51 protein-coding genes (2 of these 51 cut by a window edge) are annotated in these 56,853 nt (G+C 65.4%); 34 read left to right on the top strand and 17 right to left on the bottom strand.

The features are described from left to right. The 13 genes from CY652_RS03440 to tssJ form a co-directional block, all read left to right on the top strand. On the top strand, positions 1–1,983 hold the 3' portion of the coding sequence (locus CY652_RS03440; RefSeq protein WP_102129280.1) for a type VI secretion system Vgr family protein. Its footprint begins 351 nt before the window's first position; only the last 1,983 of its 2,334 coding nucleotides appear in the window; its start codon lies beyond the left edge, outside the window; the stop codon is at positions 1,981–1,983. A gap of 8 nt (positions 1,984–1,991) precedes the next feature. Beyond that, entirely contained in the window at positions 1,992–4,490 is a 2,499-nt protein-coding gene (locus CY652_RS03435) for a glycoside hydrolase family 19 protein (RefSeq protein ID WP_102129279.1), read from the top strand. 4 nt (positions 4,491–4,494) lie between these two features. Further along, positions 4,495–4,980: a hypothetical protein gene (locus CY652_RS23790; RefSeq protein WP_146010020.1), complete on the top strand. Its 486-nt coding sequence runs from the start codon at positions 4,495–4,497 to the stop codon at positions 4,978–4,980. A 407-nt stretch (positions 4,981–5,387) separates the two neighbouring features. Next, positions 5,388–6,059 carry a hypothetical protein gene (locus tag CY652_RS23785; protein ID WP_146010019.1) on the top strand — a complete coding sequence of 224 codons (672 nt, stop codon included), beginning with the start codon at positions 5,388–5,390 and terminating at the stop codon, positions 6,057–6,059. Beyond that, positions 6,056–6,376 carry a hypothetical protein gene (locus CY652_RS23780; protein ID WP_146010018.1) on the top strand — a complete coding sequence of 107 codons (321 nt, stop codon included), beginning with the start codon at positions 6,056–6,058 and terminating at the stop codon, positions 6,374–6,376. The genes CY652_RS23785 and CY652_RS23780 overlap by 4 nt, the downstream gene beginning before the upstream one ends. Before the next feature lie 107 nt (positions 6,377–6,483). After that, positions 6,484–7,029, top strand: a complete 546-nt coding sequence (locus tag CY652_RS23775) for a hypothetical protein (RefSeq protein ID WP_146010017.1) — start codon at positions 6,484–6,486, stop codon at positions 7,027–7,029. 8 nt (positions 7,030–7,037) lie between these two features. Beyond that, positions 7,038–7,295: a PAAR domain-containing protein gene (locus tag CY652_RS03430; protein ID WP_102129278.1), complete on the top strand. Its 258-nt coding sequence runs from the start codon at positions 7,038–7,040 to the stop codon at positions 7,293–7,295. Further along, positions 7,296–8,540: a hypothetical protein gene (locus CY652_RS03425; protein ID WP_102129277.1), complete on the top strand. Its 1,245-nt coding sequence runs from the start codon at positions 7,296–7,298 to the stop codon at positions 8,538–8,540. Next, the gene (locus CY652_RS03420) at positions 8,537–12,223 is read left to right on the top strand and encodes an ImcF-related family protein (protein WP_102129276.1); all 3,687 of its coding nucleotides are present in this window, start codon (positions 8,537–8,539) and stop codon (positions 12,221–12,223) included. Before CY652_RS03425 ends, CY652_RS03420 begins: the two co-directional genes overlap by 4 nt. Positions 12,224–12,225: 2 nt before the next feature. Further along, the gene (gene tssA, locus CY652_RS03415) at positions 12,226–13,818 is read left to right on the top strand and encodes a type VI secretion system protein TssA (protein WP_102129352.1); all 1,593 of its coding nucleotides are present in this window, start codon (positions 12,226–12,228) and stop codon (positions 13,816–13,818) included. Between the two features lie 26 nt (positions 13,819–13,844). Then, positions 13,845–15,668, top strand: coding sequence for a type VI secretion system baseplate subunit TssF (gene tssF / locus CY652_RS03410; protein WP_102129275.1), 1,824 nt, complete (start codon positions 13,845–13,847; stop codon positions 15,666–15,668). Further along, positions 15,668–16,837 (top strand): type VI secretion system baseplate subunit TssG, encoded by a 1,170-nt coding sequence (gene tssG / locus CY652_RS03405; protein ID WP_258002181.1) that lies wholly within the window; start codon positions 15,668–15,670, stop codon positions 16,835–16,837. The genes tssF and tssG overlap by 1 nt, the downstream gene beginning before the upstream one ends. 13 nt (positions 16,838–16,850) lie before the next feature. Further along, complete coding sequence (gene tssJ, locus CY652_RS03400; RefSeq protein WP_102129273.1) at positions 16,851–17,405, top strand: type VI secretion system lipoprotein TssJ; 555 nt, start codon at positions 16,851–16,853, stop codon at positions 17,403–17,405. Positions 17,406–17,667: 262 nt separating this feature from the next. Here tssJ and CY652_RS03395 read toward each other — a convergent pair whose 3' ends face one another. Beyond that, entirely contained in the window at positions 17,668–18,147 is a 480-nt protein-coding gene (locus CY652_RS03395) for a nuclear transport factor 2 family protein (protein WP_102129272.1), read from the bottom strand. Between the two features lie 354 nt (positions 18,148–18,501). Between CY652_RS03395 and CY652_RS03390 the strand changes: the two genes are divergently transcribed. Next, on the top strand, positions 18,502–19,203 hold the full coding sequence (locus CY652_RS03390) for an AIM24 family protein (protein ID WP_102129271.1): 702 nt from the start codon (positions 18,502–18,504) through the stop codon (positions 19,201–19,203). Positions 19,204–19,271: 68 nt separating this feature from the next. Here the strand turns inward: CY652_RS03390 and CY652_RS03385 are convergent, their stop codons facing one another. The 5 genes from CY652_RS03385 to CY652_RS03365 all read right to left on the bottom strand — a co-directional run bounded on the left by CY652_RS03385 (position 19,272) and on the right by CY652_RS03365 (position 27,168). Beyond that, positions 19,272–20,972: a cyclic peptide export ABC transporter gene (locus CY652_RS03385; protein WP_102129270.1), complete on the bottom strand. Its 1,701-nt coding sequence runs from the start codon at positions 20,970–20,972 to the stop codon at positions 19,272–19,274. A gap of 26 nt (positions 20,973–20,998) precedes the next feature. Next, positions 20,999–23,101 (bottom strand): Fe(3+)-hydroxamate ABC transporter permease FhuB, encoded by a 2,103-nt coding sequence (fhuB, locus tag CY652_RS03380; RefSeq protein WP_102129269.1) that lies wholly within the window; start codon positions 23,099–23,101, stop codon positions 20,999–21,001. Next, positions 23,098–23,955, bottom strand: a complete 858-nt coding sequence (locus tag CY652_RS03375; protein ID WP_258002175.1) for an ABC transporter substrate-binding protein — start codon at positions 23,953–23,955, stop codon at positions 23,098–23,100. Before CY652_RS03375 ends, fhuB begins: the two co-directional genes overlap by 4 nt. 145 nt (positions 23,956–24,100) lie before the next feature. Then, positions 24,101–24,934: an ATP-binding cassette domain-containing protein gene (locus CY652_RS03370; RefSeq protein WP_102129267.1), complete on the bottom strand. Its 834-nt coding sequence runs from the start codon at positions 24,932–24,934 to the stop codon at positions 24,101–24,103. A 17-nt stretch (positions 24,935–24,951) separates the two neighbouring features. Continuing rightward, complete coding sequence (locus CY652_RS03365) at positions 24,952–27,168, bottom strand: TonB-dependent siderophore receptor (RefSeq protein WP_102129266.1); 2,217 nt, start codon at positions 27,166–27,168, stop codon at positions 24,952–24,954. A gap of 260 nt (positions 27,169–27,428) precedes the next feature. Between CY652_RS03365 and CY652_RS03360 the strand changes: the two genes are divergently transcribed. Together CY652_RS03360 and CY652_RS03355 are read left to right on the top strand one after the other, a co-directional pair. Continuing rightward, a complete protein-coding gene (locus CY652_RS03360) occupies positions 27,429–28,319 on the top strand; it encodes an AraC family transcriptional regulator (protein WP_102129265.1) in 891 nt (296 codons plus the stop codon). Positions 28,320–28,568: 249 nt separating this feature from the next. Then, positions 28,569–29,843 (top strand): Zn-dependent hydrolase, encoded by a 1,275-nt coding sequence (locus CY652_RS03355; protein ID WP_102129264.1) that lies wholly within the window; start codon positions 28,569–28,571, stop codon positions 29,841–29,843. Positions 29,844–29,918: 75 nt separating this feature from the next. Here CY652_RS03355 and CY652_RS03350 read toward each other — a convergent pair whose 3' ends face one another. Continuing rightward, entirely contained in the window at positions 29,919–31,616 is a 1,698-nt protein-coding gene (locus CY652_RS03350) for a thiamine pyrophosphate-binding protein (RefSeq protein ID WP_102129263.1), read from the bottom strand. Between the two features lie 292 nt (positions 31,617–31,908). Between CY652_RS03350 and CY652_RS03345 the strand changes: the two genes are divergently transcribed. Further along, positions 31,909–32,382: an Lrp/AsnC family transcriptional regulator gene (locus tag CY652_RS03345; RefSeq protein ID WP_102129262.1), complete on the top strand. Its 474-nt coding sequence runs from the start codon at positions 31,909–31,911 to the stop codon at positions 32,380–32,382. Between the two features lie 207 nt (positions 32,383–32,589). Here CY652_RS03345 and CY652_RS03340 read toward each other — a convergent pair whose 3' ends face one another. Continuing rightward, a complete protein-coding gene (locus tag CY652_RS03340) occupies positions 32,590–33,303 on the bottom strand; it encodes a hypothetical protein (RefSeq protein ID WP_146010016.1) in 714 nt (237 codons plus the stop codon). Positions 33,304–33,649: 346 nt separating this feature from the next. After that, a complete protein-coding gene (locus CY652_RS03335; protein WP_102129260.1) occupies positions 33,650–35,326 on the bottom strand; it encodes an alpha-keto acid decarboxylase family protein in 1,677 nt (558 codons plus the stop codon). 148 nt (positions 35,327–35,474) lie between these two features. On the opposite strand from CY652_RS03335, the gene CY652_RS03330 reads away from it, so the two are divergent. Beyond that, positions 35,475–36,383 carry a LysR family transcriptional regulator gene (locus tag CY652_RS03330; protein WP_102129259.1) on the top strand — a complete coding sequence of 303 codons (909 nt, stop codon included), beginning with the start codon at positions 35,475–35,477 and terminating at the stop codon, positions 36,381–36,383. Here the strand turns inward: CY652_RS03330 and CY652_RS03325 are convergent, their stop codons facing one another. Continuing rightward, positions 36,384–37,361 carry an alpha/beta hydrolase gene (locus CY652_RS03325; protein WP_102129258.1) on the bottom strand — a complete coding sequence of 326 codons (978 nt, stop codon included), beginning with the start codon at positions 37,359–37,361 and terminating at the stop codon, positions 36,384–36,386. A gap of 151 nt (positions 37,362–37,512) precedes the next feature. Between CY652_RS03325 and CY652_RS03320 the strand changes: the two genes are divergently transcribed. Together CY652_RS03320 and CY652_RS03315 are read left to right on the top strand one after the other, a co-directional pair. Continuing rightward, entirely contained in the window at positions 37,513–38,121 is a 609-nt protein-coding gene (locus CY652_RS03320; protein ID WP_180970388.1) for a TetR/AcrR family transcriptional regulator, read from the top strand. 233 nt (positions 38,122–38,354) lie between these two features. After that, positions 38,355–39,827, top strand: a complete 1,473-nt coding sequence (locus tag CY652_RS03315) for an MFS transporter (protein WP_102129256.1) — start codon at positions 38,355–38,357, stop codon at positions 39,825–39,827. Positions 39,828–40,108: 281 nt separating this feature from the next. Here the strand turns inward: CY652_RS03315 and CY652_RS03310 are convergent, their stop codons facing one another. The 4 genes from CY652_RS03310 to CY652_RS03295 form a co-directional block, all read right to left on the bottom strand. Next, complete coding sequence (locus CY652_RS03310; RefSeq protein ID WP_102129255.1) at positions 40,109–40,363, bottom strand: DUF2934 domain-containing protein; 255 nt, start codon at positions 40,361–40,363, stop codon at positions 40,109–40,111. A gap of 163 nt (positions 40,364–40,526) precedes the next feature. After that, the gene (locus CY652_RS03305; protein WP_102129254.1) at positions 40,527–40,688 is read right to left on the bottom strand and encodes a DUF1328 domain-containing protein; all 162 of its coding nucleotides are present in this window, start codon (positions 40,686–40,688) and stop codon (positions 40,527–40,529) included. A 599-nt stretch (positions 40,689–41,287) separates the two neighbouring features. After that, positions 41,288–42,073: a PIG-L deacetylase family protein gene (locus CY652_RS03300; RefSeq protein ID WP_102129253.1), complete on the bottom strand. Its 786-nt coding sequence runs from the start codon at positions 42,071–42,073 to the stop codon at positions 41,288–41,290. Beyond that, complete coding sequence (locus CY652_RS03295) at positions 42,001–42,525, bottom strand: hypothetical protein (protein WP_146010015.1); 525 nt, start codon at positions 42,523–42,525, stop codon at positions 42,001–42,003. The genes CY652_RS03300 and CY652_RS03295 overlap by 73 nt, the downstream gene beginning before the upstream one ends. Positions 42,526–42,582: 57 nt before the next feature. Between CY652_RS03295 and CY652_RS03290 the strand changes: the two genes are divergently transcribed. From CY652_RS03290 to CY652_RS03255, 8 genes are all read left to right on the top strand, one after another. Further along, entirely contained in the window at positions 42,583–42,957 is a 375-nt protein-coding gene (locus CY652_RS03290) for a hypothetical protein (protein ID WP_102129251.1), read from the top strand. Between the two features lie 80 nt (positions 42,958–43,037). Beyond that, positions 43,038–44,159: an acyl-CoA dehydrogenase family protein gene (locus tag CY652_RS03285; RefSeq protein WP_258002173.1), complete on the top strand. Its 1,122-nt coding sequence runs from the start codon at positions 43,038–43,040 to the stop codon at positions 44,157–44,159. A gap of 3 nt (positions 44,160–44,162) precedes the next feature. Further along, positions 44,163–44,822 (top strand): SAM-dependent methyltransferase, encoded by a 660-nt coding sequence (locus CY652_RS03280; protein ID WP_102129250.1) that lies wholly within the window; start codon positions 44,163–44,165, stop codon positions 44,820–44,822. Continuing rightward, a complete protein-coding gene (locus CY652_RS03275) occupies positions 44,819–45,466 on the top strand; it encodes a glycosyltransferase (RefSeq protein ID WP_102129249.1) in 648 nt (215 codons plus the stop codon). The genes CY652_RS03280 and CY652_RS03275 overlap by 4 nt, the downstream gene beginning before the upstream one ends. A gap of 291 nt (positions 45,467–45,757) precedes the next feature. Continuing rightward, on the top strand, positions 45,758–46,318 hold the full coding sequence (locus CY652_RS03270; RefSeq protein ID WP_258002172.1) for a type 1 glutamine amidotransferase domain-containing protein: 561 nt from the start codon (positions 45,758–45,760) through the stop codon (positions 46,316–46,318). Positions 46,319–46,440: 122 nt separating this feature from the next. Next, positions 46,441–46,893 (top strand): CBS domain-containing protein, encoded by a 453-nt coding sequence (locus tag CY652_RS03265; RefSeq protein WP_102129248.1) that lies wholly within the window; start codon positions 46,441–46,443, stop codon positions 46,891–46,893. Positions 46,894–47,069: 176 nt separating this feature from the next. After that, positions 47,070–47,606, top strand: coding sequence for a DUF4142 domain-containing protein (locus tag CY652_RS03260; RefSeq protein WP_102129247.1), 537 nt, complete (start codon positions 47,070–47,072; stop codon positions 47,604–47,606). 37 nt (positions 47,607–47,643) lie between these two features. Continuing rightward, positions 47,644–48,015 carry a DUF3175 domain-containing protein gene (locus CY652_RS03255; protein WP_102129246.1) on the top strand — a complete coding sequence of 124 codons (372 nt, stop codon included), beginning with the start codon at positions 47,644–47,646 and terminating at the stop codon, positions 48,013–48,015. 96 nt (positions 48,016–48,111) lie between these two features. Here CY652_RS03255 and CY652_RS03250 read toward each other — a convergent pair whose 3' ends face one another. Beyond that, positions 48,112–49,905 (bottom strand): thiamine pyrophosphate-requiring protein, encoded by a 1,794-nt coding sequence (locus CY652_RS03250; RefSeq protein ID WP_102129245.1) that lies wholly within the window; start codon positions 49,903–49,905, stop codon positions 48,112–48,114. Between the two features lie 69 nt (positions 49,906–49,974). Then, positions 49,975–51,927 (bottom strand): potassium transporter Kup, encoded by a 1,953-nt coding sequence (locus tag CY652_RS03245; protein WP_102129244.1) that lies wholly within the window; start codon positions 51,925–51,927, stop codon positions 49,975–49,977. Positions 51,928–52,085: 158 nt separating this feature from the next. Between CY652_RS03245 and CY652_RS24355 the strand changes: the two genes are divergently transcribed. From CY652_RS24355 to CY652_RS24350, 3 genes are read left to right on the top strand one after another with little or no spacing between them, the layout of a single operon-like run. Next, complete coding sequence (locus CY652_RS24355) at positions 52,086–52,256, top strand: hypothetical protein (protein ID WP_180970386.1); 171 nt, start codon at positions 52,086–52,088, stop codon at positions 52,254–52,256. A 59-nt stretch (positions 52,257–52,315) separates the two neighbouring features. Next, entirely contained in the window at positions 52,316–52,570 is a 255-nt protein-coding gene (locus tag CY652_RS24740; protein ID WP_146010014.1) for a DUF6496 domain-containing protein, read from the top strand. 34 nt (positions 52,571–52,604) lie between these two features. Then, positions 52,605–52,760 carry a hypothetical protein gene (locus CY652_RS24350; protein ID WP_180970384.1) on the top strand — a complete coding sequence of 52 codons (156 nt, stop codon included), beginning with the start codon at positions 52,605–52,607 and terminating at the stop codon, positions 52,758–52,760. An 84-nt stretch (positions 52,761–52,844) separates the two neighbouring features. Here the strand turns inward: CY652_RS24350 and CY652_RS03240 are convergent, their stop codons facing one another. Next, entirely contained in the window at positions 52,845–53,150 is a 306-nt protein-coding gene (locus CY652_RS03240) for a chemotaxis protein (protein ID WP_102129243.1), read from the bottom strand. Positions 53,151–53,451: 301 nt separating this feature from the next. Between CY652_RS03240 and CY652_RS03235 the strand changes: the two genes are divergently transcribed. The 3 genes in view from CY652_RS03235 to CY652_RS03225 are tightly spaced (at most 50 nt apart) and all read left to right on the top strand, a layout consistent with a single transcriptional unit that may run on beyond the window. Then, the gene (locus CY652_RS03235; protein ID WP_102129242.1) at positions 53,452–54,648 is read left to right on the top strand and encodes an HlyD family secretion protein; all 1,197 of its coding nucleotides are present in this window, start codon (positions 53,452–53,454) and stop codon (positions 54,646–54,648) included. A gap of 50 nt (positions 54,649–54,698) precedes the next feature. Next, positions 54,699–56,294, top strand: a complete 1,596-nt coding sequence (locus tag CY652_RS03230; protein WP_102129241.1) for a DHA2 family efflux MFS transporter permease subunit — start codon at positions 54,699–54,701, stop codon at positions 56,292–56,294. 2 nt (positions 56,295–56,296) lie between these two features. Further along, on the top strand, positions 56,297–56,853 hold the beginning of the coding sequence (locus CY652_RS03225) for an efflux transporter outer membrane subunit (protein WP_102129240.1). The gene runs 1,111 nt beyond the window's last position; 557 of the gene's 1,668 nt are visible here — the first part of the coding sequence; its start codon is at positions 56,297–56,299; the stop codon falls past the right edge of the window.

Below are 56,853 nucleotides of genomic sequence, written 5' to 3'. Positions count from 1 at the left end.
ACTGCCGATCTGGCACGCGCGATAACGAGCCGGTTGTTCCAGAAGCAGTCGGTGCAGGAAATCATCACGGACACGCTGAAACACTACGGGTTTCGCGAAGGCGTCGATTTCGTGTTCAACCTGCGGGCGAAGTACAGGCGCCACGAATACGTCACCCAGTATCACGAGACCACGTTCGCGTTCGTCCAGCGCATTGCTGCGGAGGAAGGGGTCTGGTTTCGCTACGAGCAGAAGAGGGACCGCGAGATCGTTGTTTTTGGCGACGATCTGGATGCGTATGCGCGTAACCAGCGCACGGTGCCGCTCCGGCATGATGCGGGGCTGGAGAGCGTCGGCGCCGAAGCCATCAAGTCGCTTGCGCGCCACACCCGGCGAGTGCCCGAAGCGGTCCGCCTGAACGACTATAACCATCGTCAGGCCGGCGTGTCGCTGCTTGTCGAGGAGAACGCGGCGCGCGACGACAAGACGACGAACGCCATCGATTACCACTGGGGCGAGCATTACGAAACGCCCGAGGAAGGACGGCGCATTGCGCGGCTGCGTCATGAGGCGTATCTGTCAAAGCAGATTACCTATGCGGGTAAGGGCAACGCCTTCGCCATCGAGGCGGGCGAGGTGCTGCGGCTCGACCAGAATCCAGCCGACGCGCCGCACGGACTGCTTCTGACGTCGGTGGAGTCGGGCGGTGGCCGTAGCGAGGCGTACTGGAACACCTTCACGGCAATTCCGTCGGACCGTGTCTGGCGCACGCCGGTCGATCCCGCCAAACGGCCCGTGATCGACGGCATCCTGCCGGCGCGCATTATGTCGCCCGGCGACTACAAGTATGCCTACCTGACGGGGGAAGGCTGGTATGTCATCAAGCTGCCGTTCGACCTCGACGAGTGGAGCCCTGGAGGCACGAGTCGCGCGGTACGGCTCGCGAAACCGTACAGCGGCGACAACTACGGCCATCATTTTCCGTATATCGACGGCACGGAAGTGGCGATCATCCATACCCAGGGCGATCCCAATCGGCCCGTCATTATTGGGGCGATGCACGACAGCCTGCATCCGGACCTGGTCAACAACCTCAACAATACCCGGAACATTATTCGAACCGCTGGCGGTACCGAGTGGCGGATCGAGGACAAGGCAGGCATCGAGCACAGTCACCTGACGACGCCGTATCAGACCAGCGAGTTGAATCTCGGGCATATGGTCGATGCTGACCGCAAGGAACGGGGGCAGGGGGCCGAGTTGCGTACCGGTGGCCATGTCGCCGTGCGAGGTGGCAAGGGCGTTCTGGTTACCGCAGAAGCTCAGCCTGACGCGACGGGACCGCAGCTCGACATGCAGGACACTGCCGCCACGCTTCGCCAGGCGGTAGACATGATGCGATCCTTGAACGACTCGGCCACTGCGGCAAAAGCGTGGCTTGCCGAGATCGATCAGCAGCGTGCGCTTATCGAGCAGAAGCTCACGAGTCTTCAGGAACCAGTAATCGTCGCCAGCGCTCCCGAAGGCGTAGGCGTCGCAAGTGGCCAGCACATGCAACTGGCGGCGCGCAAACAGATATTCGTGACGGCCGGCGATGGCCTGGATATCGGTGTATTCAAACGCATCACTGCGGCAGCGGGCGAAGCGATTTCGCTCTTTGCCGCGCAGCTCGGTATCCGGATATTCGCTGCCAAAGGCAAGGTGCAGGTCCAGGCGCAGGGCGATGCGATGGAATTGATGGCGCTCAAGAACGTTGCAGTCAGCTCATCGGCGGGCGAAGTGATCGTTACCGGTTCGGAGGGCATCACGCTGGGTGACGGCTCCGGCGCATACGTGAAGATCGCCAACGGGAAGATCGAGATCGCGAGTCCAACGGGGCACATCGAGATCAAGGGCAATTTGAATACCGCTGACCCGGCGGGTGGCGATTTCACGTTCCCGAACTGGTCCAGAGCTCCCCTTAAGGATGTGAAGATCGATATGAACTTCGGGTTTTCTGAGTAGGCGCAATCATGGCAAATACGACACCGCCGAATCCGCTCAACGCTCCGTTGAAGCAGCTTCGCTTCGCATTTCCGTTTCGCAGGAAGGCGCAAGGCGCTACCGGCTCATCCGCTGAGTTTGCCGATGAGCGTGATTTTCACAAGGTATTGAAACAGGAATCGTCGGGTTCCTATCCGGTCAGCGGCAGAGGAATGTGGCATGGCGGAATTCATATTACAGAAGCCGGAGCAGGTGGATCTCTGGATCTGAAGTACGGCGTGCGATGTATTGCCGGGGGCGAAGTGGTTGCCTGGCGAGTCAATCGTGCCTACCCGGTCAGCGATATTCCTGCCCAAAGTGGCAGGCCGGCGATCAGCGCACCGTATAGCACGGGGTTTGCGCTGGTGCGTCATTCGATGGAATTTCCGCGAGGTACGGTGCTAAAGTTTTTCAGCCTGTATATGCATCTGCAGGATTTCGCGGGCTACGAGCGTGATACGTCACTGCCGAAGCCGGCCTACTGGTCGACACAGTTCAAGGTCACGGAGTTTGCCAGGGACAAGCCTCACACCGGCCCGAGCGGCCAGGTGGCACCCGCGGAACAGCAGGGGATCAGAATACGTGCGACAAAGCCCCATGGCACGGTCCTCGGCATCCTGCCGCAAGGGGCACAGGTGAGCATCGGCCAACGCGATGGAGACTGGGGCCAGCTAAAGGATACGCGTGGTGCACAACTGATTGCGCCGACGGCTGGCGGGCTTGTTGCTGCGGACGCGGAGACAGGGTGGATCTTCCTAGGCAAGGAGAACGGCGGTGCCGTTGTCGAGGAAATCATGCCGGACTCGTCCCTCGATCGCGTGGTGGTGCCATCCACGCCGGTTCACATCAATGCAGGTGACCTGATCGGTCATCTGGGCCGCTACGACTCGTTGAGTCAGCAGACCTCGAACCGCATGGTCCACATTGAGGTGTTCTGCGACGACAGCATCAAGTCGTTTATGGAGCAGGGCCGGACATGGATCAGCAATAACGGTGCGCATCCCGATAGATGGCAGCACCTGGGCCTGCCGGGCGACCCGACGATCCTGCGTGTCGACAAGAAAACCACACTGTATAGATTGCCAAACGAGCAGGGACAGGAAGCAAAGCAAACGGGCGTGATCTTGGTTGCTGCACTCGCCGGGCTGGCGAAGCATGGCGAGCACATGGAAACGGAGCCGGGTCCAGACGGCCTGAAACTGCACTGGTGGCATGTGGACAGTATGGACGTGCAGGGCAATGCCATCGACGGCTGGGTGCGGGAACAGAACTTTGCGGGCGGTCGGGTGACGCGCGAGTTCTCGCAGAAGTGGGTGGACTTCCAGCTCCTGGAGGACGCGCACGACCCGACGCATACGATGTTTGCAACCACGAAGGCGTTTGTCGACTACGCAAGCGACGCGGATGTGCCGGAACCGGGTGTGCTCGGCAAACTTAGTCCGCTGATGGCATCAATCTATCGTGCGGTATATCCGACCGGAGACGGCAACAATGCCTCGGATGAGCTCCGCGCTGCTGCGGAGGATTCGTGGACCGCGTTGCGCATGTCGAGGTTGATCATCAGGCACGAGAGCGAGTGGGCCAACCCGGACAAGTGGAAGCCACTTGTTGCGGAGATCGAAAAGCAAACCGGCCCGCAAGCTCAGCACGAGGCGGAGCAGGAGCGGATCGAAAAACTCGTCTGGTGGGATGACGTCAAGGCTCATCTGCCAGACCTGCCTCGGCCGGATATTTTTCATATTCATCCGATCGGATTGGTGGGGAATTTCCAGCGAGGCCCGCGGCTAATAACGCTTGAAATGCTTCTGGCGGTGGACTCATCCAATTCACGAGCCTACTATGAGAGGATTTTACCATCTTTAAATAAATACGCGAAGATTTACGAAGTAAATCGCCCAAGGAGGATTGCCCACTTCTTATCGCAGGTGGCTCACGAGAGTCACTTTAGAACTTATGAAGAGGGATTGGTATTTTCTCTAAAAAATATGCGTGAGACATTTGGATGTAGAGGTGGAAAGGCCAACTATAACGCTGCTTGTGATGACTGCACGCATGGCAGGCTGCGCGAGAAATTGTGGAGTCAAGCGTCGTATTATGCACACAATCCCGAGCGCCTCGCCAATTACGTCTATGCAGATAGGATGGGAAACGGAGATGAATCAAGCGGAGATGGATTTAAGTATCGAGGGCGAGGGATCATACAAGTGACTGGAAAGACCGGATACCAATTACTTCAAGATGAGCACAATCGTCGATCTCCGGACGATAGGCAGAATTTTATCGAAAATCCAGAGCTTGTATCATCAAATATAGAATACGGAGTTGAATCCGCCTTCGTTTTTTGGTCGCATAACAACCTCAATTCCGTCGCCGATACCGGAACTGTTGAAGGCGTCACGCAAATCGTTAACGGTGGGCAAAACGGCTATATCGATAGGCTTCATCGCTTCAACAGTGTTGCATTTATCGTGGGAATTTCCACAGAGTAATGGTATGAAAAAGAATATAACTGTCATCATCTCGTTGGCAGGCCTGATAGTAATGTCTTGCGCTCATGCTGAAGGAATGTGCAAAGGGCGCGAGGCGGAAATATTTACTTGCGAAATGGAAAGGTCAATCTCATCGCTATGTGAATCTAAAGATACTGGTGCATTTTTTTATCGTAACGGTTTCGTCAATAAAATTAATCTTGATGTTTCTGAAAATGGTGTTCGCAAGGGGAGGATTTTCTATTTCTCCAGAGCTCTCTATTCTGGTGGTGGAGAGGCGCATATTCGATTCTCGAGGGCAGGGTATACCTATTACCTGTACGATAAAACTATCAAGACAGATGGCGGGCCAACATTTTCGGCTGGTATCGTCATATATAGAGGTGCAACAGAAATATCCAATCATGTATGTTTAAATAATGCATCGATACATCGGAATGCATATAGTGATATCCCAAAAGAAAATTATCGAAGCATAGACTCGAAATAATTGTTCTTCGCGAGGGGCGATTGAAAAATGATTTTGGCGGAAAATTTACCGGGAGGGAATTTTTCTGCGACTAATTTTTTGCGTCGAGGCCAGAAGCTGGCGAGTTTACGCTTTGCCAACATTAAGAGGGGGTATATTCAGTTGGCTGCCTGATGGGGAGTGTTGCCAATCTTTGCTTCGAGAAATGTTTCTCTGGTAATCGATGCTTTTAATATTGGTTTGGCGGGTTTTTTAAAATTTAGCCTGAGTGCCTGGAGAGCATGTTTGTCCGGAAATCATGTTCGACTTTCGATTTGTTGGGGGTAAAATTTAAAAATTTTACTTTTCTCTGAATGAAATAATAATGTGTTGTATAAATTTAATTCGGAGGAAATTTATATAAAGAGGTGCGGGAGGGTGATTTAAAAGTGGAAGCTACTCGCGCGGAGATTGAAAAACAGGCTGGCCCGCAAGCTCAGCACGAGGCGGAGCGGGAGCGGATTGAAAAGCTCGTCTGGTGGAATGACGTCAAGGCTCAACTGACTGTCGAGAAATGTGGTTGGACAGTTGAAATGGAGGGTGGCGATACGCACACTGCAAAAATGTATTATCAAGACTCAGAAGTCACAGGTCCAGTAAGGATAACTGGGGATGAGTTATATGAAAAATTGAGAGAGGGGTGCGGCGAGGCGACATTCGGTCAAAAAATTAAACAAAAACATCTTGCTTCAATCATCAATGAAATCATAAGCAATGAATTTCAGGGTAAGCAGGAAAAGGATTTTATCGATTGCTTGAGGAAGGTTATTGAACTTATTCAAGACGGCTATACGCATTCGATCGGTGAGTATTTTCAATCGGACCTTGGCCGCGCGACTGCCATTGATCAACACGTTAATTACCCTAACAACGTTGTGAAGAACGTGGCGAGCGCGCTGAAAGTTTTTTCCCACACGTACCTTTTAGTGCAAGAGGATCCGTCCACGTGGGGTCAATCGCGTACTACGTACGAATCTAAAATCGTCGCCTACTATGGTGAGCACAGGCGCATGAATGATTTTCATGTTCGATTTATAAAGTTGTGGGGTAAATTGCCATGAAGTGCGATCCATTATTCATTAATTTAGGAAAAATAGTCGTTTTCCTTGCGATACTGTATTCCGTCGCGATGGTTACTTCCAAACCGGCTTTTGCAACGCAGAAGATTATTTCTGGCGGAGAATCGATCGAGCTTGATGCGCCTCTAACTGCTGAGTTGCAATCTCGATTCGGTGACGGATGGTCTCGTGCATTTTATATAGACAAGAAGGGAGCTCGCCTCCAATTATTTCAGGACGAGCAATTGACTAATTATGGCGGAGTCGTATTTGAAGGCTTGGGACAAAGAAAGTATCTCCCACTGGGCGTTATGTCATAGTGCCAATTGTTAGGCAAGGGATCCTCGATGTCGCAGGGGGAAAATCGAGAGTGGAGGGGAGAGAATATTGTCCGGTAATAGACGTAACAACTGGGTGCATCGTTACGATGCAAACAGACGAGATATGCGGTGGAGAATGGGCATCAAAACAGGACGGATGGCTGGATTCAAACGAGGACCGCACTGTAGAAATGACTACGAAGACGACCCTTGGCGCGAATGGTATCTGGCATGAGTTCTCGCATGCAAGCATAAAACTGAAACTTCGGGATATCATAACTAATAATCTCGGAGTTTATAACGTGATGGCGTGTGATCCTCCTGATCTCAAGAATCGGAGAAGCTACCTGGCCTTGGCAGAACAATTGCGGCATGAAAATGCTGGGTCCGAAGCTTCACTCGTCGAGTCGAAAGTAGCTCTTCTTTCGGAGCGGGCCACTGTAAGCGAGCAGATGTTTAGAGTTCGTGTTGAAAGGGCCTGGCTATATGACTCGCCGAGTCTGGATAGAAAAACACAAATGTACCTTGTAAAAGGCGATCAGGTAACTTCAATTGATATGGCTGAGAGTGAATGGCTGAAAATAGATTCCAAGCAAGCGAACGGCAATGTATTGCGAAAATGGATTCGTAGTTCATATATAACTCACTGGTAAGTAATCGTATGAAAAAGCTTGCATACGAAGGCGATAGCACCAGCCACGGCGGAAGGATCCTCAGCGGTTCGGATCGTATCAAGATCAAGGGGCGTCGGGCGGCACGGATTGGCGACATGGTGTCGTGCCCAATCCACGGCGACAACGAAATTGTCGAGGGAGGCACGAGCATGACGGACGCAGGCGTGCCGGTTTCTCGGGATGGCGATCGGACCCAATGCGGCAGCGTCCTCATTGCTACGTCAGATGGAGCGACGGTCCGATAGATGCCAATTGACTTTGCACGGGTGCCCCCGCGGGTCGCGGTGCCGGAGCCTCCGAGACCGTCAAAACTTCTCTGGGCGGTCCTGCTCGGTGTGGTGATGTGCCTGGGCGCCGCGCTGGCGATTTTTCTGTGGCCGGCAGGAAGGCCGACAAACACCGTTTGGTTCTGGTTCTGTGTCATCGGCTATCCGATGCTCGCGTGGACGTTCCTGCTGTGTTGTTATCTCGGATATTCGTATGCGCGACGCAGCGGAGCCATTGCGAATAATCGGGTTAGCGACGATGAGGAGTTGAAATGCCACAAGCTGGCCAGCGCGCCCCTCGCAGTGCTTGGGCATGCCTGGTGTTTTTCCTGTGACGATCAGGAGAACGGCATCGAGGGACTCGTCAACGGAAGTCTGACGATGGGCACTCGATCCAGCCGGGCGGTGCCGGGGCTCGATGTCAACGCCAGGTGGCTGGAGATCCCCCAAAAGCCGTTCTACGCAGGAAATGAACTGACTGAACACGCGCGTCATCGAGTGGTGTCCGATTGGCTCCTGAACAGTCTGGTCGACAGGATGGGTACCGAACTGGCCACACTGCCCGGTCGCACCGCCCTTCAGGTCGATCTGTGCATACGGTCGGAAATGGACCTGGCAGACGTGCGTGCCCGCCTGCTGGACCTGATTTCAGCCAGAGTGCCGTCTCTGCGAGTGGCGGTCAATGTGAGTGGAGAGCACCTTTCGCTCTTTCAGGCGGACGCGTGGCATGACGGCCTGAAATCAGGCGAGGCGCGTTTTCTGATTGCGATCCAGTTACGTAGAGCGGTCAGCGAACGATTACAGGACGGCGTCGCCGAGACGGGCGTCGCGCTGCTGTTGGGTCACCCTGACATCGTTCGGAACATGCCTGAAAAAAGGACGTTATTAAGCTTGCATCGCCCGGCTACCGGAGCATCAGATGCGGTGAGCAGGCCACTTGAGCTTGCCACTCGCTGGGGGCAGGCCGATTCGATTCGTATCAAGACGGTGTGGGGGCACGCCCTCTCCGAAGAGCTCGTGCGTTCGGTTAAATCGGTGTCGCGGTTCGATGAGAAAACGCAATGGATTGACGTTGGCGCAATGGCCGGAACATGTGACGGCGCGGGTGCCTGGCTCGCAACGGCCCTGGCTGCGGAACATGCGTCGCTCACCGGCGATCCGCAACTTGTCCTCGCCGAGGATAGTACCGACATGATTGCCCTCGTGTGCAGAAAACAAATATGAATGAACACAAACCACAACCCGTTGCGATCTTCATCGGTATCGCAATTGCCATCGTATTTCTTGCGTTGGGTATCGCGGTCTGGATCGGGGGACCCGGAAGAGGATGGTCGCGCGATACCCGGATCATTATCGAGTTGAGTCTGCTATCGGGCTTGCTCGTCGCTCTCATTCTCGTGAAGTATTTCGAGGCCGTCGTGTTGTGGATCGCTTCGATGCGTGCAGCGAAGTGGCTCGCGCAATACGATTCGAAACGGCAAGCTCATGGTGGTGCTGGTCAAGCCACGTCGTTGCAAGAAACGGATCTGGGGCAACCTGATGCCCTGCGCAATGCGCTTCGCGAGCGTCACGGGTGGCGCTGGCGATACCGGGATCGCTGGGTAGCGGTCGCAGGGGATGAGCCGATCGTCAGGCGCCTTGCACCTGGCCTCGTACGAAGCGGTTACATGATCTCCGGCGACACCATTCTGCTTTATGCGAAGCAGACCGGCGACCAACTGGATACCGCCTGGCTTGATCGGATCCGTCGCCTTCGCCGCCGGAGACCGGTCGATGCCGTCGTGGCAGTGGTGCGAACCCATACCTCAGGTAATCGGCCGTTCGACGCGGAGCGTACCGCCCAGCGTTTGGCCTGCCACTCCCGTGCGCTGCGCTGGGCGGCTCCGATGTACCTGCTCAACGTGACCGAGGCCGGAAGCAAGGCGATCGACCAGGATGAAGCGATCGGCTGCACCTGGTCGAACGCACGACTTGGGCAGGGTGAGGTGATCACGTCACTGGGCGGCGTTTCCGACGCACTGGCCGATGCGGGTGTCGTGCGCCTCACGAAAGATGCGGCAGACCGCTACTTCGCCGAACTGTCGAACCATATTGCACAATACGGCAGCGCACTGTCGGACCTCGTGACCCAGATTGGCCGGTCGCGTATCTGGCGCGGCGCAATTCATGGCGTGCTTTTCACGCCGCTTTTCAAGGCGCGCGATGCGGAGGTGCCGGAAGCCGGGGCGGGAGAGGGCGAAACTATCGCGCAGCTTACGGTCTGGCAAACCATTGCCGACCACAGCCGCCGCATTCATGGCCGGCGCGTCGGATTCTCGCTCTCGAGCACGGCTGCGTGGGCCGTCACGGCATGCGTCGCGTTCTGGATCGCAGGCACCTTCCTCTCGGGTTTCGCGAACCGTGCGACGATCCAGACGGCGGCGAATACGGCCGACGACCTCTCAACCGCACAGGACCGCACCCAGGCGGCCCTGATTCTCGTCAGCCTGCAAAAGCAGCTCGACACCCTCGAGGTCCATCAACACGATGGCGCACCGTGGACTACGCGCTTCGGCCTGAACCGCGACGCGGAACTCTTCGCCACGCTGTGGCCGGCTTACGAAAGCGGGGTGGTCCGCATTATCATCGATCCCATCCGTGAAAAGCTGGAACAGCACCTACGACAACTCGCCTCGCTGTCGGACGCAGAGATCGCGAGCGGTGGCGATACGCAGGTCAATTCCGCCTACGACACGCTCAAGACGTACCTGATGCTTGCGAAGCCTGAACGCGCCAATCCAGCGTTCCTTGCTCCCCAGCTAATCGCAACAGCGGCTCCTGCACGCCCGCTCAATTCGTCCTTGAGCGAGGGCGCGTGGCAGGACCTGCGCCAGCACCTGATTGCCTTCTATGCGAATCATCTCGGGCAACGCATGGGTACCAGCGGTTCGTCGCTCGCGATCATTCCCGACGCGTCGCTTGTCAACGCTACGCGTCAGACGGTGATCGGCGTCAGGGACATTCGGAATTCGACGGACGAGATCTACCAGCAGATGCTGGACGAAGCGATGCCGAAGTATCCGCCGGTGTCACTGGCGGCGCTGCTCGGCGACACTAGTAGCCGGGGGCTGTTCGGCACGACAGCGACCGTGCCGGGGGTATTCACGCGCGCAGCCTGGGATGAGCGGATCTCGAAGGCCATCGACGAAGCCAGCGAACAGCGCAACGTTGCCGGCGACTGGGTGCTGTCCGACGCTCCGACGACCAGCGGAAGTCCCCGTGGGAAGGAAGTCCCTTTGGGGGAGACCCGCACCGATGCAACGCTGGCGGCATCGCTGAAAGCCGAACTGCGGCAACGCTATTTCGACGACTACGCGCGCGCGTGGCAACTCTTCCTCAACAGCATTCGCTGGCAGCCTACGCCGACGCTCTCCGGCACGGTCGACCAGCTAACGCTGCTGGGCGATCCGCAGCGCTCGCCGCTCGTCGCGCTGATGAATGTCGCGGTGTATCAGGCCGGGGCCGGCGCAACGACACAGTCGCTCTCGGACACGCTGATCAGCAAGGCACAGCATCTCGTCGGCGCCGACGAATCCCCCAGCGGGACTTCCTTTCCACGGGGACTTCCGCTGGTCGTCGGGGCGAAAGATCCGTCGACGATCGCCCCGTCACGGAACATTGCGCCGCTCGCAAGCGCATTCGGCCCGTTGTTGCGCCTGACCGGCAGCGATCTGGGCGCTGGCAGCGGCAAGGCGGCCGCGCAGATCGCTGCGACAGGCGACCTGAGTCTGGCGCGCTTTCTCGAACGCGTAACCGCGATGCGGTTGAAACTTCAGCAGATCATGATGGGCAACGATCCGGACGCGATGTCGCGCGCCGCGGCACAGGCCGTGCTGCAGGGCAAGACGTCCGATATCGCGGACAGCCGCGACTACGCGAGTCGCGTGGCCGCCAGCCTCGGCGAGCAGTGGGCGGGCTTCGGGCAGCTACTCGAACAGCCGCTCGATCAGACCTGGCAGGTGGTGTTGCAGCCGGCTTCGTCGAGCCTGAACGACACGTGGCGCACGGCGATCGTCGCCGACTGGGACAAGACCTTCGGCGGCCGCTATCCGTTCGCCGATTCCGACAACGACGCGTCGCTGCCGGAGATGGCGCGTTTCATGCGCCCGGACAACGGCGTGATCGCGCAGTTCGTGACGTCGCAGCTCGCGGGCATCGTCGAGCGGCAGGGCGACCGCTGGGTGCCGGCGCAAGGTGCGAACCCCAACACACTAACCGTCGACCCGGCGTTCCTCGCCGCGCTGAACAAGCTCATGCGCGTCTCCACCGTACTCTTTCCATCCGGCGACGCACATATTCGGTACGAGCTGCGTCCGGTGCCGACGCCTGGCGTTACCGACATGAAGTTCGTGCTGTCGGGCCGGGAGCTGCACTACTTCAACCAGAAAGAGGAGTGGACGCCATTTGTCTGGCCAGGCGATGCGCTGGAAGACATCACGCGCATCGAGTGGCAGACCGGGCAGGGCGGATTGCGTTCGTCGCTGGACGCGCAGGGCCGCTTCGGTCTGATTCGCCTCCTCGAGCACGCGACGGTCACGCCGCAGGACAGCGCGCGATATCTGCTCTCGTGGAACCCGGACCCGAGCCTGGGCATTCCGTTGCGTGTGCAGTTGCGCAGCGAAGCCGGGGCGGGGCCGCTCGACGTGCTCGCGCTGCGGCACTTCACATTGCCGACACGGATTTTCGTGACGGGTCCGTCGCCGGCGGCACGGAAGCAGGCTTCCCCCAAGGGGACGTTCTTCTCGCGGGGACTTCCGCTGGTCGTCGGAGCGTCGGCCAATCCGCCGCCGTTGTCGCCGGCGGCGATCGACGCCGCGAAACATGCGGTGATGCCGTTGCCGCACGGTACGTTGCCGGAGGTCGAATGAGCATGCTGCCCAACTTGCTGAAGGCGCTGTTTCCCTCGAGCGACCCCGACCAGCTCGTGCGCGAGCGCGTCGACGCGTGGAACGACTGGCTCGTTCCGCTGCCGGGCGCAGACGGCGTGGGCCGTGACCCTGGCTACGAAGACGCGTTTTTCACGCTGAAAGACGAGGTCGCAAAACTATCCGGGATCGACGATGCGCTGATCGTATGCTCGTGCGAACAACTGATGAAGGAAACCGGCAAGGATCTGCGCGTGGCCGGTTACTACGCGTTCGCGCGCCTGCGTCAGGACGGGCCGGCCGGCCTTGCGGACGGGCTGGAACTTGCCGCGGCACTCGTCGAGCGTTTCGGCGAAGCATTGCTGCCTGTGCGAGCCGAAGCGAAGAAGGGCGCACTCGAGATGCTTGCCGCCACACGCATGATCGACGCGCTAGAAAGCCGTGGCGAATTCGCGCCGGCCGACCTCGAACGTGCCATCGCGGCGCTCGATCTGCTCGTCACGCGCACCGGCGAGTGGACCGCGGCGGCACGCCCCAATCTGCAACCGCTGGTTTCCCGCTTCGAGCGCAACGACGACCCGATGCGCAGCGAGGCAAACCATACCGGCGCGCCGACCTCGACGGTCGCCGATGCCGGCAAGTCCGCCCTGGCGTCGGCCCCGGTGTCTTCCATGCGCGATCTTCTGGAGCAGGCGCGCACGATGGCGACCTGGCTTCGCGATCAGGAAAACGGCTACCTGCCGTCAGTGCGGCTCGTGCGCAACGTGCGCTGGGACACGCTGCATGAGGTACCGCCAGCGGATGCGCAATCGCGCACGCGGCTCGGACCACCGCGTACCGAACTGCGCCAGCAGATGAAGCGGCTCGTGTTGCAAAAGCAGTGGCATGAACTGCTCGAACGAGTCGAAGGCGCGTTCATGGAGGGCGTGAACCACCTGTGGTTCGACCTGCAGTATTTCCAGCACGTCGCGCTCGACCACGTCGGTGCGCCCTACAGCGCATGGCGCGAACTATTGAGAGCCGACCTTGCGCTGTTTCTCGAGCGTCTGCCTGGCGTCGAGCGGCTCGCTTTCGACGACGGCACGCCGTTTTCTGACGATGAGACGCTGGAGTGGATCGCACGGCACGCGGTGGTGCGCGATCTCGAAGCCGGCGAGAGTGTCGCGCCGTGGCCCGTCTCGGTCGACAGCAAGGACGGCGCGGCCGGCGACTGGCCGGAAATCGAGGCGCAGGCGCGTGACATGGTGGCCGGCCAGAGCCTTGAAGCGGCCTTCGCCTGGCTGGAGGCATTGCCCGGCATCCGGACCGAACGACAGCGATATCTGCAACGTCTCGTGATGGCGCGGCTCGCCGATCATGCCGGCCGCACGGACGCCGCGGTGCCGCTGCTCACCGAACTGGACACCACGGCGCACACGGTGTCGCTGACCCGCTGGGAACCGGGGCTCGCCTTCGAAGTCAAGCACGAACTGATTCGAGCGCTGAAGGCGGTGAGTCACCGCAAGGACGCGGACAAGCCCTCGCTCGCACGCCGCATCGACCAGTTGCAGGGCGAGCTGACCGTGCTCGACCCCGCCCGCGCGCTGACTCTGCCATGAGAACCGAATTACCAGAATGCCTGTCCATGGAACACGACGATCCGATTCTGCGGTATTACGAAGCCGAAATGCGTTATCTGCGCGAAGCCGGCAAGGCGTTCGCGAAGACGCATCCCGACCGCGCGCGCATGCTCAATCTCGATCGCGTCGGCGATCGCGATCCGTACGTCGAACGCCTGTACGAAGGCTTCGCGTTCCTGACCGGCCGCTTGCAGCAGAAGCTCGACGACGAACTGCCGGAATTGACCGAGGGGCTGGTCAGCCTCCTGTGGCCTCACTACCTGCGCATGATTCCGTCGCTGTCGGTGGTGGAACTCATTCCGCTCGCGGAAAAGCTGCAGAGAACGGAGCGCGTTGAAGCGGGCGTGCCGGTACGTTCGGCGCCCATTGCCATCCCGGCGACGCACGCGGCATCGGATAGCGCAGGCACGACGCCGAAAACCGTCCAGTGCGTCTATCGCACCACGCAGCCGGTGACGCTGCAGCCGATCCGCCTGACGCACGCAGGGCCGGCCGTGCGTCACGACGGCCGCTCGGTGATCCGCCTCTCCTTCGCGATCGACCACTCGGCGCAGCGTGACGAAACGGACCTGTCGCGTCTGCGCCTTTACCTTAACGCGGATCTGCCGACGGCGTTCGCGATGCACCTCGCCCTCACGCGTCAGGTCGATTCGATTGCGTGGCGCATTCCCGAAGTGCGCGATGGCGAAGCGCTGCCGCTCGAAGGCGTGACGCTCGAGCCGGCGGGCTTTTCGACCGAAGAGCGGTTGTGGCCTAAAGCGGAGGCGGCGTTCTCCGGCTACCAATTGTTGCTTGAATACTTCACGTTCCGCGAGAAATTCCTGTTCGTCGACCTGTGCGGGCTCGATGTCGAAAAATTGCCGGGGAATGCATTCAGCTTCGAGCTGGAAATCCTGTTGACGCACGGCTATTCGTCCGACCAGCGTTTCACCACCGAAAACGTGCGGCTTTTCTGCACGCCGGTGATCAACCTGTTCTCGCTCGATGCCGAAACGGTTCCGGTGAATCACCATGAGACGGAATACCGGGTGGTGCCGGCGGGTCATCAGGGCGAGCACGTCGAAACCTATTCGGTCGACGCGATCGAATCATTCGATCACGAAACGGCGGAGCGCTACGAATACGTACCGTTCGCCACCTTCCGGCATCGCGGCGGCATGATGCGCCACGAGGCGCCCGAACGGTACTATCACACGCGGGTGCGCCCCGGAGTGACCGGCCTGCACGAGACATGGGTGATCCTGGGCGGGCACGCATGGGAATCGATGCGGGACCTGCCGGAGGAAAGCCTGTCGCTGCGCGTGACCGGCACGAACGGCATGCTGCCGCGCAAGGGCCTGCGCGAGGCGAGCCTCAATGAGCTGGCCGCGAGTACGCCGAATGTGACCGGTGTGCGCAATCTCACCGCGCCGACGCTGCCTCTCTATCCTCCGACCGGCGATCGCTTCCAATGGCGGGTGCTGTCGCATCTCGCGCCGAATTTCCTGTCGATGATGGACGCCGAAGTGTTGCGCGGCGCCCTGGTGCTTTACGACTGGACCCAGGATGAACTGAACCGGCGGCGCCTCGCGGGCATCCTGCACGTTTCGGAAACGCTGCTCGAGGACGTATCGGGCGGTTCGGTCGAGCGCGGCGTGCTGATCGAGGTGACGCTCGACAGTCAGGCGTTCGCAGGCGTCGGCGACGTAATGTTGTTCGGCGAACTGCTGCACCGCTTTTTTGGCCTGTACGCCGAAATCAATCTCTTCACAAAACTCGCGATCGTAAGCCTGCCGTCGCAAACCCGAACCGAATGGCCGCGCAGCAAGACGCAGCGCTCCCCGCTATGATGCGACCCGTCCCGAAGGACGTCCGCTGGGGGGGCGAGACGCCCAGTCCCGCGCCGCCGGATCTCGATCCGCTCGTGAGATCGCTGCTTGCGCGCGCGCCGGCGATGAGCTTCATGCAGTTATGCCAACTGCTCGAGGTTCGCGTGCCGGACCAACCGGGTTTCGGTGTTCGCGAGACGATCGAACACGAGGTCGTGAGGTTTCGGCCATGGCCGCGCACGGGATTTCCCGCCGGCGAGGTCGCGTCGGTGGAATTCGACGCTGGAGAGCATAGCTTCGGCGCCTTATCCGCCTCAATCTTGCCGCCGACCGTGCGTACGACGTTCATGGGGCTGTATGGCGTCGACGCCGCGATGCCGTCGTACATGATCGACGATATCGTGCTTCGGGAGGAGGGTCACGAAGCGCTCCAGGCGTTTCTCGACCAGTTCAATCACCGCTTCGCGACGCTGCTGTACCGCGCGTGGAAAAAATATCGCTATCCGGTCGGCTTCCGGCCAGGCGCCACGGACGAGCATTCGCGCAAGCTGCTGAGTCTTGCCGGCTTCGGCTGGGGCGAGAAACCCGCACGCGCCGGGCTGCCGGATTCGCGCATGCTCGCGCTGCTAGGATTGCTGATCCAGCGCACGCGCACGCCGGAAGGACTTGCTGGCGTCGTCGCGCTGGCGGTGCCGGGCGTCGAGGTGCGCGTCGACGAGTTTCATCCGACCTTCAAGGCCGCCGGCAAGCCGCACGTACTCAGTTCGGCCGGATCGGACAAGGACAGGCCCGGCCACGGCGCCAGCGGCAACCCCGGCACACTCGGTGCCGGCTATGTGCTGGGCGCCCGCGTGACGTACCGCAGTCGCGCGGTGCGGGTCACGCTTCGGCCGGCAAGCGCGGAGCAGGCGCACGACCTGTTGCCCGGCGCGCCGCTGCACCGCGAGTTGACCGCGTTCCTGCGCCTGTACGTCGGCACGAAGGCCGACGTGTTCCTGCGCATGGAAGTGTCGTCGCGGCGGATACCGCCCCCTATCATGAGCTCGACAGCGGGCGATTTCCTGCCGCGCCTCGCATGGACCACGGTGTTGCCATCCGATGACGAACGGCTGATCACGATTGAACTTGGCCGCTACGAAGCGTTTCCCGCGCCGGCGCCGAACCCTTATCTCGCCCAACGCGTTGCCTGACTCAGGAGAATCCATGCCCAACGGCCGTTTAATCCACACTGCCCGGGCGGCCCCGGCCGCCCTCGCATTCAGTCTGCTGCTTTCCGCATGCGGCGCCTGGCAGGCTGTGTCCGACGGCACCTCCAGTGCGTACCGGGCCGTGTTCTACAAACAGGTCAAGACGCTGAACGTCGACCTGACGGCGCGAGCATCGCTCAATCCAGACGAGGCCAACCGGTCGACCTCGGTCGCGGTGCGCGTGTACCAGCTCAAGGATCGCAAGCTTTTCGACGCCGCGTCCTACGACGATCTGTTAAAGAACGACAGAACCGTATTGGCGCAGGACCTGCTGACCAGCATTGCCACCGTGGTGAACCCGGGCGCGTCCGTGAGCCTGTCGCAGCCGATGCGGGCGGAGACGCGATATGTTGCCATCGTCGCGTTCTACCGCGACCCGGGCGCCGACGGCGCCTGGCGACGCGCGATGGCGAAGAAGGATCTTTCTGCCGATGTGCCGCTCAAGCTTGAGCTGGTCAACCGCGAACTTCTCGCGTCGGACGAAGTGGCAAAGGAACGACCTGTCCAGTAACGGGGCAGGCGCGTGAAAGACCGAGTGCAATGACAACTGTTGCAAATGCGGTCGCCAGCGCCGCATGGTTGCCCCGCGTTTCCGCGCTATCGGTTTATTCGACCCGACGCCGACCCAGCCGCCGAGAAACGCCTCGGCGATCGTCTGGGCGGCGCGCCCGCGCCGAGCGCCTACCGCTTCATTTTCCGCGACGGCTGACGTAGCCGTAGGCGGTTTTCTCGTGTGCCCGAGCCGGATTCGACGGGGAAACGGGCCGGGCGTCTTACAGCCCCAGATCGGAGAGGCCCGGATGATCGTCGGGGCGACGGCCGAGCGGCCAGTGGAATTTGCGATCGGATTCCTTGATCGGCAGGTCGTTGATGCAGGCGAACCGCTTGACCATGAGCCCGTCGGGACCGAACTCCCAGTTCTCGTTGCCGTACGAGCGGAACCAGTTGCCCGCGTCGTCGTGCCATTCATACGCGTAGCGGACCGCGATGCGGTTTTCGGTAAAGGCCCACAGCTCCTTGATGAGCCGATAGTCGAGTTCCTTCGCCCACTTGCGTTCGAGGAACGCGCGTGCCTCGTCGCGGTTCCTCACGAATTCGGCCCGGTTGCGCCATTGGGTGTCGAGGCTGTAGGCAAGAGCGACCCTGGCGGGGTCGCGGCTGTTCCAGCCGTCCTCGGCCTGGCGGACTTTCTGGACGGCCGTTTCGCGGGTGAAGGGCGGCAGCGGCGGGCGGGGGGCTTCGTTCGACGACATGGTGCGGATCTCCTGATGACGATGGATGGTTCGACGAGCGTGGACGGCGATGTGCCACGTTCGTCGGGATCGGGTCGAAGTCGAACGAAGGTGGAATGATCGTTCTCTATCGATGAGGCCGATGGTAGAACGATCATTCTTCTTCGTCAAGGGGATTGTGATGGGGCTCCTTGCCCGGGTTTGCCGCACAGCCGGCGGCTCGGCGCGGGCTTGCGGCATTGCGCCTTCGGTGATGTACGATCCGTATTCGCCGGACGGGCCCCCTCGATGAGCGGGCTGTGATTGTGGAGATCGAAAGACGTCCGCGTTCCGGACGAAGTCCTGAATCGAAAGATTCGCACAACGGGGTCAACGATGAACCAGTTACCGATACTTATGCCCACCGGCGTCGCCGACGAAACCTACGGCGGCGTCACCTATCACATCGGCGGCGAGCTCGTGCCGGTGCTGTCGGTCGACGTGTCGCGCCAGTCGGTGTTCTTCGAGCACCACATCCTGCTCTGGAAGCATTCGAACGTGAAGATCGGCTTGCGTCCGATGAAAGGCGCGCTCAAGCGCATGATGGCGGGCATGCAGATTTTCGTGACCGAGGCGAGCGGCAATGGCGTGATCGCTTTCAGCCGGGACGGCGCGGGGCACATCGTTCCGATTCATCTCGAACGGGGCGAGGAATTGCACGTGCGCGAGCATCAGTTCCTCGCCGCCACCGCGAACATCGAATACACCTTCGAGCGCGTGCGCGGCATCAGCAACATGCTGTTCGGAAAAAGCGGCTTCTTCATCGACAAATTCCGCAGCGAGTCGGGCGAAGGCGTGCTCTGGCTCCACGGCTACGGGAACGTGTTCGAGAAGGCGCTCGCGCCCGGCGAGACGATCGACATCGAGCCGGGCGGCTGGCTCTACAAGACGCCGGGCGTCAGGATGGAAACGGTGGTCGACCGGCTCACGAGCGGGTTCCTCGGCGCCGGCATGAATTTCATCGTGAACCGGTTCACGGGACCGGGACGCGTCGGCATTCAATCGATGTACGTCAACTACGAGACCGCCGACAACTGAACCCTGGGCTCGCCCGTGTTGACTGGCGGCATCGCCGCGCTGCGCTTCCGGGCGCGGCGAAGGCAGACTTAAGACACGCGCCGCGCCCCGGGCGCGGAGGCGGATCGTTGCGCCGGCCGGACCTCCTCGACGATGCGTCCGTCTTCCAGCCGGATGTAGCGATCGGCCGCGCCGAAGTAGCGGTCGTCGTGGGAGATGACGATCAGCGTTTTGCCCTGCCGTTTCAGGTCGGGCAGGATCTCCGTGTAGAAGATGCGGCGGAACGTCGGGTCCTGGTCGGCGGCCCATTCGTCGAGCACCATCGCCGGCCGGCGCTCGAGGCAGGCGTGCACGAGCGCGAGTCGCTTGCGTTGCCCGGTCGAAAGATCCGTCGTCGTGAACGCGCCGTCGCGTACCGATACCTTGTGCGCCAGCGCGAGCCGCTCGAGGTAGCGCTGCGCCTCGGCGCCCGGCGTGTCGTTGCCCGGCAGCAGCGTATCGAACAGATAGTAGTCCGAGAAGATGGCCGAAAAATTCTGGCGGTAATCGTCGAGCTGGTCTTCGCGCACGGGTTGGCCATCGACGAGCAGCGCACCCGAGTCGGGCAGGTAGAGCCCGAGCAGCAGCTTGATCAGCGTGGTCTTGCCGCAGCCGTTTTCGCCGACGATGAAGAGCGTCTCGCCGCGCTCGATCGTCAGCGACAGCGGCCCCAGCGCGAAGCCGCCCGCCCCGGACTGCGTTGCCGCGCGGCTGTCGTCCTGCGGTGCCGGGAAGCGATAGGCGACTTCGCGCAGCGCGATGCTCGAGAAGCGCCCGACGCGGGCCGGCGAGGGCGCGGGCGGCGCGGACAAGGCCGGTTCGCCGCCCGAAAAGCGCGCGGATAGCGCCGCGAGACGCCGGAACGCGACCTGCGCGCGGCCGACCGACGGCAGCGCGCCGACAATCTCCTGGATGGGGCCCTTCATGTAGAGCAGCACGAGCACGAAGCCCGTGACGACGCCGCGATCCGCATTCGTCGCACGGGTCTGGAGTGCAAGCATCAGACCGATCACGATGAAGAACAGCAGCGAGCCGAACGCGTTCGCGGTCACGAAGACGTTGGCCGCGCGCACGCGCAGGCGGAAGATCGTGTCGATCGTGCCGGAGAGTTCGCGCTCGTAGACGAACGTGCGGCGCTCGCTGTTGATGCGCAGCTCCTTGGCGCCGTCCACGATCGCGCGATAGTGTTTCTGCAGCCGGTCTTCGGCTTCGCGCGCGGCCCCGAAGCGGCGGATGCCAAGGCGTCGCGCGAGCGATTGCACGAGCGAGCCGAGCGCGAGCGCGGCCAGCGCGATCAGCAGCATTTCCGGCGATAGCACGAACAGATAGCCGAGGCAGCCGACGAGGGTCGCCACGGCGATTGCGAGGCTCGAGAACATGAACGAGAAAGCGCTGATCGTATCGATGTCCTGGTTGAGCGCCGCGCTGAGCCGGTGGCTGCGGAACTGCTCGATCTCGCCGAGCGGCGCGGCGATGATCTTCTCGCAGAGATTCTTGCGCAGCGTTGCGATCACGCGCTGGCCGACCAGATTGTTGCCGACGTCGGAGATCACCTCGCCTGCGAGGGCGAGCGCGCAGAGGCCGGCGAAGCTGGCGGCGAGCGCGGGTAGCGAGGCGGCGCCGTGCTGCAGCGCGCGATTGGTGACGGCAAGCAGCGCCGCGGTGGCGACGCCGCTTGCCGCGCCCATCAGCGTGGCGAGCGCCGCGATGGGCCACAGGCGCCGCAGCAATCGGAACAGTTCTGGCAGCATCGTTGGTCTCCCGTTTTTTCTGGACATCAGGCCTGGCGGTCTCCGCGGCCTCGCGCGAGCAGCCACATCAGCCAGGGCGTGCCGAACAGCGTCGCGACGAGGCCGGCCGGCAACTCGCGCGGCATCAACAGCGTGCGGCCGAGCCAGTCGGCCGCGACGATCGACAGCGCGCCGATGGGCGCGGCCAGCAGGATCTGTTCGAGCGGCCGTCGCGCGCCGGCGAGCCGCGCAAAGTGCGGCGCGGTGAGCCCGACGAACGACAGAGGCCCGACGATCAGCGTGGCCGCGGCGGTATGCAGCGCGATCAGGCAGAGCAGCGCGCCGCGCGCGCGGTGCGTGCGCATGCCGAGCGCGCGCGCGGACGCGTCGCCGAGCGAGAGGATCGGCAGCGTGCGGCCCGCGAGCGGCGTGAGCGCGCATAGCACCGCGCAGAGCGCGAGCGCGAGTGCTGCGTCGGTCGGCGTGACCGGGTAGGTCGAGCCGGCGAGCCAGGCGAGCAGCGTCGTGGCGCGCTCGCCGCCGCCCGCGATCACGACGGCGACGACGGCCTGGAACAGCGCGTCGATTGCAATGCCGGCGAGCAGCACGCGTTGCGGCGCGAAGCCCGAGCGGCGCGCGAACCCGAGGATCGCGGCGAGCGCCGCGAGCGCGCCGGCGGTGGTCGCGGCGAGCCGCGCGCCGTGGCCGGCGTCGGCGACGCCGAGCACGAGCGCGATCAGGCCGAGCGCGGCCCCGGCCGAGACGCCCAGCACCTCGGGGCTCGCGAGCGGGTTGCCGGTGAGGCGCTGCATCAGCGTGCCCGCGACCGCGAGCATGATGCCGGCCGCGAGCGCCGCGAATTCGCGCGGCGCGCGCCAGATCGCGACGCGCGACAGTTCGGCGACGCTGCTGAAATGCCAGCCGTGGACGCCGCGGCCGAAATCGAGCGCGAGCGCGATCGTCGCGATGGAAACGAGGGTTAGCAGCAGGCATCGCCTCCTGACCGACGCGTGGGATGCCGGCGGCGCGTGCGACGTCGCGGCCGGGGCCGGCGGCTGCACGCGGCGCATGCGCGCGAGCAGGAACAGCATCAGCGGCGCGCCGAACAGTGCGCTGGCCGCGCCGGCGGGTATCAGTTCGCCGAGCGCGTTCGATACCGGCTGCACGGCCTGGTCGGTCAGCCAGAGCAGCAGCGCGCCGCACGGCGGCGCCAGCAGGAGCCGGTGCGACAGGCGGCGCGCGCCGGCCAGTTGCGCGAGCGCGGGCGCCGCGAGCCCGACGAAACCGATCACGCCGACCGCGCTCACCACGGCGGCGCTCAGCATCACGGCGAGCGCGAGCGCCGCGAGTCGCAGCCGGCGCAGCGCCAGGCCGAGGCTGCGCGCGTTGGCATCGTCGAGGCCGAGTAGCGTCATCGGGCGCAGCAGCAGCCAGGCGATGGCACAGCCGGCGGCGAACCGGGGCGCGAGCGCCGCGACGTTGCGCCAGTCCTCCTGGACGAGCGAGCCGCCGCCCCAGATGAAAAGGCCGCGCAGATACGGCGCGTGGAGGAGCTGCAGCGCGACGCCGACCGATCCGCACCAGAGCGTGACGACGAGGCCGGCCACGGCGACGGCCACCGGCGCGAGGCCGGTGCGCCATGCGAGCCCGAATACGGTGACGGCCGCCGCGAGCGCGCCGGCCAGCGAGATCGTCTGTGGGACCGAGGCGAACGCCGCGGGCGCCCAGAGCGCGGCGAGCGTCAGCGCGAGCTTCGCGCCGGCCGAGACGCCGAGCGTCATCGGCTCGGCGAGCGGATTGCGCAGCACCTGCTGGAAGATCGTGCCGGCGAGGCCCAGCGTCGCGCCCGCCAGCCAGGCGACGACGATGCGCGGCAACCAGACGTCGTGGACGACAATCTGCCGGACGTTGCCGGGGTCCGGCGCGCGCAATGCCTGCCACCAGAGCGACGGCGGCGCGATGGCTTCGAGACGGGCGGCCGACAACGCGAGTGCGGTAACGAATGCTGCGGCGAGCACGGCAGCGGCGAGCGCGGTGGGCAGCCGTGCGGGTGGCGTTCCGCGTCCGGCGTGCGCGGGCGCGTGTGCGGGCGGCGGCGTGGCAGTTCGGGGCGGGCGTTTGGCGGGCGTCGCGCGGCGAAGGTCGTTCATGATTGGGCGGCTCCCGTCGTGCCGGCGGGCGATGCGTTGCCTGCCGATGATGCGTCGGGTTCCGCGAGCAGCGCATGGGTTAGCGCAGCGGCGAAACGCTGGGCGGACGGCAGCATGCCGAAGCCCCAGAACGGCGGCAGCGCCGCCACGCGATTGTTCGCTACGGCCGGCAGCGCATGCCATAACCGGTTCGATGCCAGCGTGCGCGCGACGCCCTGCGGCAGCGGCTCGAAGTAGAGCAGGCCGGCGTCCGCCGTGTCGGCCAGCGTTTCGAGCGGCGCCACGCCGATGCCCCAGTAGTCGGTCGGGCCGCGCCAGGCGTTGACGAGCCCGAGCGCGTCGAACACGTCCTGGAACAGGCTGCGCGCGCCGTAGAGGCCGACGTGGCGGCTGTCGAAGAAACGGATCAGGTAGCGCGGCCGCGCGCGCGACGGCATGGCGACGAGGCGTGCACGGGCCGCCGCGAGCGCCTGCGCGGCGCGGACGACCAGCGCATCGGCGGCCGCCTCGCAGCCGCACAGCCGGCCCAGTTCGCGCGTGACCTGTTGTGCCCGTCGATACGGTGCGCCTGCGTCGGTGTAGATCGCGAACGCGCGCACGGGCGCGATGCGTTCGAGCATCGCGCGTTGCGAGGCCTGGCTCGAATTGATCAGGATGAGGTCGGGCGCGAGCTGCTGGAGCAGTTCGAGGTCCGGCGCGAGCCGCAGCCCGACGTCGGTTACGCCCGGCGGCACGGCCGGCGCGACCACGTTCGCGTTGTAATCGCCGATCTCGGCGACGCCGGCGGGCACGACGCCGAGCGCGAGCAGCGTCTCGGCGAGCCCCCAGTCGAGCACGACGACGCGCGGTGCCACGTGTCGGCGCCCGTCTTCTGCGGGGCCGTGTGCCGCTGTCGCCGTTGCGCTCGCCGTCGCTCCGCCGGCTGCAACCGTCCTCCATGCCGTCAGCGTCGCGAGCGCGCCGGCGGCGCCCGAGCGCAGGAGCGTGCGTCTGCGCATGTCAGCGCGCCACCGCGAGCCGGCCGCCGCCAGGCGGATGCTGCACGATGTCCATCGGAATCCCGTAGATCGCTTCGAGCACGGACGCGCGCATCAGCGCGTCGGGCGTGCCCGCGGTCAGCAGGCTCCCGCTGTGCAGCGCGATCAGCTCGTCGCAGAAACGCGCGGCAAGGTTGATGTCGTGCAGCACGATCACGACGGTCAGCCCGTGCCCGTCGGTGAGTTCGCGCAGCAGGCGCAGCACGTCGATCTGGTGCGCGATGTCGAGCGCCGAGGTCGGCTCGTCGAGCAGCAGGCACGCGGCCCCTTGCGCGACGAGCATTGCCAGCCATACGCGCTGGCGTTCGCCGCCCGACAGGTGATCGGCCAGTTGCGACGCGAAGCGCGCCGTGTCGGTGACGCGCAGCGCCGTGTCGATCATCGCGTGGTCTTCGGCGTGCAGCCGGCCGAGCGCGCCGTGCCACGGGTAGCGGCCGAGCGAGACGAGCTCGCGGACGGTCATTCCCGTGCCGGCCGGCGGATGCTGGGGCAGGTAGGCGACGCGGCGCGCGAACGCGCGCGCGGGCCACGCGCCGAGGTCCGCGCCCGAGAACCGCAGCGTGCCGCGCGACGGCGCCTGCTGCCGGGCGAGCAGCTTGAGCAGGGTGCTCTTGCCGGAGCCGTTGTGGCCGACGAGCGCGCTCATGCGGCCGGCGGTCAGCGCGAGCGTGAGCGGCTGCAACAGCGTCTTGCCGTCCGCTTCGAACGACACGTCCCGCAGTTCGTACAGGGGGCCGGCCGGCCGGGTGTCGTGCCGCCTGCCCGCCGGGCCGTTCAACGTACCTGTGGTGCCCATCCGGTTGCTCCCGATGCCTACCAGTGATAGCGGGCGGTCGCGAGCACTTCGACGCCGTCGCCGTACGTGCAGTCCGCCGCGCTGAAGCACGACGACACGTATTGCCGGTTGAACAGATTGGAGCCGTTCAGCGAGAACAGCCAGTGCCGGCCGGTGTCGTAATGAATCGCCGCATCGACGAGCGTGACGGACGGCACGCGGATCGTGTTCGACTCGTCGTAGCTGTCGCCCAGGTAGCGCACGCCGCCGCCGAAGCCGAGGCCGCGCAGCGGGCCGCCGTGCAGCGTGTAGTCGATCCACGCCGAGGCGAGATTGCGCGGAATGCCCCACGGCACCTTGCCTTGCAGCGACGTCGTGCCGCCGTCGAGCGTGCTGGCCGAGTCGTTAGATTCGGTCGTGACGTCGTTCAGGTAGGTGTAGGAGGCGGCGATGCTCAGGCTGTCGGACAGGCTCGCATGGCCTTCCAGCTCGAAGCCGCGCGCGCGTACCTGGCCGGCCTGATCGCTGAAACCGGGGTCGGCCGGATCGGCCGTGAGCACGTTGTGCTCGGTCAGGTCGAACGCCGAGGCGGTGATGAAGCTGTTGTAGCCGGGCGGCTGGTACTTGACGCCGACCTCGTACTGCTGGGCGGTGGTCGGCCGGGCCGCCGAGCCGTCGGCGAGCACGCCGGCCTGCGGGTCGAACGACTTCGCATAGCTCACGTACGGCGCGATGCCGTTGTCGAACAGATAGACGAGGCCCGTGCGCCAAGTGAAAGCGCGTTCGGACTGCGCCGTGTACGACGCGGTGACCGGATTGTTGTCGTCGGTCGAGGCCCAGTCTTCTCGCATGCCGATCAGGAGGCGCCATTTGCCGTAGGCGAGCTGGTCCTGCGCATAGGCGCCAAGCTGCTTCATCCGGATGAAGTCGTCGGAGGTCGTCTTCGGCATCGCGACCGGCAGATAGACCGGCGCGAACGGGTCCAGTTGCGGCGCCGCGCCGAGGCCGACCTGCTCGCGGTAGAGAATGCGCTGGTAGTCGAGGCCGAACAGCACGGTCTGCGCGACCGGCCCCGTCGAGAATTTCGCCTGCATCTGGTTGTCGACCGTGAAGAACTTCCCGGTCTCGTCGTTGAAGAACGCGTAGCGGTTCAGCGTCGTGTCGGCGCCCGACGCGAAGCCGTTGGCGAAGACGTTCGACAGGTCGTCGTTCACGTAGGTGTAGCGCAGGTTCTGGCGGAACGTCCAGATCGGATCGAAGCGGTGCTCGAACGCGTAGCCGACCGACGCCTGCGTCCTCGTGTGCGAATCGAAGTTCGGGTCGCCCAGGTCGGTGTGCGACGAGATCCGGCCGTCGGGCGTGTCGAACAGGCTGCCGACGGCCGGCACGAAGTTGTAGTAGCCGACGTTGGGGTCGCGCTGGTATTTCGCGAGCAGCGTGAGCGTCGTGTTCTGATCCGGCTTCCAGGTGATCGCGGGCGCGATGTAGACGCGCTGCTGCCGCACGCTGTCGACCTGCGTGCCCGCGTCGGTGGCCGTGCCGGTCAGGCGGTACGAGAGCGAGCCGTCCGGCGTGAGCGCGCCGCCCAGGTCGAAACCGCCTTCGGCGCGATCGTGGCTGCCCGTCGTGAAGAACACCTCGTGCACCGGCGTGGCGGTCGGCTGTTTGCTGATCAGGTCGGCGACGCCGCCCGGGTTGGCCTGGCCGTACAGCACCGAGGCAGGGCCGTGCAGCACGTCGATCCGTTCGAGCCCGTAGGGATCGAAACTCGGGATCGCATAACCGAAGCTGGTGTCGCTCGGCAGCCGCGCGCCGTCGAGGAACTGTTCGAGATAGAAACCGCGGCTGACCAGATAGGGCGCGCCTTCCGCGGACGCACCGCGGATTTCGGGCAGCACGCTCGCCGTGTAGCGCAGCGCCTCGGGCACGCTTTGCACGTTCTGGTCGACCATCTGGTCGCTCGTGACGACCGATACCGACTGCGGCGTTTCGATCAGCGGCGTGTCCGTTTTAGTGGCAGTAACGTCGGTAATCGGCACATAACCGTCAGCGGTGCCGGTGCCGGTCTGCACCCGCTGCCCCGTGACCTTGACGGCCGGCAGTTGGGATGTAGTGGCCGTGCCGGTCGCGGCGGCGGCGCTTGCGCCGTCCGCGCCGCTCGTGCCGGCCGTCTGCGCGTAGACGGCCGTGCCGCCATTTAACAGGTAAAGTAGCAACGCAAAAGCAGTAGTCGTACTGCGTACCCCGGGACTCATGCGGTTTTCTCCATCGGTTTTAAATGTTAATGCAAGTAGTAATGATTCTCAGTAAATATCGAGATGGCATGACGGCGGACTCTTGATGGTCCTGGATACATTCAAAACGGGATGGGGGACAAACGGGACACGGGACGACTACACTGCGCTGCGGTCACTATAACGGCACTCCATCGTCATAGTCAGGACAGGATTGGCATAAGAATGGCCAGATATGTCCGATATAAAGAGTTAGTGAAAATATTGTGTCTGATAATGCTATGACTCAACCCAAATTGCAGACCTTCGGCGAGGTTGCGGGCGCGCGGAAGGTGATCGCGCAGTCGATCGACTACGCCGATGGCACGCACGAAATCGCGCACGTTCATCATCGCGCGCAACTCGTCTATGCCACCACCGGCATCGTGCGCGCGACGACGCCGTTCGGCCTGTGGATGCTGACGCCGGGTCACGCGCTGCTGATCGGCTCGCAGGTCGAGCACGAGCTGCACATGGTCGGACAGGTGTCGATGCGCACGCTGTACATCGATCCCGATGCGCTGCCGAAGGACCGTTCCGAATGCCGGATGATCCCGGTCGACGCACTGCTGCGCGCATCGATCCTCGGGATGTTCGACCCGGCGCTCGACGACGCCGGCGACGGGGCCGACAAGGCCGACAAGGCTGGCGTCGAGGCGGCCGACCGCGGGACCGGCGGCTCGGCCGCTTCCGGGAGCGTGCGCGACACGCTGCTGGTCCCGCTCGTCTTGCGCCTCGTGCAGCTCGCCTGCGAGCGCGCGCCCGACGCGCGGTTGCCGCTGCCGGGCCATGCGCGTCTGCGGCGTATTTGCGAGCGCCTGATCGCGCAGCCGGCCAGCAACGACACGCTGGAGGATTGGGCCGACGAAGTCGGCGCGAGCGCGCGCACGGTCGCGCGGCTCTTTCGTCAGGAAACCGGCATGACGTTCGGCCAGTGGCGCGAGCAGCTTCGGCTGGCCGACGCGATGTCGAAGCTGTCGGTCGGGCATCCGGTCGCGCGGATCGCCCAGCACCTGGGGTATGCCGACGTGCGCACCTTCTCGGTGATGTTCCGGCGCGCCTTCGGTTGCACGCCGCAGCAGTTCCGCCAGCGCGTTCGCGAGCCGGCCGGCTCGCAGGAGTGGGCCGGATGACGAAGGGCGACGTCCGCGGTTGAAAAACACCGCGACGACGACGCGAAACGCTGCGCGCTACGCGGAAGAAGTACCGGGGGGCGGGCATCGGCCGGGCTGCGCCCGTGACAGTTTTTTTATCTCGGGCTACGCTTGCGATTCATGCGTACGTCTCGGGCTGGCGACGGTCCTGCAGGGCGACGCCCATTGCGATTCCCGCTACGGGGTCGACAACTCGCCGGGTCGAAACGACAGTTCGACGGGGGATACATGAGCCAAGCCGCTTTACCGGCCCGGAATGCCGGGGATGTTTCTCTGCGCGTCGACGGTGCCCGCCTGTGGGCGTCGCTCGAGCGAATGGCGCAAATCGGTGCGACTGCGCGCGGCGGCGTCTGTCGGCTTGCGCTGACGGAACTCGATCGCCTTTCGCGCGATCTGTTCGTCGAATGGGCGACCGGGGCCGGTTGCACGATACGCGTGGATCGTATGGGCAATATCTTCGCGCGGCGTGCCGGCCGCGATGCGCACGCGGCGCCGGTACTGACCGGCTCGCATGCCGACACGCAACCGACCGGCGGCCGTTACGACGGCATCTACGGCGTGCTCGGCGCGCTCGAGGTCGTGCGCGCGCTCAACGACGCGGCCGTCGTCACCGGGAGGCCGATCGACGTCGTCGTCTGGACTAACGAGGAGGGTTCGCGCTTCGCGCCGGCGATGGTCGCCTCGGGCGTGTTCGCAGGCGTTTATCCGCTCGAATACGGTCTGTCGCGCGCCGACGCATCGGGCACGACGATCGGCGAGGCGCTCGCGCAGATCGGCTACGACGGCCCCGAACCGGTCGGCGGCTTTCCCGTGCATGCGGCTTACGAACTGCATATCGAGCAGGGCGCGATTCTGGAGCGTGCGGGCAAGACGATCGGCGTCGTCACGGCGGGGCAAGGGCAGCGCTGGTACGAGATCACGCTGGACGGCGTCGATTCGCACGCCGGCACGACGCCGATGGAACTGCGCCGCGACGCGCTCCTCGGCGCGGCGCGCATGATCGATTTCGTCGACGGGCTCGGCCGGCGCTACGCGCCGCACGGCCGCGCGACGGTCGGCATGATCGAGGCGCGCCCGAACTCGCGCAACACCGTGCCGGGCCAATGTTTCTTCACGGCCGAGGTACGCCATCCCGACGCGGCCGTTCTCGCGGAAATGGATGCCGCGCTGCGCGCGCAACTCGAGACGGTGGCTCGCGGCATCGGGCTGGGACATTCGATCGAGCAGATCTTCGAATACCCGTCCGTGCCGTTCGCGCCGGTTTGTGTCGAGGCCGTGCGTACCGCGGCGCAGATGCTCGGCCTTTCTCACGCAGACATCATCTCGGGCGCGGGCCACGACGCCTGCCATCTTGCGCGAATCGCCCCGACGGGCATGATCTTCGTGCCTTGCGTCGACGGCCTGAGCCACAACGAGACCGAGGCGATCACGCCGGAATGGGCGGAGGCCGGCGCGAACGTGCTGCTGCATGCGGTACTCGCCAGTAGCGGCGTGGTCTCATGACGCCGTCCGGGCTCGCAATACGACGGTGAGCCTGCATCCACGGCCCCGGCAAGCCTTACCGCGCCCGTCGGAAAATCACGCGGAACCGATCACGACCTCGATCAGATTGGTCCCGCCCGACGCGATGGCGGCCTCGATCGCCGGCGCGATGTCCGCCGCCCGCACGACGCGTCGTGCCGGAACGCCCATCGAGGCGGCCAGCGCGAGATAGTCGATGGGCGGGTTGTCGATCTCCATCGCAATGAACCGGTTCGACTTCGCCGCCGTGTAATGCGCCTGCGAGCTCATGAAGTTCTTCAGGACGTTGTATTCCCGGTTGTTCATCACGACAAACGTCACGGGCAGCTTTTCATAGGCCGCGGTCCACAGCGCCTGGGGCGAATAGAGGGACGCGCCGTCTCCGACCAGACAGACGACCGGTTCCCGTCCGAGTCCGAGGGAGTGTCCGACCGCAGCCGGCATGCCCCAGCCGAGGCCGCCGCCGCGCAGGAACGAATACTGCCTTCCCGACGGGCTGTTCAGGAAGCGTCGAAGCACCGATGACGTCACGATCGCCTCGTCGACGATCGGCGTCCGCTCGCCGATCGCGCGCATGGCCTGCTGCGCGGCGACGAGCGGCGTGATGACCGGCGCATCGAATTGCGCGGCGGCCAGCGCGTCGAGTTCGGCGCGGCGCTTCAGTTGGGCGTCGGCGGCCTTCGTCCGGGCTTCGGCATAGGCTGTCGTATTGTTTGCGACGCGCTGTTCGAGGCGGGGGAGCAGGTGCCGGAGCGAGGCCTTGATGTCGCCGACCACGGAGAGCTTCGTGTAGTAGGTGCGTCCCAGGTCCCGCACGTCGGCCGACATCTGGAAGACGTCGCAACCTCGCGGCACGGCGGAGCCGTGCGAATAGAGAATCGTGATCAGCGATTTGCCGCCCAGCGCGAAAATGGCGTCGAACGGCGCGAGCTTTTCGGCGATGTCCGTTGCCTTCGTCGGAAGGTTTCCGGCCCATAGCGGGCTCGACGTCGGAAACGGGATGCAGGCCGGCCACGAGGAACCGAACACCGGAGCGGCCAGCGTCTGTGCGAGTCGAAGCGCTTCGCTGGCGGCGTCGCTGGAACGGATTTCGTCGCCGGCGATGATCGCAAGCCGGCCGGGCGGGATCGCGGCCAGCGCGTCGGCCAGCGCGTCGAGCGAGCCGGCGACCGGACGCCGGTCGATCGTCGACGGCGACCCGACGTCGACCGTGCTCATTTCCTCCATCACGTCCATCGGCAGCGACAGAAAGACGGGGCCGGACGGCGCCGCGTTGGCGTCCTGAAACGCGCGTCTGACGAGGACGGGAAGCTGATCGGCGCTGCTGGCTTCCTGCGCCCATTTCACCGCCGGCCGCGCGATGCTCACGAGATCGCCGAACAGCAGCGGGTCCGTGAGGCTGTGCCGCCGGTCCTGCTGGCCCGCCGTCACCACGAGCGGCGTGCACGAGACGCTGGCGTTGAGCAGATTGCCCATGCCGTGTCCGAGCCCGCCCGCCGTGTGCAGGTTGATGAAGCCGGGCTTGCCGGCCGCCTGCGCATAGCCGTCGGCCATCGCGACGACGCTGGCTTCCTGAAGCGCCCACACGTACCGGATCTGCGGCGTGTCGAGCAGCGCGTCCATCAACGGCAGTTCGGTCGTGCCGGGATTGCCGAAGACGTATTCGCATCCGAGACTGCTCAACGTTTCGAGCAGGACGCTGGCGCCGCGCCGGGCGGCGATGGTTTCGAGCGATTCGACGGGACGGTGAATCATGGTGTTGGCCTTTTTCGGGGTGATGCTTTCATGAACCTGAAACGGCGCCCCGCGGTCGAGCGCAGGGCGCCGGGAATCCCCCTCCTGGGGGCGACGGCGCTTCCCTATCCGCCTTATGGGCGGGTAGAGCCGGTTGGCCCGGCACGCGGCGAACCGGAAGCTCAGCAAGAAAGCGTACGAAAATATTAGCCCGCCATTTTGCGAAGAAGATTTTTGAAATGCGCTGGAGAGCCGGGATAATCGGACGATCGTTCCGCTGGTTTGCGGAATTCATAAATGATGTTCTTTCGCCATGAACGACTCGAATTCGTCGCTGACCAGACAGGACCTCGCGATCGTGCGGGCGCTCCAGCACAACGCGCGGATCAAGAACGCGGAGCTGGCCGAACGCGTCGGGATGTCGACGACGGCGTGCTGGAACCGCACGCGCCAGTTGGAGGAGACGGGTCTGATTCGCGGATACGTCGCGCTGATCGATCAGGAAAAGCTGGGGCTGTCCGACACCGTTCTGATCGAGGTGACGCTGGACCGTCACGAGGACGAGGTGCTGGCCCGTTTCGGGGAGGAACTGGCGGCGCTGCCCGAGGTGCTCGAGGCCTATCTGATCTCGGGCGAGTACGACTACCTGATCAAGGTCGCCGTGCAGGGCACGGCCGGCTACGAGCGTTTTTTGCGCGAGAAACTCTATCGAATTTCGGGCATTCGGCACAGCCGGTCGATGTTCGCGCTGCGGTGCATAAAGGACATGCCTTCGGTGACGGTTTGAAGTCGTGGCGCGGGGCGGGGCGGGCGCCAGACCGGCCTGTAGCCGCTCCGTGCCGCCGTAGTTTTCCTCGAACCGGAAATAGAAAACCGGGAAGGGCGCTGCTCGCCAGGTGCACGCGGTGCGTGCGGACGGCGTGGTCACGCCGTCGCTATTCGACGGCGTTCGCTTTCGGTTGAGCGGAGCGGAATTCGGGGCCGAGCCTGACGTTCAATCGCCTCGCGCCGCCCGCCTTATGTCGTTCGCCATTTGGTCCAGGATGCTATGCATCATCTCATTCAGCGAGTTCATGTCCATCGTCATTGGGTTTCTTTCCAGCATCTCCTGCGCCATCAGGAGATCCGCCATGCTCACCACTCCGTCCGATCCCGGATTGAAGGAGGGACGCTCGCGATTGGAGGAGGGGTGCAGTGCTTCAGAGTACAACCGATAGGTCTGGCTATTGATGACGGCGTCGCCGTCCCGTTGCACGGCATCGTCGAGTGCTGCCCGCAATTCGTTGCGAGCGTCTTGCGTGGCAGGAGGCGCGTCCAGCGCGCCGATTCGCCGTTGCGCTTCGGCCCGCTGGCTGGCTTCGTCGGCGACAGGCAGATTGCCCAGGCTGATCAGAGCCTTGACGCCGTTCGCTGCTTCAGGACTAAACTGCGGTGCCTCCGCCTTTGCCTCAAGCGCCTCGGCCCTGGCCTTGCTGTGCTTGGCTCGCATCGCCGCCATGCGCGCAGCGGGCGAAGTGCTCGACTGGACAGGCCCGGGCAGCGATTGGGTATGGGACGCGCCTGACAGGCCGGACAGCGGCCCGGACACGCTGTTTCGTCGCGACGGTCCGAGCGGGCTGGGCGGAGGCGCTTGCGTTCCGTTGCGGGTCTCTGTCGGCGAGGGTTCGACCGGGGAGGCCGGTCGACTGGTAACGGGCGTCGTATTCATGGGTTATTCCTGGAAATCGTCCAGGCCCATTTTGCATAAGACTGCCCGGCGTTTTGCCCGGTCGGCGAAGTCCCGGGTCGAATTGCGAAAATCCCGGGCGGATGGAAGTCTGGGGGCACTTTTGAAAGATGGCTTACCGAGGATTTTTCATTCGGCGATCATGGATAGATTAGGTTGATAATTTATCTTATGTAAAATTATGGCGACGCAAATTTACCTGTGCGGCTCTCGGCATTCCGGATTCCGATGACGTGCCATGTCGACGAAATGTGGCGGTGAGGCGTGATAGTTCTCGTGCACGCTGCTCCCGCCACGCACTCCTTTCCCTTTGACAGACGGCCGCGCTCTATCCAGCGTTTCTAGCCGCGATTGCTCTCGCGATCGAGTCGAGCAGCGGCGGGACGTCCAGCACGGGCAACTCGACTTCGATCAGCGTCAGGCAGTCGGCATGCCCAGCCTTGTCCAGCGCTTCCACGAATGTGCCGGTAGTCGCCGCGCGCAGGGACAGCGAGCGCTTTCCCCGGCCCATGGCTTCGGCGACCCGTTGCCAGTCCCACAATGCAATGTCGTTATAGCGTTGATCGGGACCGTGAATGGCCCGCTCCACGGTATAGCCGCTATTGTTCAGCACGATGACGATGGGCGTCATTCCGTCTCTCAGCATGCTGCCCAACTCCTGGATGCTCAGCAGCGCGGAGCCGTCGCCGACCAGCACGAGGGTACGGCGCGACGGCAACGCGGTCTGCGCGCCGAAGGCCGCGGGAATCGCGTGGCCGATCGAAGCCCACAGCGGCTGGCCGATGAAGCGGACGTTCTTCGGCAGGCGCAGCGTCACGGCCCCATAGAATGCGGTGCCCTGCTCCGCGACCACGAGATCGTCCGCGCGGATGAAATCCTGAACGAGCGGCCAGAAGTTGGCTTGCGACAGCGGCTCGTCGGACGTAGCGGCTTCGCGTACCGGCTGGTCTGCCGGCGCGGCCGCGCTGCCCGTTTTTGCCGGCGATAGCGGACCCGAGCGGAACAGTTCGATCAGGCAGTGCAGCGCGCGGTCCATCGGCACGCGCGGATACGCGCGCCCCGCTACCGTCGCCCCGGATGGCTGGATATCGATGAGGCGGCGTTCGTCGATCCGGTGCGTGAATCCCGACGTCGCCATGTCGAAGAACAGCGTGCCGACCGCGATCAGCGCGTCGGCCGATTCCACGGCGTCCTTGACCTCCGGCTCGCTGGCCGCGCCGATGTAGAGGCCGAGAAAGCCCGGTATCGTCTCGTCGAGCGTGCCCTTGCCGGCGGACAGCGTCGCGCTGGCCCAGCCGCCCAGACGGATCAAGGCTTCGACGTCGCGGCTCGCCCGCATTCTGTCCGCGAGAAAATCCGCCAGTACGACCGTTCTGCCGGCGCGCCCCAGCAGTTCGCCGGCGTGGGTGCAGAACGCGTCGAGCTGTGCCTCGTCGCATTCCGCCGTGTCGGGCGGCAGTTCGGGCAAGGCCGCCGTCAGCGCGGTTCTGGCGACGTCGGTAGGCAAAACCAGATAGCCCGGCCGGCGCTCGCGCATCATGCAGCCGAGTACGCGGTCGATTTCGGCCACAGCGTTATCGGCCGTCAAATGCGCATGGGCGGCGGTGACTTCCGCATGCGCGCGCGCGAAATGGCCGAAGTCGCCGTCCGCCAGCGTGTGATGCATTTTCAGCCCGGCCCGTTGCGCATCGGTCGAAGGCGCGCCGACGATGTGCAGAACCGGCACGTGCTCGGCATAGCTGCCGGCAATACCGTTGATCGCGCTCAGTTCGCCCACGCCGTAAGTGGTCAGGATCGCGCCCGCGCCGTTGCAGCGCGCGTAGCCGTCCGCCGCGTATGCGGCATTCAGTTCGTTCGCGGTGCCGACCCAGTCGATGGCCGGGTGAGCGATCACGTGATCGAGAAACGCCAGGTTGAAGTCGCCCGGCACGCCGAACAGGTGGCGGATGCCGAGTTCCGCCATCCGGTCGAGCAGATGATCGCCAATGGTCCTTACGTTTTGCATGGGAGAAGTCCGGGAAAGTTAGCGGGAGCGGCCGGTACGGGGCCGGCGAGTCCAGTATTCGATACGCGGCCTGATAATGAAAATGCTTTGTTATCATCGAAGCGATGCCGATATTTGATCGCTCCTGCCCTCGCGAATCCCTCACGTCATGGACATCCGCGCTCTCCGATACTTTTCCGAAGTCGTGCGCCAGAACGGCTTTCGCCGCGCGAGCGCAACGCTGCACGTCACGCAGCCGGCCATCAGCCGCTCCATCTCCCAGCTCGAGGACGAACTCGAAGTCGAGCTGCTGGTCCGCACGCCGAAAGGCGTCAGGCTGACGCCCGAGGGCGAGGTGCTGTACCGGCATGCCAGCCTGATCCTGCGGCAGGTCGGCAACCTGGGGGCGGAACTGCGGGATCTGCGTTCGCAGGTGACGGGAACGCTGCGCGTCGGACTCCCTCCGATGACGGGGTCGGTTTTCTTCGGCGACGTCATCACGGAGTTTCGCCGTCGCTATCCGGGCATCCAGTTGCAGATCGCGGAGTACGGTACGCGCCAGCTCGAAAGCGCGCTGGCCGAGGGGGAGGTCGATATCGCGGCCATCCTGCTGCCGGTCGACGGCGAACGCTTTCTGACGCAGACGTTCGTGCGCGACCGGCTGGCGCTGCTGGCGGCGCGCAATCATCCTTGCGCCGGGCTTAGGAAGGTGCCGTTGCGGAACCTGGCCGGTACGCCCTTCGTCGCCTTCACCGAGGACTTCAAGGTCAACGACCTGATCGACAGCGTTTGCCGCGCGCAGGGTTTCGTGCCGGGCATCGCGGGCCGCAGCAGCCATCTGGACCTGATCGTTTCGATGGTGTCGTCCGGCATGGGCGTCGCCCTGCTGCCGGCCACGGCGTGCAGGACGATCCGTTCCGCGAGGCTCGTCACCGTGCCCGTCGTGGAGCCGACGGTTTCCTACGAGCTGGCGCTGGTCCGGTGCCGCGATACTTACGTCAGCCGCAGTTGCCTCGCGTGGATCGAGGTGGCCGCCCAGGTGCTCGGCTTCAAGGTCGATCCGTCGTTCGCGGGTTGATCAGCTCGCGGCTTCGACGGCTACGCGCCGATCGGCATGGCCGCAGCAGGACAGGACGAACGCGAGCGCCGCGTCGTGCAACTGGGCGAGGCCCGGCTGTTCCAGCGGATAATGCCCCGCGTTGCCGAGCATCACGACCGTCTTCGGGACCCGCCCGATGCGATCCAGAAAAATTTTGCTGAGATGAAGCGGCGTCCAGCGGTCCTTTTCCGGCTGGGTCAGCAAAATCGGACAGACGTCGAACTGCTCCGGCTCGATCGCCGGCCGATATCGCAGGTAGGAGCTGAGAAAGCGCACGCTGACCCACGCGCCCGCGGACGTTCTGTCCTTCAGACAGGCGCGCAGCGCGGCCCGGTCGTTGACGAGCGCATTCATTTTCGCCGCGAGGCGCATCGGCACGCGCATCCCGGCCAACGGCGTTTTCGCGATCAGATGCATGAGCGGCGCGCCGAGTCTGCTCATCGGCAGGTTGATCGACGTTTCGTCGTTGACCTGCCGCTCGCGCTGATCGAGGAAGGTCATGCCGATGATGCCCTTGACCCGCCGGTTCAACGCCGCGGCATGGTACGTCAGCATCCCGCCGGCGCTGAGCCCGTAGAGCACGATCGGCCTTGGGTCGCGAGCCAGTTCGGCGTCGATGAAGTCGCTCGCGATCCGGACCCAGTCGTCGTAGGTCGCCGGGTTGCCGGGTGCCACCTGCGTCACGCCGTATCCGGGCATGTCGACGGCGACCGTTTCCAGCCCGCTCCTGAAAAGCGGCGCGCCGAGGACGGTCGACATTTCCCGGCCGTTCGTGCCGACGCCATGAAACAGAATGACCTTTGCCGGCGCGTCCGGATTGGCGAAACGGTCGAGATGGATGCGATGTCCGCGCCACGGCCACCAGTCCTCGCGGGGGGCGCCCTGCCCGTCCAGACGAAATTCGCGCGGAAGACATGCCTCGATGTCGCGCCATGCCTGTTGGCTGGAATAGTCCATAGGAAACCTTATCAATATGAAAGCGGAATCTCGTTCGAGGACGGTCGCCGTCGTCCGGTCCATCACACGGAATGGAGATTACCGTATAATCCAACAAATGTCGGATTAAATTTAACTTATGTCGGATTTCAAGTCAAGCAGTGTTTCGGCGATGCCCGGGACCGAGCGGCGAGCGCCGGCGCAGGCGCGCTCGCAGAGCAGGATGGCCCGCGCGCTCGATACCGCTACGGAACTGCTCCTCGAGGCCGGGCCGGAGAAAACGTCGATTCCGGAAATCGCGAAGCGCTCGGGCGTGCCACGCGCGAGCATCTACCAGTACTTTCCGGATAAATACGAGCTCTTTGCGCATCTGGCGGCGCAGCACATGGAACGCGTGGCCGGCATTGCCGCCTCCGTTCGGGCCGAAGCGCCCGATGCGCCGTGGCGCGAACTGGTCGACGCGATCGTTCGCGCGGTGAGCGCGTATTACAACGAGAACCGCGCGGCCAGTCTCCTGCTGCTCGACGGTCCGTTCAGCAGCGCGGACCGCGACGCTCACCGGCTGAAAGACGCGGCGCTCGGCAACGTGCTGAGGGAACACGCGGCGCGCAACGGCGCGTTGCGCACGCTGCCGGCCGAACCCGATGCGGCGGCCCTTGCCGTCGGCATCGCATTCGCGTGCATGAAGTACGGCTACCTGACCGACGGCCGCATTTCGGATGCGATCTGCACCGAGGCCAGCCGGGCCGTGGTCGGCTATCTGGCTGCGTTCGAAGGGTAAGGCAGCACGGCTCGGCTTCGCGTTGACCGGTTTCTGGCCGCCGGTGCTGCGGCGCGATCGCCTCGAGGTCATAGGTCTCCGACTTCGGTTTCATTGGCATTGCTCTTCGCTCTTCGGATCGGCGTGGCATCGTCATTCAGTAGCCTCGGTGCCCATTTGCTTCTCGCGGGCCACCGCGAATGTCGGGTACGCACCTTGCTGACGCTGTCCTACTGCCCCGTAGCGAGACGAAGATGCCCGATGCGACGAAGACGATCGAGACGCCAGGCGTCGTCGAAACGGATCTTCCCGCACGCCTCGACCGCCTGCCGTGGGGCCGCTTTCACGTATTGATCGTAGTGGCGCTCGGCGTGACCTGGCTGCTCGACGGTCTCGAGGTTACGCTGGCCGGCGCGGTCGCGAGCGCGTTGAAGACGAGCCCGATGCTGCATTTCGACAACGCGCAAGTCGGTCTGGCCGGCAGCGCTTACATCGCCGGCGCAGTGATGGGCGCGCTCGGCTTCGGCTGGCTGACGGACCGGCTGGGCCGCCGCAAGTTGTTCTTCGTCACGCTCTCGGTCTATCTTCTTGCCACGGCCGCCACCGCGCTGTCGTGGAATTTCGCCGCGTTTTTCGTCTTCCGTCTGCTGACCGGCGCCGGGATCGGCGGGGAATACGCGGCGATCAATTCGACGATCCAGGAGTTCACGCCGGCGCGCGTGCGCGGCTGGACGGACCTGAGCATCAACGGCACGTTCTGGGTCGGCGCGGGCATCGGCGCGGCCGGCTCGCTCGTCCTGCTGGACCCTCGCCTGCTTCCGCCGGACTGGGGCTGGCGCGCGTGCTTTCTCATCGGCGCCCTGCTGGCGCTCGCAATACTGCCAATGCGTGCATGGATACCGGAAAGCCCCCGCTGGCTGCTGATGCGCGGCCGGCACGACGAGGCGCGCGCGATCGTCGAAGGCATCGAGACGCGTTTTCGCGATGCCGGACACACGCTCGCGGCGCCCGCCGGGCAGCGGCTGCGCCTGCGCGTGCAAAGTCACACGGCGCTGCGCAAGGTGTTCCACGCGGTGTTCGTGCTGCATCGGCGTCGCGCATTCGTCGGCCTGTCGCTGATGACGGCGCAAGCCTTTTTCTACAATGCGATTTTCTTCACCTATGCCCTCGTGCTCACCGAGTTTTACCGCGTGCCCGGCAACACGGTGGGCCTGTACCTGCTGCCGTTCGCGCTCGGCAATTTTCTCGGTCCGATCGCGCTCGGCCGGCTGTTCGACGTGCTCGGCCGCCGCGCGATGATCGCCGCGACCTACGCGCTGTCGGGCCTGCTGCTGACGGGAAGCGGCTATCTGTTCGAACAGGGCGCTCTCACGGCCACGATGCAGACGATCGCGTGGATGGTGATCTTCTTCTTTGCCTCGGCCGCGGCAAGCTCCGCCTATCTGACCGTCAGCGAATCCTTTCCGCTCGAAATCCGCGCGCTCGCCATCGCGATCTTTTACGCGTTCGGGACGGCGCTCGGCGGGATCGCCGGTCCGGCCTTTTTCGGCCGATTGATCGACACGCATCTTCGCGGGGCGGTTTTCTCGGGGTATCTCGTCGGGTCGGCCCTGATGCTCGGCGCGGCGCTGATCGCCGCGATCTGGGGGATGGACGCGGAGCGCAAGCCGCTCGAGCAGGTGGCCACCCCGCTCTCCGCCGTCTCCGACGACCATTCGACCGGCTAATTCTCAACCATGCACCGTGACGCTCAGGGCAGAACCGGCCCTTCCTGCGAACCCCGCCCGTAACGCTTGCCACGACGTTAGCCGTCTGCGCTCACGATGCCTGATCGCCGGGTCCGCGCGCAGGCGGGCTCGACGCCCTCGCCGTCCCGGCTGCCGGGTCGGAGCCCGTCGTCGGATCGCCCGCGCGCTCCGCGACGGAGTCGACCGTCGCGAAGACCCGCCAGGCGAGATCTTCGAGCAACGGAGGGGAATCGCGAAAGTGCGAGCCGCTTACTGGCGCGTCATCCCCGGCGTTTCTCCCTCGTCGCTTCGGCAGGCGGCAAGGTATCGCCTTCCTCGAGCGGCGCGCCCGCTGCCCGGCGCTTGCCCGACTGCTCGACTACCGGTTCCGGCGGCGCTGCCTCGCCCTCGCCCTCGGCATTGAATTGCGCCTCGGCGCGATGCCAGTATTCGTCGGCGCGGCCCTCGGGCGCGCCGGCGTCCTGCCAGAGCCGATAGGCGCGCTGGCGGATGAGATGTTCCTTCTGTTCGTCCATATGATTCTCCTTGCCGATCGGTTGACCTGATCCGACGACCGCGTTGCCAAATGGCATCGACGGCCGGCCCCGCGCGTGGTTCGAAACGTTGCGCTGCCTATCCGTCTATCCGTCGCGCATGCCGGGGCGATGCGCGCCGACGTCCCGTCCTCGTCGGTGTTCCTCAGCGTCGCCTTGCACCGAACAGAAGACTGGCGACGAAGAGGACGACGAAGATAAAGAAAAGAATCTTGGCGATGCTTGCCGCGCCTGCCGCGATGCCGCCGAACCCGAAGACGGCCGCGATCACGGCGATGATGAAAAACACGATTGCGTAGTGAAGCATTTATTGTCCCCTGTCTGAATGGCCGCGCTACACGCGCGGAAAACGCAAAGTACGCGCCAGGGCGAGTCGCATGGATTCTGCTTTTCGTTCCCGTTTCTCATGGGAAGGACCACGCGGGCGCCGACCGGACGTTCGCATTGCGCGTGCCTTGCGCCATTTCTACGTAGGGGTAAGGGCTTGCCGCGAGGACGGCACGGCAGCCGCAAGACCGGGAACGGACGAAGGCCACGGCGCCTGGCCGGCAAAAGGCGAGACTTGATTCAAGCTTTACACGTAATCGCTACAAGCTGCGAGGCGACATCCGGCGCGATACGTTTTACTGCACCAGCAATTCTTTCGATGACTAACCAATTAGCCGTTACCCTGGCTTCGATCGACGTCGGGATAGCGCTCGCGGCGCCGCGAAATGCAAGTGCATGGCGTCGTGGCGCGCGTCGCGCGGCGCATGGGGGAAACGGTAACCCGTCGAGGACCGGCGCACCCTATGGCGTGGGCGCGCGTGGGCCGGTGGCGCCCTGTCGTCGCGCACGTGCTCCGCATTCGCTAAATCGCGCGCGAACGTGCAACCGCGTGGCCTCGAAGAGGGGCATGCGTCGGCGTCATGTCCGCGTTGAAAGCGGGGGCTGTCCGGCGCGCGTCCGGCCGCTCGCCAGACGGGGCTCGATGCGCCAATAGCGTTCGACGCGTGCGACATCGGTCGGGAGGGACCCGAACGCGCGGATCTGGCTCGGATACGCATGGACGGCGCGCCATTTGAGCGCCGCAGTTTGCAGCGGCTGCCCTCCGCCGATCGCATCCGCGCTCAGCGCGCTCGCGCCCAGCCGCGCCTCTTCGAGCCGCGCGAAGCCCGCGGCGAGCACGCCCGGCATCGCGCGATAAATGGCGTCTTCGTAGGCAATGTAGTGCGCGAGGCGGTGCGTGTGCAGTAGCCGTCGACAGGCGGCGCCCACGAGTTCGTGGTCGGAATGCCAGAGACCGAGCGGACATACGGGCCAATACGCGTCGAGACGCGCGAACTGTTCCGCCAGCGCTTCGGCGACGGCTTCGACGCCGGGCGTCGCGCCGTATTGCGCATCGAGGAAATCGAGCCACAGCGGTCGGGCGCCGCAAAGCGCCAGCGCGCGCCTGTCTTCCCGCCATCGCGCGCGCATCGCCTCGCGCGAATCGGCAAAGCCGCCGGCTTTGTCCCAGGGCATGCGCATCGGCACGGCCGGTTCGCCCGCGAACACGGTACAGACGATCGAACCGGGGCACCGCGCAAGCAGGTCGGCACAACCGAGCACCGCGTCGTCCAGATGCGGCGAAACCACGATCAGACGGGGCGGGCGGCGCCGCCCGGACAACGCGCCGTCGTCGCGCGTGCCGGAAACGCAGGGATGCAGCATGCAGCCTCCTCGCCGGAATCGTGAACGGATTGCCGCACGCAAGCGGCACGCCCGGCCTGTGCCGTCCAGACACGCCGTTTTCGGCGCCTGACCTGTCGCTTCTCCGACGCGGCGCGCGTCTTCGCCGGCACGATGCAGTCGGCCCGCGTCCGGCGCATGACCTCGACGCACGCGACGTCGCCGTGCACGATCGCGTCGTACACGCGCCACGCGAGGTGTTTCGGATAGTGCCAACCGAAGGTTCCATCGCCAGGCACCAGGCGCCAGGACCGGGAATTTCCCTTGCCTTCCGTCGCGAGTACGAACCGTTCGTTTGCCGCAATCCGTTGCTCCGGCACCGCGAAGCAGGCATCGTGCTTGCGGCTCCAATTTATCGTCAATGGTTGCAAACGGTCGCAAACGGTCGCCGCATTCCGAACATCCTGGCGTCGTCGGTGTGCCACTGGCCACATCGACTACCGCGTCCGTGCCCACGGGGAAGCCGGTCCCCACCCACCCGGGAGTCGTTCATGCAGCAAGCCACCCGCCGTCGCCCAGGCAGGAGCGAAACGATCGTTGCGCTGATCTGCGCAGCCCTGATCACGATCACCCTGGCCGTCTCCTATATGAAGCACTGGTCGCGCAGCCCGGCCGACGCAGGCATTTGCCCGGGCAACTCCGCGCAATGGCGGCAGAGCGCGCTCCAGGGCAAGATCGACGGGACCGACGCTCCCGCTTTCAGGAGCAAGTCGTTCGTCGTTCAACCCGGCGTCCATTGGGACGACGACAGCCGCCGGTGGGTCGTGCCGTTCCGGACACCCGACCAGCCCGCCGGAGACAGGAACTTCACTGCGCTGATCGATTGCAACGGGTCCGTCTACGCGACAGGCGGCGGAAAACCATGAGCGTTCCGCTTTCCTCGCCATTGCCGGAAGGCGTGCCTCGTGCGTCCTTCGCCAATACCGTCCCGTTGCGATGCCCGCCCATGCCGGCCCCCCTCATTGCCGACGTTTTCGCCGAAACGAAGCTCGATGCCCTGCTCGAGCCCGTCGCGCTTCCCGTCGACGCCCGTTCGATTGCGGACGCGGTCCGTGCGCTCGTTGCGGCGTGGCCCGAGTTGCCGCCGCCAGGCGCCGGCGCGACGCTCGAACGCTGGAGACGGCTGGCCATGCTCGCGGGCCGCGACCTGTCGCTCGCGAAAATTTACGAGGCGCACGCCGACGCGCTGGCCATCCTCGCTGAGCTGGACGCTGGACGGCTGGCCGAACTCGACGGACGTGGGGCTGTCTGGGCCGTCTGGGCGGCGCGTGGACCGGACGGCGAGCCGCTCGCCGCGCGCCTCGAAGGCGAACGCGCGACGCTGAGCGGCACGAAGGCGTGGTGTTCGGGCGCGCCGTTCACCACTCACGCCCTCGTGACCTGCCTCGACGCCGACGGCGGCGAGCGTCTCGCCGCGCTGCCGCTCGACCAGCCCGGCGTCACGGTGAGCTCGCGCGGCTGGGAGGCCGTCGGGATGCAGGCCACGCTAAGCGTCGAGGTGAGGCTGACCGGGGCGCGCGCCACGCTCGTGGGCGAGCCCGGCGACTACGTGCGCCGGCCCGGCTTCTGGCACGGCGCCGCCGGCATTGCAGCGTGCTGGTACGGCGCGGCAGCGGCGCTCGCCGCGAGACTGCGGGACACGTCGGTCCGGCGCGACGAGGCGGCTAAGGCCGCCGAGGGCCGGCTTGCCGACCGCCCCGGCGCGGCATCGGCCGAAGCCGCCCGGACAGACGCCCGTGCGTATCTGCGCGCCCATCTCGGCGCGACGGACGCGGCGCTCGCCGGCGCCCGCGCGCTGCTGCACGAAACCGCGCGCGAAATCGATGCCGCGCCGCGCGCGGACGCGCAGCGTCTCGCCCTGCGCGTTCGCGCGGCAACCGAGGCCGCTGCGGAGGTGACGCTGCGCGCCTGCGGTCGCGGGCTCGGCGCCGCGCCGCTGTGCCGCGACCGCTGGTTCGCGCGCATGGCGGCGGATCTGCCCGTATTCGTGCGCCAGAGTCATGCCGAAAGCGATCTCGCCGCCCTGGGCGCGATCCACGCGTCGAACCCAGACGACTGGAGCCTGTAGGCGATGTTCGCGGCCCCCTCCCCCGCCGACCTGTCCGGCTGTCCCGAACCCGATGCCGAGCGCGTTGCGGCCCGTTTCGACGCCTGCTTCGCGACCCAGGCCGACCCCTGGCGCTACCGCACGAGTTGGTACGAGGCGCGCAAGCGCGCCCTGCTGCTGGCCGCGCTGCCGAAACCGCACTTTCGCTCGGCGTTCGAGCCGGGCTGCGCAAACGGCGAGCTTTCCGCGGCCCTGGCGCCGCGCTGCGAGCGCCTGCTATGCGCTGACTTCGCACCCCATGCGCTCGCGGCCGCGCGTCGCCGGCTCGCGCCGTTTCCTCACGTGCGCGTCGAAGCGCGCACGCTGCCGCGCGACTGGCCCGACGGCCGGTTCGATCTCGTGATCGTGAGCGAGATCGCGTATTACCTCGACGCCGTCCATTGCGCCGCGCTCGCCCGCCGCGCCTGCGCCGCACTCGAGGCGGACGGCGTGCTCGCCTGCTGCCACTGGCGCCATGGCGCGAGCGACTTTCGCCTCGACTGTGCCGGCGTGCATGCCGCGTTCGTCGCCCTGGCGCGATCCGCTGCGCTGCGGCAGGTCATCCATGCGGAAGACGCCGACTTCATGCTCGACGTCTGGAGCGCCGACCCGCTCACGGTCGCGCAGCGGGAGCGCCGCGCATGATCGGCATCGGCATTCCCGCGCATAACGAAGCGGCGCTGCTCGGCCGCTGCCTGCAGTCCGTGCGGCGCTGCGCGGCGCATTGCGCACTGGCGGGAGAAGCCGTCGTCGTCGTGGTCGCGCTCGATTCGTGCACGGACTCAAGCGCGGCCGTTTGTGCGGCGCACGGCGTCGAGACGATCGCCGTCGACGTGCGCAACGTCGGCATCGCGCGGGCTACCGCTGCCGCGCATCTATTGCAGCGTGGCGCGCGCTGGATCGCCTGCACCGACGCGGACAGCATGGTCGCGCCCGACTGGCTCGCCGTCCAGCTCGCGTGGGAGGCCGACGCCGTTTGCGGGACCGTGTGCGTCGACGACTGGCGAGACTGGCCGTCCGCCACGCGGGCCGCGTTCGAGCGCGGCTATCACGATGCGGATCGCCACCGTCACGTGCATGGCGCAAACCTCGGCGTCAGTGCCGCCGCCTATGTGCGCGCGGGCGGCTTCCCGCCGCTCGCATGTTCGGAGGACGTCGCGCTCGTCGACGCGCTCGTTTCCACGGGATCGAACGTTGTATGGAGCGCCGCACTGCGCGTCGTGACGAGCGGCCGGCGCGTGGCGCGCGCGCGGGGCGGTTTCGCGGCGACGCTGGCCCAGCTCGCGTGAGCGGGCGCGCCGGCGGCCTTTCGCCGGGGAGCTATGTCGTGCGCTGGCGGCGACCTCCGTGCCGATCGCGGATACGTCGCGATCACAGGCCGCGGGCCGTATTGCCGCCAGGCGGAGAGGCAGCGCATGGAACGCGTTGCGCGACCGATGCGGATCGCGCCGGCGGGCATCCGGTTTGCGTGCGAATACAAGGCGAAGTCCGCCGCGTATCCGGTATCGACAGGGCGTCGACCGGCTGTCGAAACGCGCGGCGGACGCTGCCCTTCCCCGACTTTCAATGGAGTCAGACAGATGAAGAACAACTCACTCGCAGGACGCAAGGTGGCGGTATTGGCCGTCGACGGTTTCGAGCAGGCCGAACTGGTGGACCCGAGGCAGGCGTTGACCGACGCCGGCGCCGTGGTGCACGTGGTATCCGCAAAGCCCGGCAAGATTCAGGGGTTCAGGCACTTGAGCAAAGGCAGCCAGGTCGACGTGGACGCGACGTTCGACGACGTCAGTCCCGACGACTACGACGCAGTCGTGCTGCCCGGCGGCGTCGTGAACGGCGACGCGATCCGCCTGATCCCGCAGGCGAAGGCGTTCGTGCGAGCGGTCGACGGCGCGGGCAAGCCCGTCGCCGTCATCTGCCATGGCGGATGGCTGCCGATCTCGGCGGGCATCGTGTCGGGCCATACGATGACGAGCTGGCCGAGCCTGCAGGACGACATCCGCAATGCGGGCGGCACCTGGGTCGACGAGCAGGTGGTCGAGGACGGCAACTTCATCACGAGCCGCAAGCCGGACGATCTCCCCGCCTTCAACAAGACGCTGATCACGCGTCTGGCTACGCTCGATCCGGCCGCCGCCTGACGCGGCGCCGCACGGCCACGCGATGTGCGGGGCACAGCGTTTGCGGCGGCTGCAGGGCCTGGCCGGCCGTGCGTGGCCCTGTCGAAAGGAACCAGCAAGTCCACTTTTTTCGAGGAAAGAAGATGACCCTGATACGTGAAATCATGTCGCGCGACGTCGTGCTCGTCGCGCCCGAGACGTCGATCGGGTACGCCGCCGAACTCATGCGGCGCCATGACGTCGGTGCGCTTCCCGTGTACGACGGCGAGGCGATTGTGGGAATGTTGACCGATCGCGACCTTGCCGTTCGGGCGCTCACGGGGCGGTACTCTCCTCGGGAGCCAGTCTCGCAGGTCGCGACCTCGGGGGTGGAATGGTGCTACGACGACGAGGACGTCGATGTCGTCCAGCGTCGCATGGGCGAGGCGCAGATCAGGCGCGTGCCTGTGGTCGACCGCACACACGCGATGGTTGGCACGCTCTCGATCGGCGATCTCGCGACGCGCGGCGACGGCGCGCAGCGCGGACGACTCGCGAACACGCTCGAAGACATTTCGCAACGGCGCATCGGCGATGCCGGTCTGGCCGGAAATTAATCAAGGATGCCGAAGGATACCGGACATCGGACGAAAACCGCTGGTGTATGCGCCGGCATCGGCGCCGGAAGAGCATGCGCCCGTCTGTCCCGGAACGTCGTTTCCCGGGATGCGCCGGAATGTATTACGGACCGTGCATTGCCCGACGCGGCGCGGCCAGACAGGAGGCGTGACCCATGAAACCTGCAATCGCTGCACTCGGCTTCGCGCTCGTTTGCGCCGCCCCGCTCCATGCCCAGACCGAAGCCGCCTCGACGACGGCCGCCAATGCGCTGCCTGCCGTCGACCGCGAGTTCGTGCAGGCGGCCTCGTCGGGGTCGTCGACCGAAATCGACGCCTCGAAGCTGGCGATGCGCAACACCGAAAACAAGGACGTGCGCGCATTCGCGCGTCACATGGTGATCGACCACACGAAGCTCGCAATAGCGCTGAAGCTCGCGGCGCCTCACGGCGTGACGGTACCGAAGGACAACTCCGACACGTCGATTCTCGATTCGCTGCGTCCGCTCAGGGGCAAGGCTTTCGATCAGGCCTATGCGCAGAAGATCGGTCTGGACGGGCATCGGCAGGCGATTCACGAATTTCAGAAGGAAATCACGGACGGCCAGAACGATTCGCTCACGAACGCTGCGCAAAAGGCGCTGCCGACCATCGAGGCGCACTACCGCATGGCCCAGTCGCTGGCGCAGGAAGTCGGCGTGCAACAGCAATAGGGCTCGTGCCCGTTTCCCGTCGACCGGAGCCGGGGCCATGACGACCCGCCAGCATTCTTCCTCGCGACGAAAAGGCGGCCGGCCGGCGCGTCAACGGCACGCGCAGGCCGGCGCGGGAAAGCGCGGCGCGCCGCCGTCCGGCCGGTGGTCGCAACGGGTGACCGAGTCGAGCGACGCGATGGATCTCGAATCGGGCGTCTTCAAGTCGAGCGACCCCGAAGCCATTGCGCGTGCCCTGAAGCAGTCCGCACTGCGCAGCCGCCGGCGCAAGGGCACGCCGCTTCAGTCGGCGATGTCGATGCTGAACTCCTACATCAATCGGGCCGGCCGGAACCTGCCGAAGTCTCGTCGCGATTCGCTGCAGAAGGCGAAGGGCAAGCTCCGCGAAGCGTTTGGCCGAAAGCCCTGAGCGAGCTTCCCGGGGCGCTCATGAAAGCGCAAGAGGAAGCGGGCGCGGCGCCGGCCTGCCGCGCCCGCTCACTCACTCACTCACTCACTCACTCACTCACGTCTTCTTGCCTGGCAGTACGTTCGCCATGACCTGACGCGCCGTGTTCGCGATGATGCTTCCTTCCGCGGGGTCGCCTTCCATCAGCGTGCGAGCAAAGTGGCGGGCCTGGTCGAGCGTGATGTGCGGCGGCAACGGCGGCACCTCCGGATCGGTCTTCACCTCGATCACGACGGGACGCGCCGCCGCCAGCGCTTCTTCCCAGGCATCGCCGAGCTGCCCGGCATCGTCCACGTAAAGGCCCGCGAGTCCGAGCAATTCCGCGAAGCGGTGATACGGCACGTCGGGAATGCGCTGCGACGCTTCGAATTTCGGATCGCCTTCCATCACGCGCTGTTCCCAGGTGACCTGGTTCAGATCCTCGTTGTTGAGCACGGCGCAGATCCAGCGGGGGTCGCCCCATTCCTTCCAGTATTTCGCCACGGTGATGAGTTCGGCCATGTTGTTCATCTGCATCGCGCCGTCGCCGACGAGCGCGATCACCGGCCGGCGCGGATGCGCGAACTTCGCGGCGATCGCGTAGGGCACGGCCGCGCCCATCGAGGCCAGCCCGCCCGAAAGCGAGCACATCATGCCGCGCCGGATCTTGAGGTCGCGCGCGTACCAGTTCGCGCACGACCCCGAATCGCTCGTGACGATCGCGTCGTCGGGCAGGCGCGGCGACAGCTCCGTGAAGATGCGTTGCGGGTTCACGCGTCCGCCTGTCGGCGCGTGCGCACGTTCGCCGAGCACGCGTTGCCAACTCTCGTTCGCGCGGACGATGCGCTCGCGCCAGCTATGGGCGTCCTTCTGTTCCAGCAGCGGCAGCAGCGCGCGCAGCGTGGCCGCGCTGTCGCCGACGAGGCTCACTTCCATCGGGTAGCGCAGGCTGAGCATCCCGGCGTCGATGTCGATCTGCACGCCGCGCGCGTGGCCCTCCTTCGGCAGAAATTCGGCATAGGGAAAGCCCGAGCCGACCATCAGCAGCGTGTCGCACGCGGACATCATGTCGTCCGTGGGCTTGGTGCCGAGCATGCCGATCGAACCCGTGACCCAGGGCAGGTCGTCGGGCACGGCGGCCTTGCCGAGCAGCGCCTTGGCGACGCCCGCGCCCAGCCGCTCGGCCACGGCGACGACTTCGTCGGTCGCGTGCAGGGCCCCGGCCCCGACCAGCATCGCCACGCGCTGGCCGGCATTGAGCACGGCGGCCGCGCGCGCCAGGTCCTCGCTGCGGGGCACCACTTCGGGCGCGGTGTAGCCGACGCCCGAGTGCGCGGTGCCGTGCTTGCGCGCCGGCGGCGCGTATTCGAGTTCCTGGAGGTCGTTGGGCAGGATGATCGCCGTGACCGTCCGGCGCGAGAGCGCGATGCGCACGGCGCGATCCACGAGGTGACGCACCTGGGCCGGCACGCTCGCCTGCTGGACGAAGTCGCCCGCCACGTCCTTGAACAGGGCGGCGAGGTCGAGCTCCTGCTGATAATGCGCGCCGAGCGCCGCGCGCGCCTGTTGTCCGACGATGGCGAGCACGGGCATGTGATCGAGACGCGCATCGTAGAGCCCCGTGAGCAGATGGGACGCGCCGGGCCCCGAAGTCGCGATGCATACGCCCAGCTCGCCCGTGAACTTCGCATGCGCACTTGCCATGAATGCCGCCATTTCCTCGTGGCGGGCCTGCACGAAGGCGATCTTGCCGCCGCCGCGCTGCAAGGCGCCGAACATGCCGTTGATGCCGTCGCCCGGATAACCGAACATGCGCCGCACGCCCCATTGATGAAGCCGCTCGACAATGAAATCGCCTACTGTGGTCGCCATGGTGTTCTCCCGCGGGTTGGGTGGTGATGTACCGACGAGGCAACCGCAAGCCGCGCACCCGCATTCGGCTCAGAGCGCCACCTGCACGCCCAGCTCGACCACGTGCTCGGACGCCAGGCCGTAATACTCGGCGCTGGACGCCGAATGAAACGACATGAACGCGAAAAGCCGCGCGCGCCAGGCGAGCAGGCCGTGCACGTCATGCGCGCGGATCACTTCGTCGCGAGGCAGATAGAAGGTGGTGCGCGACGGGTCGAAACGCCATCCGTCGAGCGTTTCCCCGAGCGAGGCGAGCAGCGCCGGCAGCTTCGGGCGCTCGACGAACCCGTGATGCGCGACGATCTCGTAGCAGCCGTGGCCGAGATCGCGCGTTTCGATGCGCGTTTCGTCGTCGGCCCGGGGCGCGGATTCGGCGACGTTGGCGAACACGATCGCCGTCTCGTGCAGCACGCGGTTGTGGCGCACGTTGCTCGCGAGCGCGGCGGGCGTCATGCCGGGCAGGTTGCCCGGATAGATGGCCGTGCCCGGCACCCGGACGATCGGCGGCACGGTTTCGAAAAGACCCTGCAGGAAGGCGTCCAGCGGCTCGTCGCGGGCTGCGTGCTGCGCGGCCAGCGCACGGCCGCGACTCCAGGTGGTCATCGTCGCGAACAGCAGCACGCCGACCGAAACCGGAAACCAGCCGCCGGTCGGAATCTTGGGCACGTTCGAGGCGAGCAGCAGTGCGTCCACCAGCAGAAACGGACCGAAAACGGCGGCGGTGGCGAGACGGGACCAGCCCCAGACCATGCGGCAGACGGCGAGCATCAGGAGCGACGTGGTGAGCATCGTGAGCGCCACGGCCAGGCCGTATGCCGACGTGAGCCTGTCCGAGTCGCGAAAGAACAGCACGAGAAACAGGACGGCCGCGAGCAGGCACGCGTTGACGGCCGGCACGTAGACCTGGCCGTGCCGCGTGCGTGAAGTCTCGACGGTGCGCATGCGCGGCAGGAAGCCGAGTTCGATCGCCTGGCTCGTCATCGAGAACGCGCCCGAGATGACTGCCTGCGACGCGATGATCGTAGCCAGCATGGCGATGCCTACGAGGGGAATCAGCGCCCAATGCGGCACCGAACGGAAGAACGGCTGGCTCGCGCTGCCGGGCTCGTAGAGGATGGTGGCGGCCTGGCCGAAGTAGCCGGCGAGGATGGCCGGCAGCACGACGGCAAACGTGGCGAGGCGGATGGCGCGCCGGCCGAAATGTCCGATGTCGGCGTAAAGGGCTTCCGCGCCGGTCAGCGCCAGGATGACGGCTGAGAGCACGCCGAACGCGAGTCCCGGCGTATCCCGCGCGAATCGCAGCGCCCAGATGGGCGAGACGGCGCGCAGCACCTGCGGATGACCGGCGATGCGATAGACGCCGACCACGCCGAGGCTCAGGAACCACACGGCCATGACGGGGCCGAACGTGCGTCCGACCACGGCGCTGCCGCGATGCTGGAACAGGAAGAGCGCGATGAGAATGGCCACGGAGAGCGGCAGGACGGCCGGGCCGAAGGCCGGATTGATCTCGCGGAGCCCCTCGACGGCGGACAGCACGGAAATGGACGGCGTGATCATCGAGTCGCCGTAGAACATCGCCGCGCCGAACAGTCCCGCGAGCAGCACCACGTGCGGCGCGCGTCGCCCCGCGCGGGCGAAGCCCGCGCGCACCAGCGCGGTCAGCGCGACGATGCCGCCCTCGCCTTCGTTGTCGGCGCGCATGACGATGCACGCGTACTTGAGCGCGACGACGATCAGGACTGCCCAGAGGATCATCGAGAGCACGCCGAGGACGAAGGGCGCTCCCGTGTCGCGGGACGTCAGCATGCTCTGGCGCAACGCGTAGATCGGGCTCGTGCCGATGTCGCCGAACACCACGCCGAGCGCGCCGAGAACGAGCGTGCCGCGCGCCGGGTTTTCCCGTCGTTTCTCTCGTGCGTGCGCCTTGTCGGGCCGGGCCCGTCGATGGCTGTCCTGGGTGTCGAGGTGTTCGTGGAGCATGGTTGCCGGCCGTTCGTGGAAGTCAGCGGGAAAGCGCAAGCATCGTGCCCTTGCGCGGGCGGTATCGGTCCGACCCAGGGCCGCTCCGGCAATGCCGCGCGGACGCGGGCGCGGCCGTTGCTACACAAGGGAACCCCATTTCCCGACGGAGACACGCGATGAACCATCCGACCCAACCGCAACGCGGCACGCCCGACAAGCCGCGGCGCGCCGTCCACAGCGACGATCGTCGCAGCGCCATGCCCGAACGCGGCGACAAGTCCCGCCGCCAGGGGCCCGCCGATCAACCGGGCAGGAAGCCGGGCGAAGGCGAACCGCCGGTGGGTTGAGTCAGGCCCGCCGGGTTGGGCGCGCGTCAGTCGGCGCGCGCCCTCTTCCTGTTCGCCGGGTGCTGACGACGGGTGCCTTCCATCCCCGCAAGGGCGAAGCGGATGGCCCAGGTACAGGCGGTGCGCATCCTGTTTTTTTCAGAGGAAAGGAGGCCGACATGCCACTTGCCAAAGGCAAATCGCGCGAAACGATCTCGAAGAACATCAAGACGGAAATAAAGGAGGGCAAGCCGCAAAAGCAGGCGGTTGCGATTGCGCTGAACGAAGCGCGCCGTTCCGGCGCGAAGATTCCGAAGAAGAAAGGCCGGAAGTAAGCGTACGGGGCGCGCCTGGCGAGGAGATCCAGCCATGCTCATACATCAGCCCATTGACGAGCCGCTCGACGATCCCGGGAGCGCGCCTCCTCCTCCGCCGCAACCCGACGACGCGCCGGCCCCTCTGCCGGAGGAAGTCGACCCGCCGTCGCGCGCGCCGCCCAAAGGCGCGGCGATGCCGGAGCATTGAGGCTGAATCTCCGGGGCTGAACCGCCGGGGCCGGGGCGGACGTCCTCCGGCGGATGGCGCTCGCCGACCGGAGGCCTGTTGCGCCTATCCTCCGTTCGGATCGTCGACCCGGTCGGGCAGGATGTCGTCGTCGGGCCGCAGGTTTTCGTCGCCGTCCGCGGCGGCGCGCTCGCCGGTGCCCGAGCTGTCCGTATCGCTATGGTCTTCGCCGGGGTTTCGTTCCAGCGGATGGTTGTCGAGTTCCGTGTCGCGGTCGAAATCGTGGCGCTTCGCGCCCGCAGTGTCGCTGCCGGTATCGGACGAGTCGCCGGGGCCGAGCGCGTCCGTGTCGTGTCCTGGCGCGACGGGTTCGGGCCGCTCGTTGTTGTCGGGGTCTAGCGTGCTGTTCATGGTCTCTCTCCTTCGTTAAAGCGTTGCTACGCGCGAAACGCGTGTGGCGGCTGGCTTGAATTGAAGTTCTTCATCGAGCAGGACGCGTGCCGCGTGCCTTTCCGGCGGCACGCGCTCCCGGCATGCCCGGCGTGGCACATCGCTTGCTGGGACCGCTACGGCGTGCGCGACGACGTGAAACGCGGCGCACCGCTCGTTCCTCCATTCGCCAGGGAGCATCTCGTGTCCCATTCCAGTCGTTCCCGTCCGTCGGTCCTTCCGGTTCGTCCGGCGCGCGCGCCTGCGGGCGCCGCCCTCCGCCATGGTTGAGCAGGCGAACAACGGAGCCATCGGGGCATGGGGCCGACGGCACCATGGCAAGCCGCCGCGCAGCGTGCAGCGCCGGCATCCCCGCCCGGGTCGTGACGGCGGCGAGAACGGCAATGACGGCGACGGCCCGCAACAGGCGAACGCCAGCAAGGGACCGGGCAAAAAACCGCTGATCATCCTCGCGGTCGTGCTCGTCCTGATCGCGATCGCGGCGTTCGTCTGGTGGTTCGCGACCCGCAACGAGGTCGATACCGACGACGCGTACACCGACGGGAACGCCATCACGATCGCGCCGAAGGTGTCGGGCTACGTGACGCGGCTCGCCATCGACGACAACGTCTACGTGCACAAGGGGCAACTGATGGTGGAGATCGACCATCGCGACTACCAGGCCCAGGTCGACCAGGCGCGTGCGCAACTGGGCCTCGCGCACGCCGAACTCGATGCCGCGCAGGCCCAGCTCGACGTCGCCCGCGTGCAGTATCCGGCGCAGTACGAGCAGGCGCGCGCGCAGATCGAAACGGCGACGGCCACGTTCGCGCGCGCCGAAGCCGACTACGCGCGCCAGCACAACGTGGACGCACGCGCGACCACGCAGCAGAACATCGACACCGCCACGGCGCAGGCGCGTACGGCGCATGCCAACGTGCTGAGTGCGCAGGCGCAATTGCGGACCGCCAGACTCGTGCCGCAGCAGATCCGCCAGGCCGTCGCGCTCGTCGAACAGCGTCGCGAGCAGGTCGCGCAGGCCGAGGCCCAGCTCACGACCGCGCTGCTCAATCTCGGGTGGTGCGATCTGCGCGCGCCGTCGGACGGCTGGGTCACGCGCCGCAACGTGCAATACGGCAGCTTCCTGCAGGCCGGCACGGCGCTCTTTTCGATCGTCACGCCGCAGGTCTGGATCACGGCGAATTTCAAGGAGTCGCAGCTCACGCGCATGCGAGCGGGCGACAAAGTCGAGATCAGCGTGGACGCCTGGCCGAAGTTCACGCTGCACGGCCACGTGGACAGCATCCAGCTCGGCAGCGGTTCGCGCTTTTCTGCGTTTCCGGCGGAGAACGCCACCGGCAACTTCGTGAAGATCGTCCAGCGCGTGCCGGTCAAGATCATGATCGACGGCGGTCTGCCGCACGGATGGCCGTTGCCGCTCGGGCTCTCGGTCGAGCCGACGGTCTATCTCACGCACTGAACGACGCCAAACGGAGCCCGCATGCCTAACCCCGCCCGGGAACCTCTGCCATGAGCGACGCGCAACCCGGCAAGCAAGGCGGCTGGCGTCCCGCCGCCAACCCCTGGGTGATCGCCGTCGTGGTCACGCTCGCGGCGTTCATGGAGGTGCTCGACACGACCATCGTGAACGTCGCGCTGCCGCACATCGCGGGCACCATGTCGGCGAGCTACGACGAGGCCACCTGGGTGCTCACCTCGTACCTCGTCGCCAACGGCATCGTGTTGCCCATCTCGGCGTTCTTCGGCCGCATCCTCGGACGCAAGCGCTATTTCCTGCTCTGCATCGTCGCGTTCACGATCTGTTCGTTTCTGTGCGGCATCGCCACGAGTCTCGGCCAGCTCGTCGTGTTCCGCGTGCTGCAGGGGTTTTTCGGCGGCGGGCTGCAGCCGAACCAGCAGTCCATCATTCTCGATACCTTCGATCCCGCCCAGCGGGGCCGCGCCTTTTCCATTTCCGCCGTGGCGATCGTGGTGGCGCCCGTGCTCGGCCCCACGCTCGGCGGCTGGATCACCGACAATTTCACCTGGCGCTGGGTGTTCCTGCTGAACGTGCCCGTGGGCATTCTGACGACGCTCGCCGTGTGGCAGCTCGTCGAGGACCCGCCGTGGGTGAAGCGCGCCTCGCAGGGACGCGTGAACTGGCGGACCGTGGACTTTCCCGGCATCGCGCTCATCGCGATCGGGCTCGGGTGTCTGCAGGTCATGCTGGACCGCGGCGAGGACGACGACTGGTTCGGCTCGGCGTTCATCGTTACGTTCGCGGTCTGCGCGGTGCTGGGGCTCGTGGGCGCTACGTTACGGCTCATCTACGCGAAGCATCCGGTCGTCAATCTGGCGTGCCTGCGCGATCGCAACTTCGCGCTCGGCTGCGTCATGATCGGGGCATTCGCTACCGTGCTCTACGGCAGCGCGGTGCTCGTCCCGCAACTCGCCCAGCAGCAGCTCGGCTACACCGCCACGCTCGCCGGCCTCGTGCTCTCGCCGGGCGCGCTGCTCATCACGATGGAGATTCCCGTCATCAGCCGCCTGATGCCGTACGTGCAGACGCGTCTGCTCGTCTTCGCCGGCTTCGCGCTGCTTACGGCGGCGCTCATCTACGCGCGCATCCTGATTCCCGACATCGATTACGACACGCTCGTGAAGCTGCGCAGTGCGCAGTCGGTGGCGATCGGCTTCCTGTTCGTGCCGGTGACGACGCTCGCCTATCTCACCGTGCCGTCCGCGCTCAACAACGACGCGTCCGCGATCTTCACGATGTTCCGCAACGTGTCGGGGTCGATCGGCATCTCGGTGTCGACGGCGCTGATCCGCGAGCGCTCGCAGGCCTGGATGGCGCATCTCTCGGCGCACCTCTCGCCGCTCTCGCAGAACTTTCAGACCACGCTGCAGCGCAACGCGCAGGGCGTGGTCGACCTCGGCGGCGGAACGCTCGCGCAGGCCATGCAGACCGCGAACGGCCGTCTCTACGAAACGTTCGTCTCGCAGGCGACGATCCTCGCCTACATCGACGTATTCGGTCTGCTCGCCTGCTTTTGCGCCGCGATCGCGCCGCTCGCGCTGCTGTTCTCGTCCTCGAAGGCGTCCGGATCGCAGGGGGGGCATTAAGCATGCGCGAGCGCCCCGCTTCCGGCGTTGCGCGGCGCGCGGCCAGCGTGGCTGCCGCGGTTCTCCTTGCCTCCGTAATCGGTGCCTGCACCGTGGGGCCCGATTACGCGCCGCCCGCCGCGCATGCGCCCGCCGCCTGGAACGACATGCGGCACACGGCTTCGTCGGCCGCCGGCGCGGCCCACGCGCCGCTTTCCACGCCGAGCGTCGAGGCCGATCCCGATCCGCGCTGGTGGCGCAGCTTCGGCGACCCGACGCTCGACGCGCTCGTCGCGCGCGCGCTGGCCGGCAACCCCAGTCTCCAGGCAGCCGTGCTGCGCATCGCCGAGGCGCGCGAGCAGGCGGCGCAGACCGCGTCCCAGGGGCTGCCCAACGTGCGCACGAGCGCGAGCTACGAACGCGAACAACTCGGCGCCAAAGGCTTCCTGGAGTCGGCGGGCGTCTACGACCGGATCGATCGGCTCGGCCCGGCTGCATCGTCGTCCGGCGACGCGGCGGCGGGCGAGGCCGCCGAGCGCGGCGCGCAGCAGGCGCTGGACCAGCTCACCGCGCCGCTCAA

Origin of the sequence: Burkholderia sp. WAC0059 (assembly GCF_002870125.1) — a bacterium.
In the GTDB taxonomy this organism is placed as follows: Bacteria; Pseudomonadota; Gammaproteobacteria; order Burkholderiales; family Burkholderiaceae; genus Paraburkholderia.
This window is presented reverse-complemented; position numbering and strand designations above follow the sequence as displayed.

What these genes read in the sequence shown, in the direction of transcription:
- CY652_RS03435 (WP_102129279.1), top strand. Translation starts at nt 1,992, where the DNA reads ATGGCAAATACGACACCGCCGAATCCGCTCAACGCTCCGTTGAAGCAG.
- CY652_RS23790 (WP_146010020.1), top strand. Translation starts at nt 4,495, where the DNA reads ATGAAAAAGAATATAACTGTCATCATCTCGTTGGCAGGCCTGATAGTA.
- CY652_RS23780 (WP_146010018.1), top strand. Translation starts at nt 6,056, where the DNA reads ATGAAGTGCGATCCATTATTCATTAATTTAGGAAAAATAGTCGTTTTC.
- CY652_RS23775 (WP_146010017.1), top strand. Translation starts at nt 6,484, where the DNA reads ATGCAAACAGACGAGATATGCGGTGGAGAATGGGCATCAAAACAGGAC.
- CY652_RS03430 (WP_102129278.1), top strand. Translation starts at nt 7,038, where the DNA reads ATGAAAAAGCTTGCATACGAAGGCGATAGCACCAGCCACGGCGGAAGG.
- CY652_RS03425 (WP_102129277.1), top strand. Translation starts at nt 7,296, where the DNA reads ATGCCAATTGACTTTGCACGGGTGCCCCCGCGGGTCGCGGTGCCGGAG.
- CY652_RS03420 (WP_102129276.1), top strand. Translation starts at nt 8,537, where the DNA reads ATGAATGAACACAAACCACAACCCGTTGCGATCTTCATCGGTATCGCA.
- tssA (WP_102129352.1), top strand. Translation starts at nt 12,226, where the DNA reads ATGCTGCCCAACTTGCTGAAGGCGCTGTTTCCCTCGAGCGACCCCGAC.
- tssF (WP_102129275.1), top strand. Translation starts at nt 13,845, where the DNA reads ATGGAACACGACGATCCGATTCTGCGGTATTACGAAGCCGAAATGCGT.
- tssG (WP_258002181.1), top strand. Translation starts at nt 15,668, where the DNA reads ATGCGACCCGTCCCGAAGGACGTCCGCTGGGGGGGCGAGACGCCCAGT.
- tssJ (WP_102129273.1), top strand. Translation starts at nt 16,851, where the DNA reads ATGCCCAACGGCCGTTTAATCCACACTGCCCGGGCGGCCCCGGCCGCC.
- CY652_RS03395 (WP_102129272.1), bottom strand. Translation starts at nt 18,147, where the DNA reads ATGTCGTCGAACGAAGCCCCCCGCCCGCCGCTGCCGCCCTTCACCCGC.
- CY652_RS03390 (WP_102129271.1), top strand. Translation starts at nt 18,502, where the DNA reads ATGAACCAGTTACCGATACTTATGCCCACCGGCGTCGCCGACGAAACC.
- CY652_RS03385 (WP_102129270.1), bottom strand. Translation starts at nt 20,972, where the DNA reads ATGCTGCCAGAACTGTTCCGATTGCTGCGGCGCCTGTGGCCCATCGCG.
- fhuB (WP_102129269.1), bottom strand. Translation starts at nt 23,101, where the DNA reads ATGAACGACCTTCGCCGCGCGACGCCCGCCAAACGCCCGCCCCGAACT.
- CY652_RS03370 (WP_102129267.1), bottom strand. Translation starts at nt 24,934, where the DNA reads ATGGGCACCACAGGTACGTTGAACGGCCCGGCGGGCAGGCGGCACGAC.
- CY652_RS03365 (WP_102129266.1), bottom strand. Translation starts at nt 27,168, where the DNA reads ATGAGTCCCGGGGTACGCAGTACGACTACTGCTTTTGCGTTGCTACTT.
- CY652_RS03360 (WP_102129265.1), top strand. Translation starts at nt 27,429, where the DNA reads ATGACTCAACCCAAATTGCAGACCTTCGGCGAGGTTGCGGGCGCGCGG.
- CY652_RS03355 (WP_102129264.1), top strand. Translation starts at nt 28,569, where the DNA reads ATGAGCCAAGCCGCTTTACCGGCCCGGAATGCCGGGGATGTTTCTCTG.
- CY652_RS03350 (WP_102129263.1), bottom strand. Translation starts at nt 31,616, where the DNA reads ATGATTCACCGTCCCGTCGAATCGCTCGAAACCATCGCCGCCCGGCGC.
- CY652_RS03345 (WP_102129262.1), top strand. Translation starts at nt 31,909, where the DNA reads ATGAACGACTCGAATTCGTCGCTGACCAGACAGGACCTCGCGATCGTG.
- CY652_RS03340 (WP_146010016.1), bottom strand. Translation starts at nt 33,303, where the DNA reads ATGAATACGACGCCCGTTACCAGTCGACCGGCCTCCCCGGTCGAACCC.
- CY652_RS03335 (WP_102129260.1), bottom strand. Translation starts at nt 35,326, where the DNA reads ATGCAAAACGTAAGGACCATTGGCGATCATCTGCTCGACCGGATGGCG.
- CY652_RS03330 (WP_102129259.1), top strand. Translation starts at nt 35,475, where the DNA reads ATGGACATCCGCGCTCTCCGATACTTTTCCGAAGTCGTGCGCCAGAAC.
- CY652_RS03325 (WP_102129258.1), bottom strand. Translation starts at nt 37,361, where the DNA reads ATGGACTATTCCAGCCAACAGGCATGGCGCGACATCGAGGCATGTCTT.
- CY652_RS03320 (WP_180970388.1), top strand. Translation starts at nt 37,513, where the DNA reads ATGCCCGGGACCGAGCGGCGAGCGCCGGCGCAGGCGCGCTCGCAGAGC.
- CY652_RS03315 (WP_102129256.1), top strand. Translation starts at nt 38,355, where the DNA reads ATGCCCGATGCGACGAAGACGATCGAGACGCCAGGCGTCGTCGAAACG.
- CY652_RS03310 (WP_102129255.1), bottom strand. Translation starts at nt 40,363, where the DNA reads ATGGACGAACAGAAGGAACATCTCATCCGCCAGCGCGCCTATCGGCTC.
- CY652_RS03305 (WP_102129254.1), bottom strand. Translation starts at nt 40,688, where the DNA reads ATGCTTCACTACGCAATCGTGTTTTTCATCATCGCCGTGATCGCGGCC.
- CY652_RS03300 (WP_102129253.1), bottom strand. Translation starts at nt 42,073, where the DNA reads ATGCTGCATCCCTGCGTTTCCGGCACGCGCGACGACGGCGCGTTGTCC.
- CY652_RS03295 (WP_146010015.1), bottom strand. Translation starts at nt 42,525, where the DNA reads ATGTGGCCAGTGGCACACCGACGACGCCAGGATGTTCGGAATGCGGCG.
- CY652_RS03290 (WP_102129251.1), top strand. Translation starts at nt 42,583, where the DNA reads ATGCAGCAAGCCACCCGCCGTCGCCCAGGCAGGAGCGAAACGATCGTT.
- CY652_RS03285 (WP_258002173.1), top strand. Translation starts at nt 43,038, where the DNA reads ATGCCGGCCCCCCTCATTGCCGACGTTTTCGCCGAAACGAAGCTCGAT.
- CY652_RS03280 (WP_102129250.1), top strand. Translation starts at nt 44,163, where the DNA reads ATGTTCGCGGCCCCCTCCCCCGCCGACCTGTCCGGCTGTCCCGAACCC.
- CY652_RS03275 (WP_102129249.1), top strand. Translation starts at nt 44,819, where the DNA reads ATGATCGGCATCGGCATTCCCGCGCATAACGAAGCGGCGCTGCTCGGC.
- CY652_RS03270 (WP_258002172.1), top strand. Translation starts at nt 45,758, where the DNA reads ATGAAGAACAACTCACTCGCAGGACGCAAGGTGGCGGTATTGGCCGTC.
- CY652_RS03265 (WP_102129248.1), top strand. Translation starts at nt 46,441, where the DNA reads ATGACCCTGATACGTGAAATCATGTCGCGCGACGTCGTGCTCGTCGCG.
- CY652_RS03260 (WP_102129247.1), top strand. Translation starts at nt 47,070, where the DNA reads ATGAAACCTGCAATCGCTGCACTCGGCTTCGCGCTCGTTTGCGCCGCC.
- CY652_RS03255 (WP_102129246.1), top strand. Translation starts at nt 47,644, where the DNA reads ATGACGACCCGCCAGCATTCTTCCTCGCGACGAAAAGGCGGCCGGCCG.
- CY652_RS03250 (WP_102129245.1), bottom strand. Translation starts at nt 49,905, where the DNA reads ATGGCGACCACAGTAGGCGATTTCATTGTCGAGCGGCTTCATCAATGG.
- CY652_RS03245 (WP_102129244.1), bottom strand. Translation starts at nt 51,927, where the DNA reads ATGCTCCACGAACACCTCGACACCCAGGACAGCCATCGACGGGCCCGG.
- CY652_RS24355 (WP_180970386.1), top strand. Translation starts at nt 52,086, where the DNA reads ATGAACCATCCGACCCAACCGCAACGCGGCACGCCCGACAAGCCGCGG.
- CY652_RS24350 (WP_180970384.1), top strand. Translation starts at nt 52,605, where the DNA reads ATGCTCATACATCAGCCCATTGACGAGCCGCTCGACGATCCCGGGAGC.
- CY652_RS03240 (WP_102129243.1), bottom strand. Translation starts at nt 53,150, where the DNA reads ATGAACAGCACGCTAGACCCCGACAACAACGAGCGGCCCGAACCCGTC.
- CY652_RS03235 (WP_102129242.1), top strand. Translation starts at nt 53,452, where the DNA reads ATGGTTGAGCAGGCGAACAACGGAGCCATCGGGGCATGGGGCCGACGG.
- CY652_RS03230 (WP_102129241.1), top strand. Translation starts at nt 54,699, where the DNA reads ATGAGCGACGCGCAACCCGGCAAGCAAGGCGGCTGGCGTCCCGCCGCC.